This window comes from Leptolyngbya boryana PCC 6306, from assembly GCF_000353285.1.
In the GTDB taxonomy this organism is placed as follows: domain Bacteria; phylum Cyanobacteriota; class Cyanobacteriia; order Leptolyngbyales; family Leptolyngbyaceae; genus Leptolyngbya; species Leptolyngbya boryana.
On record NZ_KB731324.1, the window covers coordinates 4,594,386 to 4,652,056 of the forward strand.

General features: G+C 46.8%; 51 protein-coding genes (1 of these 51 only partly in view). 34 read left to right on the forward strand and 17 right to left on the reverse strand.

Translation table 11 applies throughout. The features are described 5' to 3' along the window. Both LEPBO_RS0122885 and LEPBO_RS0122890 read right to left on the reverse strand, forming a co-directional pair. Positions 1-160: the beginning of a Fur family transcriptional regulator gene (locus tag LEPBO_RS0122885; protein ID WP_036046442.1), read on the reverse strand. The gene continues 236 nt to the left of window position 1, outside the view; only the first 160 of its 396 coding nucleotides appear in the window; it begins with the start codon at positions 158-160; its stop codon lies beyond the left edge, outside the window. Between the two features lie 48 nt (positions 161-208). Further along, complete coding sequence (locus LEPBO_RS0122890; protein ID WP_017289920.1) at positions 209-1,414, reverse strand: FAD/NAD(P)-binding protein; 1,206 nt, start codon at positions 1,412-1,414, stop codon at positions 209-211. Between the two features lie 84 nt (positions 1,415-1,498). On the opposite strand from LEPBO_RS0122890, the gene hemB reads away from it, so the two are divergent. The 4 genes from hemB (at position 1,499) to LEPBO_RS0122910 (ending at position 5,053) form a co-directional block, all read left to right on the forward strand. Beyond that, positions 1,499-2,491 carry a porphobilinogen synthase gene (hemB, locus tag LEPBO_RS0122895; RefSeq protein ID WP_017289921.1) on the forward strand — a complete coding sequence of 331 codons (993 nt, stop codon included), beginning with the start codon at positions 1,499-1,501 and terminating at the stop codon, positions 2,489-2,491. Between the two features lie 3 nt (positions 2,492-2,494). After that, the gene (locus LEPBO_RS0122900) at positions 2,495-2,827 is read left to right on the forward strand and encodes a hypothetical protein (RefSeq protein ID WP_017289922.1); all 333 of its coding nucleotides are present in this window, start codon (positions 2,495-2,497) and stop codon (positions 2,825-2,827) included. A 193-nt stretch (positions 2,828-3,020) separates the two neighbouring features. Next, the gene (locus LEPBO_RS0122905) at positions 3,021-3,989 is read left to right on the forward strand and encodes a CobW family GTP-binding protein (RefSeq protein ID WP_017289923.1); all 969 of its coding nucleotides are present in this window, start codon (positions 3,021-3,023) and stop codon (positions 3,987-3,989) included. Continuing rightward, positions 3,977-5,053, forward strand: coding sequence for a WD40 repeat domain-containing protein (locus LEPBO_RS0122910; RefSeq protein ID WP_017289924.1), 1,077 nt, complete (start codon positions 3,977-3,979; stop codon positions 5,051-5,053). The genes LEPBO_RS0122905 and LEPBO_RS0122910 overlap by 13 nt, the downstream gene beginning before the upstream one ends. A gap of 35 nt (positions 5,054-5,088) precedes the next feature. Here LEPBO_RS0122910 and LEPBO_RS0122915 read toward each other — a convergent pair whose 3' ends face one another. Both LEPBO_RS0122915 and LEPBO_RS0122920 read right to left on the reverse strand, forming a co-directional pair. After that, complete coding sequence (locus tag LEPBO_RS0122915; protein WP_017289925.1) at positions 5,089-5,904, reverse strand: metal ABC transporter permease; 816 nt, start codon at positions 5,902-5,904, stop codon at positions 5,089-5,091. A gap of 47 nt (positions 5,905-5,951) precedes the next feature. Further along, positions 5,952-6,698, reverse strand: a complete 747-nt coding sequence (locus tag LEPBO_RS0122920) for a metal ABC transporter ATP-binding protein (RefSeq protein ID WP_017289926.1) — start codon at positions 6,696-6,698, stop codon at positions 5,952-5,954. A gap of 104 nt (positions 6,699-6,802) precedes the next feature. Here LEPBO_RS0122920 and LEPBO_RS0122925 point away from each other — a divergent pair, with 104 nt between their 5' ends. Next, positions 6,803-7,756 (forward strand): metal ABC transporter solute-binding protein, Zn/Mn family, encoded by a 954-nt coding sequence (locus tag LEPBO_RS0122925; RefSeq protein WP_017289927.1) that lies wholly within the window; start codon positions 6,803-6,805, stop codon positions 7,754-7,756. Positions 7,757-7,818: 62 nt separating this feature from the next. Here LEPBO_RS0122925 and LEPBO_RS41860 read toward each other — a convergent pair whose 3' ends face one another. The 3 genes from LEPBO_RS41860 to LEPBO_RS0122940 are packed head-to-tail and all read right to left on the reverse strand — an operon-like array spanning position 7,819 to position 8,993. Beyond that, complete coding sequence (locus LEPBO_RS41860) at positions 7,819-7,989, reverse strand: hypothetical protein (RefSeq protein WP_017289928.1); 171 nt, start codon at positions 7,987-7,989, stop codon at positions 7,819-7,821. Between the two features lie 9 nt (positions 7,990-7,998). Beyond that, positions 7,999-8,148 carry a hypothetical protein gene (locus tag LEPBO_RS43000; RefSeq protein ID WP_017289929.1) on the reverse strand — a complete coding sequence of 50 codons (150 nt, stop codon included), beginning with the start codon at positions 8,146-8,148 and terminating at the stop codon, positions 7,999-8,001. Between the two features lie 56 nt (positions 8,149-8,204). Next, entirely contained in the window at positions 8,205-8,993 is a 789-nt protein-coding gene (locus tag LEPBO_RS0122940; protein ID WP_017289930.1) for a carbohydrate ABC transporter permease, read from the reverse strand. A 198-nt stretch (positions 8,994-9,191) separates the two neighbouring features. Here LEPBO_RS0122940 and LEPBO_RS0122945 point away from each other — a divergent pair, with 198 nt between their 5' ends. The 9 genes from LEPBO_RS0122945 to folE all read left to right on the forward strand — a co-directional run bounded on the left by LEPBO_RS0122945 (position 9,192) and on the right by folE (position 19,436). After that, positions 9,192-9,887 carry an aldehyde oxygenase (deformylating) gene (locus LEPBO_RS0122945; protein WP_017289931.1) on the forward strand — a complete coding sequence of 232 codons (696 nt, stop codon included), beginning with the start codon at positions 9,192-9,194 and terminating at the stop codon, positions 9,885-9,887. Between the two features lie 232 nt (positions 9,888-10,119). Continuing rightward, entirely contained in the window at positions 10,120-11,151 is a 1,032-nt protein-coding gene (locus LEPBO_RS0122950; protein WP_017289932.1) for a long-chain acyl-[acyl-carrier-protein] reductase, read from the forward strand. A gap of 114 nt (positions 11,152-11,265) precedes the next feature. Then, the gene (locus LEPBO_RS0122955; protein WP_017289933.1) at positions 11,266-12,069 is read left to right on the forward strand and encodes a glycosyltransferase family 2 protein; all 804 of its coding nucleotides are present in this window, start codon (positions 11,266-11,268) and stop codon (positions 12,067-12,069) included. Between the two features lie 6 nt (positions 12,070-12,075). Then, positions 12,076-13,926 carry a glycosyltransferase family 39 protein gene (locus tag LEPBO_RS0122960; protein ID WP_017289934.1) on the forward strand — a complete coding sequence of 617 codons (1,851 nt, stop codon included), beginning with the start codon at positions 12,076-12,078 and terminating at the stop codon, positions 13,924-13,926. Positions 13,927-13,931: 5 nt separating this feature from the next. After that, positions 13,932-16,016, forward strand: a complete 2,085-nt coding sequence (locus LEPBO_RS0122965; protein ID WP_017289935.1) for a hypothetical protein — start codon at positions 13,932-13,934, stop codon at positions 16,014-16,016. Between the two features lie 4 nt (positions 16,017-16,020). Beyond that, positions 16,021-16,590: a class I SAM-dependent methyltransferase gene (locus LEPBO_RS0122970; RefSeq protein WP_017289936.1), complete on the forward strand. Its 570-nt coding sequence runs from the start codon at positions 16,021-16,023 to the stop codon at positions 16,588-16,590. A 104-nt stretch (positions 16,591-16,694) separates the two neighbouring features. Next, entirely contained in the window at positions 16,695-17,690 is a 996-nt protein-coding gene (locus LEPBO_RS0122975) for an acetyl-CoA carboxylase carboxyltransferase subunit alpha (RefSeq protein WP_017289937.1), read from the forward strand. A gap of 301 nt (positions 17,691-17,991) precedes the next feature. Further along, the gene (locus LEPBO_RS0122980) at positions 17,992-18,717 is read left to right on the forward strand and encodes an SDR family oxidoreductase (RefSeq protein ID WP_017289938.1); all 726 of its coding nucleotides are present in this window, start codon (positions 17,992-17,994) and stop codon (positions 18,715-18,717) included. A 41-nt stretch (positions 18,718-18,758) separates the two neighbouring features. After that, on the forward strand, positions 18,759-19,436 hold the full coding sequence (gene folE, locus LEPBO_RS0122985; protein WP_017289939.1) for a GTP cyclohydrolase I FolE: 678 nt from the start codon (positions 18,759-18,761) through the stop codon (positions 19,434-19,436). Here folE and LEPBO_RS0122990 read toward each other — a convergent pair. The 3 genes from LEPBO_RS0122990 to LEPBO_RS0123000 all read right to left on the reverse strand — a co-directional run bounded on the left by LEPBO_RS0122990 (position 19,415) and on the right by LEPBO_RS0123000 (position 22,497). Continuing rightward, the gene (locus LEPBO_RS0122990; RefSeq protein WP_017289940.1) at positions 19,415-20,053 is read right to left on the reverse strand and encodes a phosphoribosylanthranilate isomerase; all 639 of its coding nucleotides are present in this window, start codon (positions 20,051-20,053) and stop codon (positions 19,415-19,417) included. The two genes, folE and LEPBO_RS0122990, sit on opposite strands and share 22 nt — an antisense overlap. A 150-nt stretch (positions 20,054-20,203) precedes the next feature. Next, a complete protein-coding gene (locus tag LEPBO_RS0122995; protein ID WP_287454043.1) occupies positions 20,204-20,869 on the reverse strand; it encodes a response regulator transcription factor in 666 nt (221 codons plus the stop codon). Positions 20,870-20,874: 5 nt separating this feature from the next. Beyond that, on the reverse strand, positions 20,875-22,497 hold the full coding sequence (locus tag LEPBO_RS0123000; RefSeq protein WP_017289942.1) for a sensor histidine kinase: 1,623 nt from the start codon (positions 22,495-22,497) through the stop codon (positions 20,875-20,877). A 210-nt stretch (positions 22,498-22,707) separates the two neighbouring features. On the opposite strand from LEPBO_RS0123000, the gene LEPBO_RS0123005 reads away from it, so the two are divergent. The 10 genes from LEPBO_RS0123005 to LEPBO_RS38010 all read left to right on the forward strand — a co-directional run bounded on the left by LEPBO_RS0123005 (position 22,708) and on the right by LEPBO_RS38010 (position 36,800). After that, the gene (locus tag LEPBO_RS0123005) at positions 22,708-23,949 is read left to right on the forward strand and encodes a glycosyltransferase family protein (protein ID WP_017289943.1); all 1,242 of its coding nucleotides are present in this window, start codon (positions 22,708-22,710) and stop codon (positions 23,947-23,949) included. Positions 23,950-23,955: 6 nt separating this feature from the next. Then, positions 23,956-25,194, forward strand: a complete 1,239-nt coding sequence (locus LEPBO_RS0123010) for a glycosyltransferase family 4 protein (protein ID WP_017289944.1) — start codon at positions 23,956-23,958, stop codon at positions 25,192-25,194. A gap of 11 nt (positions 25,195-25,205) precedes the next feature. Beyond that, on the forward strand, positions 25,206-26,402 hold the full coding sequence (locus LEPBO_RS0123015; protein WP_017289945.1) for a glycosyltransferase family 4 protein: 1,197 nt from the start codon (positions 25,206-25,208) through the stop codon (positions 26,400-26,402). Next, positions 26,402-28,252, forward strand: a complete 1,851-nt coding sequence (locus LEPBO_RS0123020; RefSeq protein WP_017289946.1) for an ABC transporter ATP-binding protein — start codon at positions 26,402-26,404, stop codon at positions 28,250-28,252. The genes LEPBO_RS0123015 and LEPBO_RS0123020 overlap by 1 nt, the downstream gene beginning before the upstream one ends. Before the next feature lie 24 nt (positions 28,253-28,276). Beyond that, positions 28,277-29,311, forward strand: a complete 1,035-nt coding sequence (locus tag LEPBO_RS0123025; protein ID WP_017289947.1) for a phosphotransferase — start codon at positions 28,277-28,279, stop codon at positions 29,309-29,311. Positions 29,312-29,753: 442 nt separating this feature from the next. Then, positions 29,754-30,368 carry a Uma2 family endonuclease gene (locus tag LEPBO_RS37995; RefSeq protein WP_017289949.1) on the forward strand — a complete coding sequence of 205 codons (615 nt, stop codon included), beginning with the start codon at positions 29,754-29,756 and terminating at the stop codon, positions 30,366-30,368. Positions 30,369-30,856: 488 nt separating this feature from the next. Next, on the forward strand, positions 30,857-31,627 hold the full coding sequence (locus tag LEPBO_RS0123040) for a class I SAM-dependent methyltransferase (protein WP_017289950.1): 771 nt from the start codon (positions 30,857-30,859) through the stop codon (positions 31,625-31,627). Between the two features lie 5 nt (positions 31,628-31,632). After that, positions 31,633-32,562 carry a TauD/TfdA family dioxygenase gene (locus tag LEPBO_RS38000; protein WP_017289951.1) on the forward strand — a complete coding sequence of 310 codons (930 nt, stop codon included), beginning with the start codon at positions 31,633-31,635 and terminating at the stop codon, positions 32,560-32,562. A gap of 83 nt (positions 32,563-32,645) precedes the next feature. Beyond that, entirely contained in the window at positions 32,646-33,440 is a 795-nt protein-coding gene (locus LEPBO_RS38005) for a TenA family transcriptional regulator (RefSeq protein ID WP_017289952.1), read from the forward strand. 195 nt (positions 33,441-33,635) lie between these two features. Continuing rightward, entirely contained in the window at positions 33,636-36,800 is a 3,165-nt protein-coding gene (locus LEPBO_RS38010) for a response regulator (RefSeq protein ID WP_017289953.1), read from the forward strand. Here the strand turns inward: LEPBO_RS38010 and LEPBO_RS0123060 are convergent. Both LEPBO_RS0123060 and LEPBO_RS0123065 read right to left on the reverse strand, forming a co-directional pair. Continuing rightward, positions 36,797-38,584 carry an ABC transporter ATP-binding protein gene (locus tag LEPBO_RS0123060; protein WP_017289954.1) on the reverse strand — a complete coding sequence of 596 codons (1,788 nt, stop codon included), beginning with the start codon at positions 38,582-38,584 and terminating at the stop codon, positions 36,797-36,799. The genes LEPBO_RS38010 and LEPBO_RS0123060 overlap by 4 nt on opposite strands. Continuing rightward, positions 38,581-40,359, reverse strand: a complete 1,779-nt coding sequence (locus tag LEPBO_RS0123065; RefSeq protein ID WP_225885680.1) for an ABC transporter ATP-binding protein — start codon at positions 40,357-40,359, stop codon at positions 38,581-38,583. The genes LEPBO_RS0123060 and LEPBO_RS0123065 overlap by 4 nt, the downstream gene beginning before the upstream one ends. 236 nt (positions 40,360-40,595) lie before the next feature. On the opposite strand from LEPBO_RS0123065, the gene LEPBO_RS0123070 reads away from it, so the two are divergent. Then, positions 40,596-43,310: a cation-translocating P-type ATPase gene (locus LEPBO_RS0123070; protein WP_017289956.1), complete on the forward strand. Its 2,715-nt coding sequence runs from the start codon at positions 40,596-40,598 to the stop codon at positions 43,308-43,310. Between the two features lie 18 nt (positions 43,311-43,328). Here LEPBO_RS0123070 and LEPBO_RS44510 read toward each other — a convergent pair whose 3' ends face one another. The 3 genes from LEPBO_RS44510 to ppk1 all read right to left on the reverse strand — a co-directional run bounded on the left by LEPBO_RS44510 (position 43,329) and on the right by ppk1 (position 47,655). Beyond that, the gene (locus LEPBO_RS44510) at positions 43,329-44,468 is read right to left on the reverse strand and encodes a potassium channel family protein (protein ID WP_017289957.1); all 1,140 of its coding nucleotides are present in this window, start codon (positions 44,466-44,468) and stop codon (positions 43,329-43,331) included. Positions 44,469-44,732: 264 nt separating this feature from the next. Beyond that, positions 44,733-45,362, reverse strand: a complete 630-nt coding sequence (locus tag LEPBO_RS44515; RefSeq protein ID WP_017289958.1) for an NAD-binding protein — start codon at positions 45,360-45,362, stop codon at positions 44,733-44,735. Positions 45,363-45,504: 142 nt separating this feature from the next. Continuing rightward, positions 45,505-47,655 carry a polyphosphate kinase 1 gene (gene ppk1 / locus LEPBO_RS0123080; RefSeq protein ID WP_017289959.1) on the reverse strand — a complete coding sequence of 717 codons (2,151 nt, stop codon included), beginning with the start codon at positions 47,653-47,655 and terminating at the stop codon, positions 45,505-45,507. A 266-nt stretch (positions 47,656-47,921) separates the two neighbouring features. Between ppk1 and LEPBO_RS0123085 the strand changes: the two genes are divergently transcribed. The 9 genes from LEPBO_RS0123085 (at position 47,922) to LEPBO_RS0123125 (ending at position 55,799) form a co-directional block, all read left to right on the forward strand. After that, positions 47,922-48,182: a hypothetical protein gene (locus LEPBO_RS0123085; RefSeq protein WP_026148861.1), complete on the forward strand. Its 261-nt coding sequence runs from the start codon at positions 47,922-47,924 to the stop codon at positions 48,180-48,182. A gap of 100 nt (positions 48,183-48,282) precedes the next feature. After that, positions 48,283-48,825: an OsmC family protein gene (locus LEPBO_RS0123090; RefSeq protein ID WP_086371059.1), complete on the forward strand. Its 543-nt coding sequence runs from the start codon at positions 48,283-48,285 to the stop codon at positions 48,823-48,825. A gap of 134 nt (positions 48,826-48,959) precedes the next feature. Next, a complete protein-coding gene (locus LEPBO_RS0123095; protein ID WP_225885679.1) occupies positions 48,960-50,114 on the forward strand; it encodes an acyl-CoA dehydrogenase family protein in 1,155 nt (384 codons plus the stop codon). Between the two features lie 339 nt (positions 50,115-50,453). Beyond that, entirely contained in the window at positions 50,454-52,052 is a 1,599-nt protein-coding gene (locus LEPBO_RS0123100) for an ABC transporter substrate-binding protein (RefSeq protein WP_026148863.1), read from the forward strand. A gap of 8 nt (positions 52,053-52,060) precedes the next feature. Next, a complete protein-coding gene (gene ntrB / locus LEPBO_RS0123105; protein ID WP_017289964.1) occupies positions 52,061-52,915 on the forward strand; it encodes a nitrate ABC transporter permease in 855 nt (284 codons plus the stop codon). 68 nt (positions 52,916-52,983) lie between these two features. Then, positions 52,984-53,868 (forward strand): ABC transporter ATP-binding protein, encoded by an 885-nt coding sequence (locus LEPBO_RS0123110; RefSeq protein WP_017289965.1) that lies wholly within the window; start codon positions 52,984-52,986, stop codon positions 53,866-53,868. Between the two features lie 67 nt (positions 53,869-53,935). Then, positions 53,936-54,385, forward strand: coding sequence for a cyanase (gene cynS, locus LEPBO_RS0123115; protein ID WP_017289966.1), 450 nt, complete (start codon positions 53,936-53,938; stop codon positions 54,383-54,385). A 115-nt stretch (positions 54,386-54,500) separates the two neighbouring features. Then, on the forward strand, positions 54,501-55,091 hold the full coding sequence (locus tag LEPBO_RS0123120) for a TetR/AcrR family transcriptional regulator (protein WP_017289967.1): 591 nt from the start codon (positions 54,501-54,503) through the stop codon (positions 55,089-55,091). 30 nt (positions 55,092-55,121) lie between these two features. Then, a complete protein-coding gene (locus LEPBO_RS0123125; protein ID WP_017289968.1) occupies positions 55,122-55,799 on the forward strand; it encodes a DsbA family oxidoreductase in 678 nt (225 codons plus the stop codon). On the opposite strand, the gene LEPBO_RS0123130 is transcribed toward LEPBO_RS0123125, so the two are convergent. Together LEPBO_RS0123130 and LEPBO_RS0123135 are read right to left on the reverse strand one after the other, a co-directional pair. Then, complete coding sequence (locus tag LEPBO_RS0123130) at positions 55,796-56,425, reverse strand: class I SAM-dependent methyltransferase (RefSeq protein ID WP_026148864.1); 630 nt, start codon at positions 56,423-56,425, stop codon at positions 55,796-55,798. The genes LEPBO_RS0123125 and LEPBO_RS0123130 overlap by 4 nt on opposite strands. A 146-nt stretch (positions 56,426-56,571) precedes the next feature. Next, a complete protein-coding gene (locus tag LEPBO_RS0123135) occupies positions 56,572-57,501 on the reverse strand; it encodes a LysR family transcriptional regulator (RefSeq protein ID WP_017289970.1) in 930 nt (309 codons plus the stop codon). Positions 57,502-57,671 lie beyond the last annotated feature (170 nt).

The window sequence follows — 57,671 nt, forward strand, 5'->3', positions numbered from 1 at the left end:
TGAGCGCTTCTAATGCTCGATAAATGGTTGCTAATCCTAAGGGTTGATCTCGCTGTCTCAGTTCTGCGAAGAGCGTTTGAGCAGAAATCGGTTGCTGACTCTGTCTCAATACTTCCAAGACTTTGACCTGTCCGCGTGTTTGTCGTGTTTGGGTTGCCATTGCTTTAGAGCGCATTGCTTGATAACCATTATCATTTTAGTTGATCAATCAAGCGATTTTTCGACCGAGTGCGGTTCTCGGTTTGATCAAAGTTGGAACCATCCGATCGCTGGCTAACATTGCCCCAGAAATATTTCGGGCTGTTGGTCCGACTTGCAGTGCTGCTAATCCGCCCATCACATAGAGTTCAGAACTTGCCCATCGCAAGCATGGATCTAACACAGGTAGTCCGTTCACAATTTGAATTGGATAAGCTTCTAGCATCTCTGCCAACAACGGATCTTGAGTCACATCGAATCGGGTTCCTGTAGCCAACCAGATACGATCGTATTCCTGCACTATGCCATCCTCACAGACGACCTTCCAGTGCTGACCGTTCCAACTTGCTTGAGCGATTTGACAGTTAGGATAAAACGTGAGTTTTCCACCATGACGGGCACGACGCAGTTGAGTCATCATTGCCGGGGTCATTGATCCGCCATTGCGAGCTTGTTGGATCATCTGCCAGCGAACGAACCAATCAGGTTCCCGATAAAAGCCTTTTAAGTGCTTCGGTCTTGTCCAGCCTGGATCAGCGTCAAATAGCTTTTCGTAGAGCGATCGACGTGACATTAAACTTACTTGTGCGCCTCGATTCACTGCTCCGATCGCTAAGTGTCCGCTCGTTAATCCACCTCCTACAATCAAAATGCGATCTCCAGTTAATTTCAGTAGGCGTAAATCGATTGCCTTTGAATGGACTAAGCGATCGTCTGGATAAACTGTTGAAATCTGGTTCACCCAACTTGGAACTTGCGTCACAGCACTTCCGGTTGCCATAATGACTCTTCGTGCTAGAACTGTTCGCCCATCTCGAAGCCATAATCGAAACCGTTGCGCTAAAGGCTCAATTCGCACGATCGAAGCTGAAATTACACACTCTTGTAGCTGCCAACGCCGAATCACATCCTGGCAAAACGATTCATACAAAGCAGTTCCCGGCAAATCATAGGGCGGAAATAGTTGATTCGGTCGGGACTCTGCAAATCGTCGCAGTGCAAACGAATCGGGGTCAGGATGATGAGCAGCAGGCGATCGCAAATGCGGAATCTCATACGCTGCAAATTGATGATTCCACTGCTGTATCCAGTTGCCGCTTGGATCAAACACCCTAAACCGATTTCGCATCTTTTCGCGCTTCTGGAGCAGATGAGCAACGAGCGTAAGAGCTTGCATTCCAGCACCAACGATCGCGATATCAATTTCCTGGGGCATGAGAAATACGACGATTTAGAGAATGATTATCATTGTTTCACAAAATATCTCATAATGATAATCGTTGTCGTTCTTTAGAATGTTATGACTGCTGAATCGAGTCTACATTTGACCAATCGCCCGCGTCGTCTGCGTTGTACATCTACCTTACGCAGCATGGTGCAAGAAACTCAGCTTCGAGTCGCAGATTTGATCTATCCTCTGTTTGTGATGGAAGGCGAAGGACAAAAGGTTGAAGTCGAGTCGATGCCTGGATGCTACCGATACTCGCTAGATTTTCTGCTGAAAGAAGTGGCGGAGGGGTTTGAGCTAGGAATTGGTGCGATCGCTCTATTTCCTCTAATTCCCGATGCTCAGAAAGATAATGCTGGCACCGAAAGCTACAATCCAGACGGTTTGATTCCTCGCACTGTTCGAGCGATTAAACAGCAGACTCCTGAGATTGTGGTGATTACTGATGTCGCGCTTGATCCTTATAGCAATCAAGGACACGATGGCATCGTCGAAAATGGCAAGATTTTGAATGATCAGACGGTTGCAGTGTTGGTAAAGCAAGCGATCGCACATGCTGAAGCAGGGGCAGATATGGTCGCTCCATCTGACATGATGGATGGACGAGTTGGAGCCATTCGCAAAGCTCTAGATCAGCGTGGATTCATTGATGTGAGCATTCTGGCTTATTCTGCGAAGTATGCGTCTGCTTACTATGGTCCGTTTCGGGATGCGCTCGATTCGGCTCCCAAGTTCGGCGATAAAAAGACTTATCAAATGGATGCCGCCAATGCTCAAGAAGCCTTAAAAGAGGTGGCACTGGATATTGCAGAAGGTGCAGATATTGTCATGGTCAAACCTGCACTGGCGTATCTGGATATCATTCACCGCGTTCGAAAACATACACATCTTCCAGTTGCAGCGTACAACGTGAGCGGCGAATATGCGATGATCAAAGCGGCTGGACAACAGGGCTGGATTGATGAGAAAAAGGTAATTCTAGAGACATTGCTGAGCATCAAACGGGCAGGAGCAGATTTAATTTTGACCTACTTTGCGAAAGAAGTTGCATTAATGTTGCGATAGCGTATGGCAGATTCGGAACTGATGACGCGATTATTAAAAGCAATTGATGTTCTCGAACACTTAGAGAGCGCGATGGAAATTGCGCCGACTCAAGAGATTGAGCAGATTCTACAAGAGGCTTGGCTGAAAGTGAGTCATACTTTTCCTGAAGATTTCAAAGATGCAACTCATTTAGATGCTAGTTCTGAAGGATTGCGGCGTTATCTGAAAGTACAAGCTTTTTTTCTTGATCCGACTCGGCAGACGATCAGCCCAGAAGAACTAGAACTTTACTATCAAAATCAATCTCTTCCAGCTGAGGACGCAACAGACTTTTTCTTTCCTGATGAATCGTGAGCAAGCAAAGTATTTGGTGCGATCTCAAACCGTGTGTCGTATGTTTACAGAATAACCCCCCCGCCGTGTGAAGACAGAAGCATTGAGCGCAGAGTTTCGATCGTGCTTTGTTGAAATTCAATAAGCCTGCTTGCCTACTCGAACGATCTCTTTAATAATAAGCTTGATAACGATTATCATTATAAAGGTTGCGATGGTTACTGAACTAGAAACGGCCGTACCTGTCACCGTCTTGACGGGCTACTTAGGAGCAGGAAAAACAACTTTGTTAAACCGCATTCTCACCCACGAACACGGCAAGAAAGTTGCGGTGATTGTGAATGAGTTTGGCGAAGTCGGAATCGATAATCAGCTTGTGATCGATACCGATGAAGAAATTTTTGAGATGAATAATGGCTGTATCTGCTGTACAGTGCGGGGTGATCTAATCCGGATGATTGGCAATCTGATGAAACGGCGTGATCGCTTTGATCACATTGTCATCGAAACAACTGGTCTAGCTGATCCGGCTCCAGTCATTCAAACCTTTTTCATGGATGAAGATGTGCAATCTTTAACCAGTTTGGATGCAGTTGTAACGGTTGTAGATGCAAAGCATATTGCACATCATTGGGAGGCAGATGAGGCACAAGAACAAATTGCATTTGCGGATGTGATTTTGCTGAATAAGATCGATTTAATTTCAGTAGCAGAACTCGATGAGCTTGAAAAGAAGATTCGATCGATGAATGTAATGGCAAAAATTTATCGAACTAGAGATGCTCAAATCGAGATGGATGCGTTGCTAGGTGTGAAAGCATTTGATCTCGATCGCGCTTTAGAAATCGATCCGAATTTCCTCGGTGAAGATGCTCACGAACATGATGAAACAGTGACTTCAGTCGCGATCGTTGAATCTGGTGCACTGGATGGAGAAAAGCTAAATGCCTGGTTGGGTAGATTGTTGCGCTATCAAGGACAAGATATCTTTCGGATGAAAGGAATTCTAAACATTGCAAGCGAAGACAATCGTTTTGTATTTCAAGGGGTGCATATGTTGTTTGATGGTAAGCTCGATCGACCTTGGAAACCGAATGAGACGCGCAAAAATGAATTAGTCTTTATTGGTCGCAACTTAGATGAAACAGCGTTGAAAGAGGATTTTCGAGCATGTTTAGTGTAAGTGCGAAACAGCGATCGCTCTTTGAGTTACGTCATCAGAGTGCGCTATCTGACTATGTGACTGGAATTGCCTGGTCGCCCAATGGCGAAGGGTTAGCAGTGTGTTCTGCTGCGGGAGAAATCCTCCTCTATTCGATGAAGACTCTTGAATCAGTTGTTCTGCAAGCTGCAACAGGGTACTCGATCGATGGTTTAGCCTTTTCTCATGATGGGCAATTTCTCGCCGCAGGAGGACAGTCAGGAGAAGTCAATATTTGGCAGTTCAAGCCAAAGCCCGAATTGATTCAGACCTTCAAAAACAAATCAGCTTGGATTGATCAACTTCAATGGAGTCCTACTCAGAATGATCTCGCATTCAGTCTAGGCAAAACAGTACAGATTTGGAATGCTGAATCTAGAGAGCGAGTAACGACACTCTTATTTGGTGATTCTTCAGTCTCTCAAATCGTTTGGCATCCTAGCGGAGAGAGTATCAGTCTCGGTGGTTATCAAGGGATCAAAATTTGGATGACAAGCAACTGGGATGATGATCCCTATCATTTGATGGTTCCTTCTGCGAGTGTTGCAGTCGCTTGGTCGCCGAGTGGTCGATATGTGGCATCGGGAAACTTCGATCGGACAATCACTGTTTTAGAATGGGGAAATCCTGAACCGTGGATGATGAGAGGTTTTCCAGGAAAGATTCGCGACCTGGCTTGGTCAGATCAATTCGCTAGCAATGCGCCCTTACTAGCCTCTGCGAGTGTAGAGGGCATTGTGGTCTGGGAAAAGCATGAAGAGGAAGCGATCGGATGGGAAAGCCGCGTTTTGGGCACTCATGAGGGTGTCGTTCAAGGACTTTGTTTTCAACCGGCTACAATGCTATTAGCTTCAGCTTCTGAAGACGGTTCGGTCATTTTATGGTGGCAAGCAACTTCAATCGCTCAAGTCTTAGAAGGCGTCTCAGATGGGTTTTCCTGCCTCGCGTGGCATCCTCAAGGGAGCTACCTTGTAGCAGGCGGAGAACAAGGTGAGCTTCTGATTTGGGGGAAATCTTCGCGAGGGCAAGGATTTAAGCGGCGCTAGCGACGATTGAAGCTGAACAGCAGCGTGTTTTCATTCTAACGAAATCGTTGTGATAAAGGATTTTTAGTCCGGGTGAGAATGCCCTGGGTGGGGCTGAATAGTAGCGATAGAATGAATAGGGTCGATGAAACGAGCACGATCGCAGGTCCCGATGGCAGATTGTAATAGTAGCTGAGATAGATTCCTGTGATACTAGAGAAAACTCCGATCACTGAGCCTAATATCATCATATGATGGAGTTCTTTGACTAGTAAGTAAGCACTCAAAGCGGGACCGACTAGCATCGAAATGACTAAAATTACGCCGACCGCCTTCATACTGACAATGATTGTAAGTGTAACGGCTGACATAAATGCAAAGTAAATGAGATTGATTGGGAGTCCAATTGCTTGAGCGCCCGTCTTATCAAACGTATAGAACAGCATTTCCTTATAAGCCAATCGAACGACAAGCAGAATGATCAAAGTAACCATTAAAGTCCGTTGGATATCTGCACCCGTTACACCGAGAATATCACCAAACAAAAAGCTATCTAGATCGAGCTTATTTTTTAGAACTGTAATCAGCGTCACACCAAGCGCGAAGAAAGACGAGAAAGTTAACGCCATGGCTGCATCAGCTTTTACACGACTTTGAGATCGAATCCAAGCAATCAAAGACGCACCTAAGATTCCAGCACCGAATGCCCCAATCAAAATATCAATCCCCAAAAAGAACGAAATCGATAGTCCTGGTAGCACGCAATGCGCGACCACATCCCCAAACAGTGCCATTCGTTGCACAATGAGGTAGCTTCCGACCACTGGGCAGAGTATACCGACTAAAAGCCCGATTGCTAGAGCATTTCGCATAAACTCAAATCCAAGTGGCTCTGTCAGTATCTGTAGCATCATTTACCTTAGCAAGCGAGTGTAGAATCAAAATCTTGATGGAACGGGTTCTGTAGATATGTTCCATAAGCCTGTTGCAAATTTTCAGCCGTCATCACTTCTTGCGGCGTTCCGGATGCAATGAGCCGCTGATTGAGCAACAGCAGTCGATCGAGTTGCGAGAGCGATTTTCCCCATTCATGAGTACTCAGCAGCAGGATTTTCCCCTGAGATCGCAGTTCATCAAACACATCGAGCATAATTCCCTCTGTCTTCTTGTCTACACCCGTAAATGGCTCATCAAAGAAGAAGAGATCTGCTTGTTGGGCTAATGCTCGTGCGAGAAATACCCGTTGTTGTTGTCCACCCGATAGCTCTCCGATTCTACGATGTCTCAAATCGAGCATCTCAACTCGTGCTAAAGCAGACTTGACAAGCTCGTTTGCAGGGCGACCGGGACTGCGAAACCAGCCTAAGTTACGAGTTCGCGCCATGAGCACCACATTCCAAACCGTGATTGGATAGTCCCAATCAATCTGCGATCGCTGGGGAATATAGGCGACTTTTTCCAACTGACGATGCAACGGACAAGTACAATATTCAACTTTTCCATGCTCAATCGGAATCAAGCCCAACATTGCTTTGAGCATCGTACTTTTCCCGGCTCCGTTCGGTCCAACCACCCCAACGAGTTCACCCGCTCGAATTGAGAAGCTCACTGCATCCAGCCCCCTCATTCCTCGATAACTAACTGCTAATTGCTGAACCTTCAACATTCATTTAGATTTGAGTTAAGTGAGAACGATTATCATTGTAGAGTCAAGATGTTCACTTTAAATCTTAAAAAAGTATGGATAAGCCCTTTCGGCTGCGTTGGACTATGGCAACGATCTCAATCGCTCTCAGTGGATTCGCCTGTACGCCTCAGTCATCCTCTACTCATCAAGCCGCCTCAACTCCGCAAGCCTCACCCAGGTTAGAAGGTGTACCCAAAGTTGTTGCAACTAATACAATCCTCTGTGATTTAACCAAGCAAATTGCAGCAGCGACAGTGAATTTAACTTGTTTAGTCAAACCTGGTGCAGATCCGCATATCTATCAAGCGACTCCCGAAGATCGTAAAGCGATCGAGCAAGCCAATTTAGTTCTATATGGAGGTTACAATTTTGAACCGACTCTGATCAAACTGATTCAAGCCTCATCGAATTCGGCTCCAAAAGTTGCAGTCAACGAACTTGCAGTTCCCAAGCCTCAGCAGTTTGAAGAAGATGGACAAACCGAGACTGATCCTCATGTCTGGCACAATGCCCAAAACGGAGTGCGAATTGCAGAAGTTATTCGCGATAACCTTGCAAACATTGCTCCAAACAATGCCACACTCTATGCAGACAATGCTAAAAAAGTAACCGGAGAAATTAGTCAAATTGATAGCTGGATCAAAACCCAGATCAATAGCATTCCTCAAGCTTCTAGAACATTAGTAACAACCCACGATGCACTAGGATACTATTCACAAGCTTATAACATTCCTGTTGCAGCCCTCGAAGGTATCAGTACTGAAGAAAAACCAACGGCTGCGAAGGTAAAAGAGCTAGTCGGGGAAATCCAAAAGAAAAAAGTCCCGACTATCTACGCTGAACTCTCGATCAATCCGCAGGTCATTCAAACAGTTGCGAACGAGGCAAACGTCAAGGTTGCTGAAGAAGAGATCTATGCCGATGGATTGGGTGAAGCAGGGAGTCGTGGAGAAACTTATCAGAAGATGCTAATTGCAAACACAAAAGCGATCGTCGAAGGATTGAGAGGTCAATTTACTCCGTTTCAAGCGAAATAGTTAGCGTGACTCAGAAATCAATGAAAATCAGGCTTCTCAATCAACGATTCAACGAGCGCATTTCAAGCCGTTGCCGATGGGAGTCCGCCACTTAAGATTTCAACCAAGCAGTTGAGAGGAGCAATGCGAGTTTGATCCAATACCGAAACTACTGGGAAGATATCACCGACGATCGTACATCCAGCGTTGAGCGCATTACGAGCGGCAGCGATCGTATCTCGACTCCGACGCACAAACTCGAATCAGGTTTTATCTGCGATCGCTTCTCCCTCGTCAGCAAGCGATAGAATTGCTGCTTTCAAACCTTCAGGGTTCTCTTGCGTAAATCCAGCTGGTGCTAAAAACTTTGATTTGTCATGTCTGAGCTTCTGCACCACGAGATAGCCAGGCATTTTTTATCTGGAAGAATTGCATCTGTGGGAATCTTCACGGTCGTTTTTTGCAAAACCTAATTCTTAATTCCTGTCGTCGCAATGCCCCGAATCAATTGCCGTTGACCCAATGCGAAAATCACCACGATCGGTAAAGTCGCAATCACCACTGCCGCCATCATCAGCGACCAACTATTCGTAAACTGCTCCTGAAAACTCGCCAACGCCAACTGCACCGTTCTTAACTCCGGTCGCGTCGTAAACACCAACGGCTTAAACAAATCATTCCACTCGCCAATAAACGTAAACAGCGATAACGTCACCAACGCCGGACGCGACAACGGCAACATCACCCGCCAAATCACCTGCCACCGATTCGCCCCATCCAACATCGCCGCTTCCTCAAGCTCGATCGGAATCCCCTGAAAAAATTGCCGCATCAGAAAAATCCCGAACCCATTCACCGCAGTTGGTAAAATTAATGCTCCGTAAGTATTAATCAAATGCCCCGCTTTCAAAACAAGAAAAATTGGGATTACCAAAATCTGAAACGGAATCACCAACGTCGCCAGAATGATTAATAAAATCGCCTGTTTTCCCTGAAACTTCAGCCGCGCCAGCGCATACCCCGCCAGCGCCGACGTAAACAGTTGAAACAGCGTTACCGCGATCGCCACAAAAATCGAATTCGCAAATGCCAGCAAAAACTGTCCCTTTTCCCAAGCTGAGCGATAATTTTCCAGCGTCCAACCTGGGGAACCTTCCGCCGACTGCAACGACGTTAGAAAAACGACTCCTAATGGCAACAGCACCACTCCTGCCCCCGCCACCAGCAGTCCCAAACTGAGACGCTTCTGAACTTCCATACCGCTCACAAAACTGAAGAATCGGTTATTTTAGCGCTTCAATGCTCGATCGCCTATAGATTTTATCGATTCTTAGCGTCATCCTCAACCTTAGACGGTAAAGTGAGAGGGGGGAAGAATGAGAAATTCTACTCAGACCACCCCAACCCTAACCCGCAGCACGCGGAAATGTAGTCATGACCAGGAGAAATCTGATCTATGCCGCAACTTGAGGCGACCCCAGAGATTGACTTCCAGAGTGAACTCTATAAAGATGCCTATAGCCGAATTAACGCGATCGTCATCGAAGGCGAACAGGAAGCGAACGACAATTATCAAAAATTGGCAGACCTGCTGCCCAATGATAAAGACCAATTGATCGGACTCGCTCGCATGGAAAACCGCCACAAAAAAGGCTTTGAAGCCTGTGGTCGGAATCTCAGCGTCACCCCAGACATGGACTTCGCACGCGAATTTTTCTCCGAATTGCACAAAAACTTCCAAGTTGCGGCAGCCGAAGGAAAAATCGTCACCTGTCTGTTGATTCAATCGCTGATTATTGAATGCTTTGCGATCTCGGCATACAACATCTACATTCCTGTTGCAGACGACTTTGCTCGCAAAATCACTGAAGGTGTCATCAAAGACGAATACATGCACCTCAACTACGGCGAAGAATGGCTAAAAGCCAATTTTGAAGCCTCGAAAGCCGAATTGGAAGAAGCCAATAAAGCCAATTTGCCTTTAGTCTGGAAAATGCTGAATCAAGTTGCAGACGACGCACAAGTTCTCGGCATGGAACGCGAAGCCCTCGTCGAAGACTTCATGATTCAATACGGCGAAGCCCTCACCAACATTGGATTTACGACCCGTGATGTGATGCGGATGTCCGCGCATGGATTAGCTGCGGCATAGGTTCCTGAATTTGAAGTCTGCGGCAGTGAACTCTGGAGTTAGGAGAATCGGGGAATCGGGAAATGAAGGAATCGGGAAATGGCAAAATACAAGGCTTCCCACTCCCCCACTCCCCACTCCCCACTCCCTCCTACAAATTCATTGCCAATTTTTTGATATTTTCTCTTAAATTAGAATACGGTTCCGTTCATATCCATCTCGCCGCCTGATACCGGGCTTCTTCATACGATCGATGTTTGGTTTAATTGGTCATCTCACAAGTTTGGAACACGCTCAGTCTGTTGCACGAGAACTAGGGTATCCCGAATACGCGGATCAAGGTTTGGACTTCTGGTGTAGTGCACCGCCGCAGATTGTCGATACAATCCGAGTCAAAAGCGCCACGGGGCAAGAAATTGAAGGACGCTACGTGGAATCTTGCTTTTTGCCAGAAATGTTGGCAACTCGACGGATTAAAGCAGCGACACGCAAAGTGATTAACGCCATGGCACATGCTCAAAAAAATGGCATTAATATTACAGCACTCGGCGGATTCTCTTCGATTATTTTTGAGAATTTCAATCTGGCACAGATTAAACAAGTGCGGAATGTCATGCTGGAGTTTGAACGGTTTACGACCGGAAATACTCACACGGCGTACATTTTGTGTCGCCAGGTCGAACAAGCTTCCAGACAGTTGGGCATCAACTTGTCAGATGCAACGGTGGCGGTTTGTGGTGCAACGGGCGATATTGGCAGTGCCGTCTGTCGCTGGTTGAACACACGCGCTGATGTGGCAGAATTGCTGCTGATTGCTCGTAATCAAGAACGCTTGCAAGCTTTGCAAGATGAACTTGGGCGCGGCAAAATTCAGGGCTTAGAAGAAGCCCTGCCGCAAGCAGACATCATTGTCTGGGTCGCCAGTATGCCGAAAGGTGTGGAGATTGATCCGACTCAGTTAAAACAACCTTGTTTGCTGATTGATGGCGGCTACCCGAAAAACTTGGGAACCAAAATCCAGCATCCGGGCGTGACCGTACTCAACGGTGGCATTGTGGAACATTCACTGGACATTGATTGGAAAATCATGAGCATTGTCAATATGGATGTCCCGGCACGGCAACTGTTTGCTTGTTTTGCAGAATCGATGCTGCTGGAATTCGAGAAACTGCATACGAACTTCTCTTGGGGTCGCAATCGCATCACCGTCGAGAAGATGGAGCAGATTGGAGAGGCATCGGTTCGACATGGATTCCGTCCATTATTGCTGCCGAATCCAAACTAGCGATCGCACTAGCTTTCAGTACTGTCTCGGCTGAAAGCCTTGATCCCTTGAGTAAAGTGCTAAGGGATACGATATACTGTCGCTGTGTGAAAGCCCCTAACTCTGAATCAGCCTATGCACGGTACTGAGGGATCTACTATCGGTTTCGATCGCTTGTCTCGCTTAAAACTCTCGGTTGTGATTCCTTGCTATAACGAGCGAGGCACGATCGAGACCGTAATTCAAGCGGTAAAAGCCTCTCCTATTCGCAATCTCGAAATCATTATTGTCGATGATTGCTCTACAGATGGCACAACAGAACTGTTGAAATCGAAAATTGAACCGATCGTTGATCAAGTGCTCTACCACAGTACAAATCGGGGCAAAGGGGCAGCATTACGAACCGGATTCGCAGCGGTGACAGGAGATGTTGCGATCGTTCAAGACGCAGATTTAGAATATGATCCGCAGGAATTTCCGCTATTGTTAAGGCCGATCGCAGAGGGTCGAGCAGACGTTGTATTTGGTTCACGATTTGCGGGAAATCAGCCGCATCGCGTCGTTTACTATTGGCATATGGTCGGCAACAAATTTCTGACCACACTCTCGAATATGCTGACCAATATTAATCTGACCGATATGGAAACCTGCTACAAGGCATTTCGGCGTGAGGTGATTCAATCGATTCGGATTGAAGAAAATCGATTTGGATTTGAACCTGAAGTCACTGCTAAAGTCGCTCGCATGGGATGTCGTATCTACGAAGTTGGCATCTCTTACTATGGGCGAACCTACAAAGAAGGTAAGAAAATCGGCTGGAAAGATGGATTTCGCGCCATCTACTGCATTATGAAATACAACTTATTCGCCTCGAAGCGTGCTTATCCTGTTTCAGACGCTAGCCAAACGCTCAGACAGCAGCCCTCACCTCACCGATAATCTGCTATGTCGATAAAATGGCAGTCTTTACTTGATGCACAGCGCTTTAAGCTCAAAGATTCGTGGCTGATTTTTTTTGCTTGCCTGCTTGTCTACTCATGGAGTGCAAAGGGCATCGTCAATTATCAGGCGCTCGCATCACCGGATAGTATTCCGAATTCCTTACTTGCCTTCAATTGGTTATTCAACGGCAGATTGGATTTTGATAACTTCAGGCAGGGAATTTACTACAACGGCGGTCTGCCTCCTTACTTCTTTTGGGAGTCGAAGAGTGCTCATCTTGTCTCGGTCTATCCGATTGGACCTGCGATCGTCAGTTTTCCGATTTATGTCTGCTTTGCGCTCTTGTTATGGATCAGTCATGGCTTTCAGTCGATCGAGATTACCAGTGCTGCATTTTCTGACACGCGATTACTGTTAGAAAGATTTGCTGCTGCGATCATCGCAAGCTTTGCTGTCGCTTTGTTTTATCAATTAAGTCGCCTGAAGTTTGAGCGATCAGTTGCACTGATTTCTGCTTTTATTTATGCGTTTGCAACGCATCATTGGGTGATTAATTCACAAGCTTTATGGCAGCATGGCTCGACAAATTTGGTCTTGATTGCCGTCATGCTCTGCTTTTTCAAAGCAAATCGTGACCCAACGACAAAATCTCTCTTGCTCTTAAATGCCGGAATTTTGGGCGGATTGATGTTAGGGATTCGCCCAACGAATTTGGTGTTTTTATTATCGATCGTGGTTTATGCGATCGCGCTGTATCGCCGCCAAGCATTTTTTACAGTTCTAGGGTTATCTTCTGCCCTAATTAGTATTGCTTGGAATCTCTATTACTTTAAAAGTTTCACAGGCGGATATGGCACGTTTTCTAATCTTTTTACACTGACATTTGAACAGTTTATTGCAGGATTTACGGGACTTTTATTTAGCCCAAGTCGAGGTTTATTTGTTTATAGTCCAATCTTAGTTTTGGCAATTCCAGGATTCATACAAATCTTTCGACGCTGGAAGCAAAAAGATGAAAAATTATTGATTCTGCTGTTTTTAAGCTGTATTCCGCTCTTGTTGCAATATTGCTTGTTTAGAATGTGGTGGGCAGGTGCGTCTTATGGATATCGTTTTTTAACGGATCTGCTGCCGATTCTATGCTTTTCGGTGAACTATGCGATCGCAGATGCTCTTTCCCGGCGTAAACTGCTGAATTTGAAAATTTTGATCGTTTCCGGGTTATTGACCTTCTCAGTCTTTGTCCAAGTTGTTGGCGTGTTTGGTGCATGTTTTTGGGATGGAATTCCGACGGTGATCGAATATGATCCGTTCTCATCGAAATTAACTGATGCAGAAGGAAAACTGTGGCAGTATCCAGACAGCCAAATCGAGCGACATGCCCATAGTCTGATGTTTCGGATCACGCACCCCACTCGTCAGCCCAACTATACATCTGGATTAGCTGGTCAAATTCTCCAGCTTCGAGATGCAGAAAAAAATCCTCTACCGGACACGCTCTCGATTCCAGTGGGCGGAAAAATTCGCGTGCGTGCGATCGTACAAAATACAGGCACATCTCGCTGGTTTGGCTATCAAACCGGGGCAAGCCATCTAGGAGAAGCCCGAGTTCGGGTCTTATTTACTGATATTCTCAAGCAGAATGTGGCGGAATATCGCCTATTTATCTCTGGACAGCCCCGACGTGGAAAAACCGCAGAAGCGATCGGAGATATCACGTTCCCGTCCAAACCTGGAACATACACCCTGAGATTTTCTTTGATTGCTGAAGGAGTCAGCGAGATGCCGACCCATCTGCCACAGTCAACTCAAGCAATTGAAGCAACGGTTACGTCTATTGATCAGCGTTACTAGCAGTTATGACTTTATCAAAAGCTCCCGATCGCAAATTCATGACGAGCCTTTTCTATATCGTCATCAGCTTGATTGGCACCCTGATGATGTATTCACCTACCATCCTCAGTGGCTTCACCAAAATTCAAGCAGAGCGCGGAGATACTCGCATCCTGCACTATTTTTTGGAGCATTCCTTTCAGCTTCTAGTGAATCGTAACTATACAGGAACGCTCTGGTCACCTTCTTTTTTCTATCCTTTCAAGAATGCTTTAGCATTTTCAGAAAACTTATTTGGTTGTGCGCCGATTTATTGGTTATTTCGATCGGTATTGAATCCAGATCACGCCTTTCAACTCTGGATGATCACCATCATTTGGCTCTGCTTTGCTGCCTTTGTGATTGTCTTTCGACGCTTGCGAGTCAGTCCTGTTCTCTCTGGATTCGGAGGTTTTTTATTTGCATTTGGATTGCCGAGAGCCGCAAAACTCGGACATCATCAACTCTTTCCTCAGTTTTTTACCCCGATCGCATTTCTCTGTGTTTGGCGGTTCATTCAGAAGCCGACCTCCAATCGATTGCGCTGGGCGTTGACTTTGATCTATCTGCAACTCTTGGCAGCAGTCTATCTAGGTTGGTTTCTCGTTTTCAGTTTACTTGTGTTCTTGCCTGTAATGTTTTGGCTTGATCGTGACTTTAAGGCGCGCATCACGGAATTTCTCAAACGAACCTGGAAAGAAACTGCGATCGCGCTCTTAGTTTGGATGGGGGCAGTGATAGCACTCTTTCTGCCTTACCTGGAAATTAGTAAGGTCATCGGCAAAAAGCCTTATTCAGAAATTGCATCGATGCTGCCGCGACTGCAATCTTGGCTCTTGCCCGCAGATGGAAGTTTGTGGCGACCGTGGCTGTTTCCACTTTCAGCCCATACGCCGATGGTTCATGAGCATCAGATCTTTCTCGGCTTTGTCATCTTAGGCATAACCGGATTTGCGCTTTATGTTTTGAAAGCACAGGCTCACGTCCTTGATCCAGAGCGAAAACTACTTGCTCAAGCTTGTCTGCTCACCTTTGGCATCATTTTCCTGCTTTCGCTTTCAGTCTTTGATTACTCTCTATGGAAATTCATTGCCCAACTGATTCCAGGCGCAAACTCCGTTCGAGCCGTATCTCGGATTGCGCTGCTGATGTATTTCTATCTACTGCTCGGCGTTCTGCTCTGCGTGGATGCTTATTTAAAACATCGCTTTGCTAATCCAAAGATTAGAACTGCGATCGCCCTAAGCTTGATTCTGCTCACCCTACCTGAACAAATCGTCTGGACTCCGCAAAGCTTCGATCGCATGGCAGTCTTGCAACCTGAAGCAGAACTGCAATCTTTAATGCAGAAAGACTGTAGCTTTGCCTATGTCGCGTTGAGTGGCAAAGACGCCTTTTACAATGAACAAACCCAAGCAATGTGGGCAGGAATGCGAGCCAATGTGCCTATGATTAATGGCTATAGCGGTGCTGATCCTCCTGGCTTACCAATGCGACAAAATATTCCTCTGTCGGGCTTACTGGAGTGGCTGCATACCGCTTCAGGTGGAAAAGCTAAAGGTCGATTGTGCCTGATTCAGGCGACTACAGGAAACAATCAACCGGGTCGAGATCTGCCTGCTTCGTCGATCGCGGGAATTCAAACCTTTCAATCCGGAGGGTTTACTTCCTTTGTGATTCCAGTACCGCCGAATAGCCCCTTGCCCGATTATGCCCAGGCGATCCGCATCATCACGACCGCACCAACCCAGATGAAAGCCAAAGCTGAGATCACCTTGCCCGTTCTCGTGCGTAACACAGGTGATTTTACCTGGTTTAGAAGCGGCAATACTCCTGTCAATTTCTCTTATCGCTGGATCAATGAAAAATCTCAGAGTGAGCCGATCGAGTACGATCGCACGCCCCTTCCCTTTGACCTGCCGCCCAATCAAGCGGTAGCATTGAACGCTAAAATTACAGCACCCAATCGCGCAGGTCAGTACACCTTGCGGCTCACAATGGTTCAAGAATCTGTCACTTGGTTCGATGCCAAAACCAAAGCCCTAGACATTCCCGTTCAAGTAGGAGAGTAGAAAGTTGAAAAAGCAGCGTGAGCCTCTTTTAGAACCTTTGTTGCGTTGGTTGCGGCTCCGACGAGTCATCGCGGAAATTCCCGAAAACGCGATCGTCTTAGATGTCGGTTGCGGTCGCAATGCCGCTTTCTTAAGAGCGATCGAGCCGCGAATTCAAAAAGGCTATGGCGTCGATTTCAAAGTCGCAGAATTTCAAACGGATAAGCTCAAAGCCGTGCAAGTTCATCTGGGGGAAGAACTTCCCTTTGCTGATGCGAGTTTTGATACCGTCACCATGCTGGCTGTTTTAGAGCATATCGAGCATGAGCAAGCAATTTTAAAAGAAATTCATCGGGTACTCAAACCGGGTGGGAGACTGGTTTTAACGGTTCCTTCTGTTTGGGCGCAACCTGTTTTAGAGTTTCTTTCCTATCGCATCGGAATTATCGATGAAGCCGAAATTCGCGATCATAAACGCTATTACGATCGCCAAAAACTCAAGCAAGTTTTAGTCAATGTTGCAGGATTTGAACGATTTCGACATCAATATTTTCAGATGTGGATGAATAATTTCTGTACAGTAATGAAGGTGTAGCAAATTTGACTGCACAACGCTCTGAGTTGTGAATCTGTCCGAATACCGCTACGCTAGACCAAAGAAAATCCCTCACATCTCCACAGTCTTGGAGTGGTGTAGTTATGCCCAATTCTGCCGATCGTCGTCCAATTTTGCTTGATTTTGAAAAGCCGCTTGCTGAACTCGAAGCCCGAATTACTCAGGTTCGGGAATTGGCAGAAGAAAATGAGGTGGATTTGTCTGATCAAATTGCCTTGTTAGAAGCCCGTGCCGTTGAGCTTCGCAAAGAAATTTTTAGCAGCCTCACGCCTGGGCAGCGCTTGCAAGTCGCCCGTCACCCCCGTCGCCCCAGTACGCTCGATTATATTCAGGCAATTAGTGACGAATGGATGGAGCTACATGGCGATCGCGGTGGGCATGATGATCCTGCCGTCGTCGGAGGAGTTGGTCGGATCAACGGTCGCCCCGTTGTGATGCTCGGTCAACAAAAAGGGCGCAACACCAAAGACAACATTCGACGAAATTTTGGGCAGGCTTCGCCCAGTGGCTACCGCAAGGCGATTCGATTAATGGAACATGCCGATCGCTTTAGTATGCCGATTTTGACCTTCATTGATACCCCGGCAGCTTGGGCAGGACTCGAAGCAGAACAATTCGGACAAGGAGAAGCGATCGCGTATAACTTGCGTGAGATGTTTGGATTTGAAGTGCCGATTATTTGTAGTGTGATTGGCGAAGGCGGATCGGGAGGAGCACTCGCGATCGGGGTTGGAGAACGGCTACTTATGTTTGAACACGCCGTCTATAGTGTGGCTCCACCCGAAACCTGTGCAACGATTCTCTGGCGAGACTCAACAAAATCAGCACAAGCAGCCGAAGCCCTAAAAATCACTGCACCCGACTTGAAAGAACTAGGCATTGCCGACGAGGTGTTACCAGAACCGATCGGCGGCGCGCACAATCATCCTCTAGAAGCTGCCGAAACCCTAAAAACCGCAATTCTGAGAAATTTAGCCGAATTAGATCAACTGACTCCCCAACAACGGCGCGAACTGCGCTATCAAAAATTCCGCAGTATCGGCGTGTTTACAGAAGCGGGGATGCCGACTCACGTTTAGAGTTTTTGAGTGGGGAGTGGCTCTACTCCCCACTCCCCACTCCCCACCCTCATCCACCTAAATCCAATTCCCCCTCACAAACCGCGTCACACCACGATATAATTGAGAACGTAACGATTTGTTAAAAAACTGGCTCATTCTCATTCATTTGCCAACGCCGTTCATTTAAGCTGTTTTTCCATGTTCGCCACAGATTCATTCAAGCTGCGTGCGCGTCTATTTCATCGCAATGACACCGAGATCTAGAACGTTTGCAAATTGAGAAAAGTTTTCCATCTATTGAGGTTTTAACTGGGGATTCATGACTTCCTCCATCAATCGACGTGCCCTGATTACCGGGGCGAGTAGCGGAATCGGTCAGGCAACTGCTCTAGCGTTCGCGCGTAGCGGAATTGATCTGGTCTTGGTCAGCCGCTCTCAATCCAAATTGGATGCAGTGGCACAAGAAGCGCGATCGCTTGGGGTCGATGCCCAAGCCTATGCTATTGATTTAGCTGATGTAACGACTGTGCGATCGCGCTTAGAAGAGTTGATTTCTAAAGCTGGCACGATCGACATTCTGGTCAACAATGCAGGAATGGCATACACCGGAACTTTGGGTGAAATGCCATTATCCGATTGGCAACGGGTGATCGATCTCAATGTCACCAGTGTTTTCCAATGTGTGCAAGCCGTTTTACCCGGCATGCGATCGCGCAAACGCGGCACGATTATCAACGTCGCCTCGATCGCAGCACATCAGACTTTTCCAAACTGGGGCGCGTATTGCGTCAGTAAGTTTGGAGTTTTAGCACTCTCGAAAACCCTTGCTGCCGAGGAACGAGCACATGGGATTCGAGTTGTAACCATTTCGCCTGGATCAGTCAATACTGCCATCTGGGATACCGAGACGGTTCATGCCGACTTCGATCGTGCTGCAATGTTAACGCCTGACATTGTAGCGGATGCGATTTTGCAGGCGGCAACAATGAACGATCGGGCTGTGGTAGAAGAGATGATTCTCATGCCCAATGCCGGGACGTTTTAGCTGGTTCTCTTTTTGCACACTTACTTTTTGCAACATTCATTATGACTCTTGCCACACCGAACGGATTTAGCTCCAAGAATTTAGAATCCAGACCCGATCGCAATACACAGAACGGTCAGGAAGCTAAAATTACGCCGCCTAGTGATGAAACCCGCGAACAGATGATGGATGCGGTACGCACAATGTTAGTCGGGGTGGGGGAAGATCCCGAGCGCGAAGGTTTACTGAAAACACCCAAACGGGTTGCGGATGCGATGCGCTTTTTGACGAGCGGTTATAACCAATCGCTTGAAGAGTTAGTCAATGGTGCAATCTTTGATGAAGGTCACAATGAAATGGTGTTGGTGCGCGACATCAATTTCTTTAGCTTGTGCGAACATCACATGCTGCCATTTATGGGTCGGGCGCATGTTGCTTACATTCCTAACGAGAAGGTTGTGGGATTGAGTAAGCTAGCGCGGATTGTAGAGATGTATTCTCGCCGCCTGCAAGTTCAAGAGCGTTTGACGCGGCAAGTTGCTGAGGCTCTGCAAGAAGTGCTACAACCGCGAGGTGTTGCAGTGGTGATGGAAGCATCGCACATGTGCATGGTCATGCGTGGGGTGCAAAAGCCTGGTTCTTGGACAGTGACGAGTGCAATGGTCGGTGTGTTTCAAGATGATCAGAAGACTCGCGAGGAGTATCTGAACTTGATTCGTCACCAGCCTTCATTCTGGTAACTCTTCAAGCAAGTGAATAGTTGATGGACACGCTCTAGGTTTTTATCACCTGGGGCGTTTTCTAATCCGCTGGAAAGATCAATGCCATGCGGGGTAACTAAGGCAAGGGCTTCTAAAATATTTTCCGGGTTCAATCCGCCTGCTAACCACCATTCACAGGTGGGATTGAATTCTTTGAGCATTGTCCAGTCGATCGTTAATCCAGTGCCGCCTGCTTGCTGTGGATGGTAAGCATCAAGGAGTAGCACATCCACATGAGCGTGATAGTTCTGAGCTTGTGCGAGATCTTCTTGCGATCGTATCCGCAATGCCTTGATTAATTTGACGTTGAGCGATCGCAGGGCTTGACAAAACTCTGGGGATTCTTTGCCATGCAGTTGAACGACGTTGAGATTTGAAATCTCAACGGTTTCGCGAATAGTATCGATATCCGCATTGAGAAACACACCCACTCGTTCGACATTTAACTGCTGAGTAATCAATCGAATTTGTTCCGGAGCGATGTAGCGAGGTGTGCCCGGAACACAGATAAACCCGATCGCAGTTGCACCTGCGTTTTCAATAGCGATCGCTTGATCGGTTTGGGTAATTCCACAAATTTTGACTTGTAATTTCATGGTTGGACAGGTTGCTCTTTCTTGAATTCATAGCTTATCAAGAAGTCGCAGTTGTTAAAGCAGAAACATCTGAGCTAGGCAGAAAAAGTGTTCTCCTTGAAGCATCGACATCTTCCATCAAAACTCAATGAATGTTAGATGAAAACACGCTTAGGCACGCAAGCGATAGCCCACACCTCGAACGGTTTCAAACAACTCGCCCCCAAGCTTTTTTCGCAAATAACCCACATACACATCTAAGATATTGGAACCAGGATCGTAGTCATAGCCCCAAACACGATCGAGTAATTGCTGGCGGCTTAACACCTGACCGGGATGCCGAAAGAACATCTCAGCTAACGTGAACTCACGCGCGGGTAATTCAATCATTTTGCTACCCACCTGCACTTTGCGCGTTCGCAAATTTAGAACAGCATTTCCGGCACTCAGAATGGTCTCCTCTGGCGCTGCGGTGTTCGTGTGTCCCCGCAGTCTCAGCTTTACCCGGACTAGCAGTTCTTCAAACCGGAAGGGCTTCGTCATATAGTCATCTGCCCCACCTTCTAAGCCTGCAATTTTGTCCTGAATATCGTCTCGTGCCGTGAGGATCACAATCGGGATCTGACAGCCTTGTCCGCGCAGTTCTTCTAACACTTCTAGCCCGTCTTTTTCGGGCAATCCTAAATCCAGAATCAACAGATCAAAGTCGCTCTTGACTGCCAAGTTCAGCACATCGCTTGCTGTGGATGCGATCGTCGTGGTAAATCCATTCGCACGTAAGCCTTTTTCAATGAATGCTGCAATTCTCGGTTCATCTTCTGCAATTAAAATCTGCATGAGCATTACTTCTCCTCGATTTGAAGGGGAATGACGATCGCAAAGGTTGCCCCTTGCCCCGGTTGGCTCCGAACCGTGACTTCGCCACCGTGCGCTTCGGCGATCGATTTGACAATAGATAATCCTAGTCCAGATCCTTCCGAGCGCCGCCGACTGTTCGCAGCACGGGCGAAACGATTGAAAATCCGGGTTTGATCGCTCAAAGCAATGCCTTCGCCAGTATCGCGTACCCAGAAGTGCACATCCCCTTGCGCGATCGCTAAACCGAGAGTAATCGTGTCACGCGCTTGTGTAAACTGCGTTGCGTTTTGTGCCAGATTCATGATTGCCTGCGTCATGCGCTGGCGATCGAACATCGCTATCCCTGTCGCATTGCCTTCTAGCGCCCAGTTGCGTTCCGCCAATGCCTGTGCTTTTGAGAAGAGTTCTTCAGTAAACCCATCTAGATCAACTGGCTCAACCTGCAAGAAATCCGGACGCTCTGATTTGGCTAACAGAATTAAATCATTCACCAGTCGCGTCATTCGATCCAATTCGTCTCTCACCACTGCCAGCGTTTCCTGCTGTTCGATTGGATCGTCGCTGATGAGTTCCAAATGCCCTTGGATGATCGTGATCGGAGTACGGAGTTCGTGCCCCGCATCATTAATCAGGTTGCGCTGACTGATAAAGGATGCCTCTAGCCGATCCATCATGGCATTAAACGAATGTGCTAAGTCTGCAATTTGTCCTGTACCTTGCACTTCTAAGCGCTGATTTAGATCGGATTCGCTAATTCTGCGAGTGGCATAACTCAACGACTGTAGGGGCGATAAGACTTGCTCTGATGCTAACCACGCGAGCAGCAATGCTAGTAGAAGCAATGCCGCAACGACCCTAACCACGACACCCACCGCCTCAATGGTCTCTGCCTCCTCTCCACGAGTTGTATGAGCAATAACCAGTACTCCCAGAGTTTGACCTCGCACCTTTACAGGTTCAAGCATATAAACAACGTCTCCGCTCTTGGGATCATTGATCGAGAATCTTCCTTGCGTCGCTGTCGTCTGTTGTTTCCACTGTTTCATGAGCGCGGAATCACTTTTGAAAATAGTGGGTCTAGCCCTAGGGCTTGATTGGTAAAATCTCCCCTCCACAAACGTGAGCAGGAAGATATCATCTTCTACAATTTGCCGTGCTAAGTACGCATCAAAAAAATCAATTAACTCTTCTTTGGAATAAGGAGTTTGAAACCGCTTGTCGTTCTTAATTAGCTCTGGGTCGTCTACTTCGACGTTATGCTCATCCAACAGTTCCCCCTCTAGCAAATTTTTGAAGACCTCAATTTTTTCACTCACGTCCTGGCTGACCCGTTGATCAATTGCGATCGCCAGAAGATAGCGAAAGGCGGGAATCGAAACTAAAAAAATAAATAGCAGGATCGCGGTGTACCAAAACAAGATGCGAGTCCGGGCAGCCCAAAACAGTTTTTGCCCCAAAAATTGCCTGATGGTCGAGTGAGGATTCTTCGATATCACTGTCGGGACTCGTCGCTTCGTTGAGTCAGACGTAGAGGAGCCTTTAAATTCCATAGCTTTATCGATTTTGAGGAGCTTGGCAGCTTGGTTCTCAAGATTCAATCGTTTCACGAAAACAGCTTCATGAGAATCTTCTCATCCATTTCTCACAGAAGGCTCATGACACAAGGGTGAACGCCACGTTAATTTACGGTTAATGAAGGTTTTACCTTTGGTTATTTTTTGTCATCTCTGCTCGATTCATGCTGAGAGAGTATCCCCCTTACCCATCGATAAAACGAATCTTACAAGCATCAGTGCAACCCATCGTTATTCAATTTTATGACATCACATGCTTGGTCACAGTTTTCTCAGCGATCCGTTCCACTCCGCATTGCGCTTTACTCCCATGACACGATGGGACTCGGGCACAAGCGCCGCAATTTGCTGATTGCTCAGACACTGGCTCAATCACTCCCGCAAGCCTCGATTCTCCTGATCAGTGGAATGGAAGAAGGGCACAGTACCAGTCTCCCACCGAATATCGATTATTTGTCATTGCCTGCTTTGCACAAGGATGGCGAAGGACAGTACCAACCCCGCCGTTTAGAGATGCCGCTGCAAGCCTTAATTGCAATGCGATCGCAGGTGATTCAAGCCGCGCTCAAAGCCTTTGCGCCGGATTTGTTGATTGTGGATAACGTGCCACGCGGAGCGGTGCGAGAACTCAATCCGACCCTAGAGTACTTGCGATCTCAGGGTCAAACCCGCATGGTGTTAGGACTACGGGATGTGTTGGATGAGCCGAGGATCGTCCAACGAGAATGGCAGCGTGCCTCAAACGAAGAAGCGATCGCGCGATATTATGATGCTGTTTGGGTTTACGGTGATCCAGCCGTATTTGATCTCACCCAGGAATATCGTTTTTCGCGAACGGTTGCCAATAAAATTTGCTACGTGGGTTATTTCGATCAGCGGCAGCGCTTGCAGTATCTTGCATCACCCGAAACGGTTATCAATGATCTGGGTTTGCCAGGGGGAAAATTAGCGCTCTGTTTGGTGGGGGGCGGACAGGATGGTGCAGCATTGGCGCAGCACTTCGCTCAAGCAACTTTTCCGCCGGATACAAATGGCGTGATTTTAACAGGTCCGTTTATGTCAGCTAGCGATCGACAACTTCTCCAAACGTACGCGGCAACTCATCCTCGTTTACGGATCGTAGAGTATCTCGAAGAACCCACTCAACTATTGCAGCAGGCGGATTCTGTCGTTTCGATGGGCGGCTATAATACGACCTGCGAATTGCTGTCGTTTGGCAAGCGATCTCTGATTGTGCCGCGCGTCAAGCCCCGATTGGAACAATGGATTCGAGCAAAACGGTTACAAGACCTAGGTTGGATTGATGTGTTGCATCCAGATCATCTCAGTCCAACAGCCCTGACCGATTGGTTAGCGCATCAGCCGACAACACCCGCAACATCGCGATCGCCGATTGATCTCAATGGCTTAAATCGGTTGCCCGAATTCGTGATGGCTGTCTTAACCCAATCAGCATTGCCCGCATCTGCTTATTGTGCCTCATAGTAGAAAATGAATACTTGCCGTTCTGTTCCCGATTCTGCAAAAGTCGCATATGTCTTGAAGCGCTACCCGCGCTATTCTGAAACCTTTGTTGTTTCGGAGATTCTCGCCCATGAAGCGGCTGGATTAGACTTACAAATTTTTGCACTCTATCCACCCTTGGATGGGCATTTTCAAGACATTATTGCTCAAGTGCGATCGCGGGTCACTTACCTGTTTGCATACGATCTAACAGGCATTGCTTTGTGGACTCAGTTCAACGATGCGAGTAGAATCCTACCGAATTTTTGGCAAAAACTAGAAGTTGCTCAGGCAGAAGAGGTCAATCATGTTTACAGAGCGGTGCAGCTTGCCTGCATCGTTCGGCAACAAGGCTTTACGCATCTACACGCACATTTTGCGACCTCTGCCACGATCGTGGCGCGATTAGCAAGTTACTTTGCCGAAATTCCTTACTCTTTCACGACTCATGCGAAAGATATCTTTCACAACAGTGTGATTCCCACCAAGTATCAGCAACTCTTGAACGATGCTGATGCTGTCGTGACAGTGAGTGATTACAACCTCAACTATCTTCAGCAAACCTACGGTTCTGCTGCAAGCCGAGTGCAGCGAATTTACAATGGACTCGATTTACAGCGCTTTCTGTTTGCGGCTCCCTACCCGCGCAACCCTAAGATTCTGGCAGTCGGACGCTTGATCGAGAAAAAGGGATTTGCAGTACTGATTGAGGCGTGCAAAATTCTCGTCGATCGCCGGATCTCCTTTACCTGCGACATTATCGGCACAGGCGAAGAAGAAGCGAATTTACAGCGTCAAATTCTCCAGTCCGGGGTGCAAGACCAAGTTAAACTCTTAGGCCCACGTCCGCAAGGTGAACTAGTGCAGCACGTGCAATCCGCAGCGATGTTAGTGGCTCCCTGTGTCGTTGGCAGGGATAGTAATCAAGATGGTTTACCGACTGTGTTACTCGAAGCAATGGCACTGGGTACGCCTTGCATTTCCACGGATGTGGCAGGAATTCCAGAAGTAGTGCGTCACGAAAAGACCGGATTAAGCGTTCCCCAGCATGACGCGATCTCGCTTGCGGATGCGATCGCGCATTTGCTACAAAACTCGAAATTCGGGGTGCAACTTGCGACACAAGCGAGACAACTGATTGAGCAAGAATTTGATATTCATCGCAATGCGGCTCAGTTACGAACCTTGTTTCGAGCCGCGATCTCAGTAAATCCGATTGTGACGTAGGAGGAATGACAATGCGAATTGCCTATGTTTGTGCTGATCCAGGCATTCCCGTATTTGGGTGTAAAGGGTGTTCGATTCATGTACAAGAAGTGATTCGAGCACTACTGCAGCAAGGACATCAAGTAGAACTATTTGCAATGCGCTGGGACGGAGAACCTCCAGCAGATTTTGCTGCTGTTCCTTGCCACACCTTGCCTACATTACCGAGAGCGGTGAGTCAAGTTGCCGTAGAACCGCGCCAAACCGGACAACGCGAACTGACCTTACTCTCTCTCAATCTAGAGCTACGACTGGCATTAGAGCAAGCAGAACCGTTTGATGCCGTCTATGAGCGCTACTCGTTGTGGAGCTTTACTGGCATGGAATATGCTCGCAGTCATAGCATTCCGGCAGTATTGGAGGTCAATGCCCCTTTAATTCAAGAACAAGCGACTCATCGAGGCTTAGTCCATCGCGAAAGTGCAGAAGCAGTTGCACAACGAGTATTTCGCGCCGCTCATGTCATTGTTGCAGTTTCCCAAGGAGTTGCGAACTATCTCAAGCACTATCGGGAAACTCAGGGAAAGGTGCAGGTTATTCCGAATGGTGTGAATCCTGACCGGTTCACGAAGCCGCAAGTTCCGACTCAACCGAGCGGCGATTTTACGATCGGCTTTGTCGGCACCATGAAACCTTGGCATGGGTTGCCCACCTTAGTCGAAGCTTTTGTTCAGTTTTACGACGAGTTTCCTCGAACGCGACTTTTGATCGTGGGAGACGGCCCTGAACGTGCTGCTTTAGAAGCAGATCTCCTCGATCGCAATATCCACACAGCCGTGCAGTTCACAGGCAAGGTTGCTCCAACCGAAATTCCAGGACTGCTAGCATCAATGCAAGTTGCCGTCGCTCCTTATCCTGACTATCCTGATTTTTATTTCTCGCCGCTCAAGGTGTATGAGTATATGGCTGCCGGATTACCTGTCGTTGCCAGCCGGATTGGAGAACTCCAGACCTTGATTCAATCTGATGTCAATGGGCTGCTCTATGAGCCAGGGAATCAGGTGCAGTTAGCCCAACAGTTCGCTGAACTCTATCAATCTCCATCATTACGTCTGCAACTAGGACAACGAGCACGAGCAACTGTTCTGCGAGAGCATACTTGGGAACGAGTAGCACAGCAGATCGTCGGCTTCATGCAGCAAACGGTTTCAACGCTGGAGGTTGCTTGATGAATCCTGCTCAACAGCTTCAAGTGGTGATTCCGGGCATCGGGCGAATCCTGAAACGGTTTTCGCCTTACATTCGCAAGCAGCAATCTTTGATCACACTCTCGATGCTGGCATTGTTTGGCGAAATTGCGCTGCGATTGCTAGAACCATTGCCGCTCAAGTTCATTTTTGATGAGCTTTTTGTTCAACAAGCAGGTGGAGCCGTTTTGCATCCTGTGCCGTTGATTGGGGCTTTAGATACGCGATCGCTGTTGTTGCTTTGCGCGATCGCAATCGTGGCACTCGCTGGAATAAGAGGTATCGCTGCCTATTGGAGCACGGTGGGATTTGCATTAGCAGGAAATCGGGTGCTCACTGAAATTCGCAGTGTGCTTTATACCCATTTGCAAACGCTCTCTTTATCGTTCTACAGTCGTACGCGCAGTGGAGACTTAACCCTTCGGGTGATCAGTGATGTAGCGGTGCTTCAAGAGGTCGTTGTTACGGCATTGCTGCCCCTACTCGCGAACTGCCTGATTCTTTTAGGCATGGTGGGTGTAATGTTTTGGCTGAATGCACAACTCGCGATACTAGGGCTAACCTTATTGCCAATCTTCTGGTTTTCTACCTTTCGGCTTACCCAACGCATTCGTGCTGTCTCCAAACAGCAGCGGCAACGAGAAGGATCGATGGCAGCGACCGCCGCCGAGTCCATCGGAGCCATCAAATTAGTTCAAGCATTATCGTTACAAGATAAATTTACGACAGTCTTCACGCATCAAAATCAGAAAAGCTTGAAAGAAGGTGTGAAGGCAAAGCGCTTATCGGCTCAGCTAGAACGTACGGTAGAAGTGCTTCTGGCGACAGCAACCGCGCTTGTGCTATGGCGTGGAGCAGAATTAGTATTGAGGAACGCGCTGACTCCGGGAGATCTGCTTGTATTTCTCACTTATCTGAAAAATGCCTTTAAGCCCGTGCGCGACTTTGCCAAGTATATTGGACGATTGGCAAAAGCTTCTGCCGCTGGCGATCGCATTCTCGATCTGCTGGATCAAGCCCCAGACATCTACGACTTGCCCGAAGCAAAACCAGCCCCTCGATTGGCTGGAGCCGTTCAGTTTGACAACGTGAGCTTTGCGTATGAGCCAGGCTATTCGGTTCTACAAGACATTAGTTTTACAGTGAAACCGGGGCAGCGCGTTGCAATTGTAGGCTATTCTGGCAGTGGCAAATCGACGTTAACAACATTATTACTACGCCTCTACGAACCGGATCAAGGCACAATTTTGATTGATAATCAAGACATTCGCCGTTATACCCTGGAGTCTTTGCGCACTCAGATGAGTGTTGTCTTGCAAGATAGTTTACTCTTTGCTGCGAGTGTTTGGGATAACATTGCTTATGGGGCATCGACAGCCACCGAAGCCGATGTGATCGCGGCTGCTAAACTTGCAAATGCCCATGAGTTTATTCTGAACTTGCCCCAAGGCTATGACACGATTTTGGGCGAACGGGGTGTAACACTATCGGGTGGACAACGCCAGCGGCTCTCGATCGCACGAGCCGCCATTCGTCAGGCTCCGATTTTGATTTTAGATGAACCGACGACGGGCTTAGATAAAGCAAACGAGCAAGAAGTAATCGATGCCTTAGAACGTTTGTCAGTTGGACGCACGACCTTTTTGATTGTGCATGATTTAGAACTTGCTGCCCGTGCTGATTTTATTTTTTACATGGAGCGAGGGCGATTGGTCGAACGAGGAACCCATGAAGCCTTAATGCAACTCAACGATCGCTACGCTGCTCTTTATCGACTGCAAGCAACTGAACGACAGTATGCTGCTGCATCTAACCTTGAGTGTTCGATTTAGTGTTCAATTTAGGTTTTGTCTGTTATGTCGATCGCGATTCAAGACCCATTCCACATTCTTGCTGATCCAAAGTTGAGTTTTTTAGCGACTGCATTTGATCCAGTACAAGTCCAACAGCAATTCCAAACTCAGCTTTTCTACCGCTCAGAGCGGCTTAAAGCAATAGAGATACAAGCGATTCGCGTGATTCGCTACAAACCTCAACGACGCTGTTTGATTGAGTACGATGTCTTAATCGAGCACGCAGGTGAGGTACGATCTATGACCTGGATCGCGAAAGTACGATCGAAAAAACTCGATCGATCCTGCTACCGATTGCAGCAACTCCTCTGGGATCACGGATTTGGACAGGATAGTACCGATGGGATTTCTGTGCCAGAGCCGATCGGGGTGGTTCCTCAATGGCGGATGTGGCTTCAGTGCAAAGTCCCTGGCATTCTAGCAACTGAGGTCATCTCAACAGCGGCAGGAACAGAACTTGCAAAAGGGATTGCAGATGCAGCACACAAACTCCATCGTGCTTGGATTCTGCCGAAACGTTGTCATGGCATTGAGGAAGAAATGGCGATTTTGCACGATCGCTTATCTCGAGTCATCGTGCAATACCCTCACTGGCAAACCCGGCTAGAACAAGTTTTAGCTCAATGCGATCGCTTAGCCAGTTCAATTTCATCGAATTTGATCTGCGGCATTCATCGCGATTTTTACCCGGATCAAGTGCTGGTCGATGGATCGCGGCTCTATTTGCTAGATTTTGATTTATTTGCAGGCGGTGACAGAGAGCTTGATATTGGCAATTTCAATGGACATCTCATTGAACAAAGCTTGCGTTTATTGGGTGATCCGAATGCTCTAGCAACTCAGCAAGCTGCACTTAGCGATCGCTTTATTCAGATTAGCGGTGAAGCAACTCATCATGCGATCGAAGTGTATACTACTCTGACGTTAGTCCGGCATATCTACCTCAGTACGCAATTTCCGGAACGTCAGCCTTTTACAGAAGCGATTTTGGAACACTGCGAGCATCGATTGAAGCAACCGTCTTTGGTGCTGAGATAATCGCCCTCAGGTTGAAGGTCGCATCGATTGAATCTTGGACTGTCTATGACTCATACCAAATTGAAAAATGTTTGCGACCAATGCCTTGTGAATGGAATTCGCTAGGACATCAAGTGTCGCGATCAAAAATTGATTAGGTATCAGTTTCTTCGCTTTGGCATAATGGTGGCAGAAATAGTTTTAGGAATGTTTCCAACGATCGAACTCGCTCAATCTGAATCTTTCGCTCCTTAATCTCGATAACAATGCCAGCAACGATCCAATTGATGTGGGTACACTCCGCACAACCGTTAGCTTCTGAATCGGGCATTTGAATCAACGACACAGTAAGAATATTAGGAATATTGGCGGTGCTGAATTGTTTCTTTTTCTTGAATCCATAGCTTATCAAGAAGTAGAAGCCGTTAAAGTAGAAACATCTGATCTCGGCGGAGAGATTCTTATGGTTGCGAGTCCCCAATTCTCTTTGAGTCCTGAAGAATATCTCGAATGGGAAGAACGGCAGGAAATTCGCTATGAGTATCTAGAGGGTGAAGTATACCCGATGACAGGCGGAACACTTCCGTACAGTGAAATTGCTGTTAACTTTGTTACTGTGTTAAAAAGCCATTTGCGGGGGCATGGCTGTCGCGTTTTTAGTTCTGACGCAAAAGTTAGAATCAGCGAGAAAGGTCCTTTCTTTTATCCTGATGCAACTGTGACTTGCGATGAGCGCGATCGTACTGCATTAAAATTTGCTGAACATCCTTGCATGATTGCTGAAGTCCTCTCACCCACTACTGAATCTTACGATCGCGGTAAAAAGTTCGCAAAATACCGCCAACTGAAAAGCCTAAAAGAATATGTCTTAATTAGCTCTGATACTATCAATGTTGAGATTTTCCGATTGAATGAGAAAGAGAAATGGGAACTGACTGCTTATGCTGAAGGAGATGAAATTGAGCTGACTAGTATTAATTACAAATTCCCGATCGAGCTTCTCTACGAAGACATTATGCTAGTTCCTGCTGAGGAGGAAGAATCGCGATCGCTCATACTAGAAGTGCAGGATCTCTAGAACATCATGCTGAAGGAAAAAATAAAGCAAGAGTTAGAGGATGTTTGAAAAGACCATCAAGGGGGTAAAAAAGCTCTCCGGTTATCAGCTGTAAATACATCAAAAATACAGCGCCGATGATAAAGTTTACGATTCTGCTTTATAGGAATAGTTAGTAGCACAGTCAAAGTCATTGCTTCTGAATCCGCAGACAGGTTGTCTACTAGGAAAGTACTGCGATTGTTCAAGTGCCGTAGTGCTATTGAGCCTGTGATTGGACAGAGCAAAGGCGGCTACTGTTGCTGTACTGAATTCTTGAATCGATAATTCAGTAAATTTGCCGTTTCATGCGTTTAGCAAAACTGCATCCAAGTCGATTGAACTATAGATAATACTTATCATATTGTGAAGATTATATTTGAAGAGTGCCTAGACACCGTAAATCTATTGAGTTATGGTCTTAAGTATGTTTTTAGATTACGTAAAAATAATTAGAAATTTCAAGCGTTATGCGAGAGCCACCTTCAACCGTTCAGGCGATATACGATAAAAGTGCGCCTAGTTGGGTCAGACATGAGCCGACAATTCTATCAGACTTTACCGCTCGTCCACCAACCTTGGATTTTTGCGGGAACGTTACTGGAAAGCGAGTTCTGGATTTAGGGTGTGGAGAAGGATACTGTGCGCGACAACTCAAAGAACGAGGAGCAGCATCCGTTTTCGGCATTGATATTTCTCCAGAGATGATTGAGCGCGCCCAAATTCAAGAGCGCCAATCTCCTCTAGGTATTCAGTATCAGGCTGGTAGCGCAACCGACCTAAAAGCATTAAAGACAGAGAGCTTTGACCTAGCGGTTGCAGTCTTTTTGTTTAACTATCTTTCGATCGATGAAATGCTCTGTGTGATGCAAGAAGTTCATCGGTTACTGATTGTCGGGGGAGATTTTATCTTTGTCGTTCCCCATCCGATGCTAGCATTCACTCACCGTCAGTCTGCGCCATTCTACTTCGACTCCGAATCTCAAGGATACTTCTCAGGACGCGACCATGCTTTCACTGGAAAGATTTGGCGGCGCGATGGAATTGCATTAGATGTGCGTAGTTTTCATAAAGTCTTCTCAGACTACTTTACAGCCCTAAAAACGGCTGGATTCACAGCCATGCCTGAACTGCAAGAACTCACTGTTACGCCTGAGTTACTTGAGCTAGATTCGTCTTTCTTTGAGCCTGTTGTTGATATTCCGCTCCACTTACTGATGCGAGTGACCCGTTCATCATAACTTCCATGATTCAATCCTTAACTAAGGCTCAGAACCAGGTCGATCTCATCCGTGATCAGGACTGGACAAGAGCCGATATGCTGCGATCGTCTCAATGGCAACTGACAATTCCGGCAGTCGTTTTCCAGGAATTTCATCGGGCATCTGCAGATCCGTCTGCTGGTTTGCAACACCTCGATCAGCTTGCCCGCACCATTCAGCAAGAACTGTTTGATGGGAGTGGCATCGTCTTGCTGCGGGGCGTTCCCCTCAATTTTAGTGAATTGGTCTGCCGCAACTTTTACTTGGCATTGGGTCAACGAATTGGTAAACCCATCGATCGCTATGGTCTGGTTTATGACGTAACAGATTTGGGGCGATCGTATCAAACTAGCCGAATTCCTATTTCTCAGACGAATGCCGAAACGTCTTTTCACACTGACAGCAGCGCGATCGATTGTTTGCCAGATGTTGTGGGTTTGATGTGTCTTCGTCCTGCGCTATCGGGTGGAGAGTCGCAAGTGGTGAGTGTCCCTGCTGTTTATCAGCGCCTAGCAGCAAGTGATCCGAAGGTGATATCGCTTCTTCATCAGGACTACATTCGCGATATTGTTACCCCAGGATCTGTGTTTTCGTTAGAAAACTTACGAAAAAACCAGTTTCCTATCTTTTCTCACCAAGGACGGCGCGGTTTAACGTTTCGCTATATGCGCTACTGGATTGAGCGCGGTCATCAAAAAGCAGGAGCTTTACTGGATGCAGCGCAGACGGCAGCATTCGATGCGCTCGATCGCACTTTATGCGCTGAAGATCTGGTTCTGCAATTTAAGCTCGAAGCGCGAGACATCCTGTGGGTCAACAACTTCAAAGTGGCTCACAACCGAACGAACTATCAAGATTATGCTGAGCCTGATCAGAAACGTTTATTGCTACGGATGTGGCTCGAACAAGTTTGAATCCGATTCTGTTTCCGTTTGATTGATCAGTTTTGTAAGTATGCTTTGTCCTTGTTCCATTCATCCAGATCTCCCTAACCCCTATGCACAATGCTCTTCCCCCGTTCAAGCGAACGATCCTGAAATTCAATCGTGAAGTTGGGCAATCGGTTGTTTCGATTCGACAAGATTTAGCATCCGTAGAGTCTGGGGCATGTGAGCCACCAAGCACTCCTGCTGAGGCTAGAATGGCGCTCAATCAATTCATGCAGTCGCATCCGTTCTGGCAGAACTCGCTCTTTCAAGCTTGTCGCTCCGGTAGCCTCTCTCAATCAGATTTTCAACTGATCTTTGCCCAATACTCGCTCTACTCTCAAAATTTCACGCGCTACCTTGCCGGGCTAATGGCAAATATGGAGTTCGATGCGTTGCGGGTCAAACTGATTGATAATCTTTGGGAAGAGAGCGGTGGAACTAATCCAGACGAGCGGCACACAGAGATTTTTCACCAGTTTCTTCGAGAAGGGTTGAATGTTGATACTTCTCAAATTCAATATTTAGATTCCACGGTTTTGTTCGTCAAAGAGTATCTAGATTTTTGTTTGCGATCGTCTGCCTCCTTAAGCAGCGCATTTCTTTCACTAGGAACAGAAGCGATTGTGCCTCGAATGTACGGCATCTTTGTAGAAGGTCTGCTCAAAGCGGGTATTCCAGAAACACATCTTTATTTCTTTAAGCTTCATATGGAGGTGGACGATGCCCATGCAGAGACACTTGAGGAAATTATGATGGCTTATTCGGACAAACCCTACTGGTTTATTCAGTGTCAGCAGTCGATCGACTTTGCTTTGTCGTTGCGAATGCGATTTTTCGAGCAACTTTACCTGTATATTTCTTGAACTTTGCGGTGCAGTACGTTCAGACCTAGGGCAGGTACTATTACCTTCACAAAGTAGTGCTAGGTCGAGGTGTTTTACTATCTTGAGAGCAATGTTCGCGATCGTGCGTGGACGCGAGGTTTTGATCTCGATCAGTGGAACGAGTGAATTGCGATATCCTTGAAGGAATCACCTCAGTTCTCACCCATCGGATAGATGTTACAGAGTCGCCAGGAGAATAATTCTCTTTACATTACCCTCGCGATCGCGTTTGCGATTGCCGCTACGCTGTTATATCCTGGACTCGCCCAGAACTTGCTGACCGCTGCTGGATTTATTCCTCACGGTCACTGTTATTTGTGGAAACCAGAATTAGTTTGGCTCCATGTTGCGACCGATACGATTATTGGGATCTGCTACGTCGCGATTTCGGCGACGCTTGCGTATCTCGTGTATCGAACCCGCCGAGAAATTCCCTTTCATTGGATCTTTCTCGTTTTTGGTGCATTTATCGTCGCCTGTGGTGCAACCCATTTCATGGAGGTCGTCACACTCTGGAATCCGATGTATTGGCTATCAGGTGATATCAAACTGCTGACAGCACTCGCTTCAATTTCTGCTGCACTGACGTTACCCCCACTCGTTCCCAGAGTCGAAAACCTGCTGAAAATGCTGAAACTGGCTGAGGAGCGACGGCAACAGTTAGAAGTCGCACAGCAAAATAATGCTGCTCAAACTTGGCTCAAGTCGAATGTGGCAGAACTGAGCCAGAGACTGCAAGGGCAACGAGATCTAACCAGTACTGCGGCAAGCGTGCTTTCTCATTTCTGTTCTCTGGTAGAAGCGCAACAAGGCGTATTCTACTGGCTCGAGCAAGACTCAGGCGTGCCTGTGCTGAAATTAGTTGGCAGCTATGCAAGTCAAGCCTCAGCACAACTCAAACCCCAGCTCCAACTGGGAGAAGGGCTAATTGGGCAATGTGCGATCGATAAGAAATCTTTACTGCTGAGTGATATTCCTAGTGATTATCTTCAAATTAGTTCCGGCTTAGGCAATGCCTCTCCTCGGCAACTGATTGTTCTGCCTGTGTTGTTTGAGTCTGAAGTAGTCGCAGTGATTGAGCTTGCTTCATTTCAGCCGTTTAGTGAAATTTCGCTGACTTTTCTGGATGAGGCAAGTAAGATTTTGGGCGTCGTGCTGACAACGATCGCGGCAACGGCTCGGACAACAGAATTACTCGCACAGTCTCAAGCGCTGACGCAAGAGCTACAACGCCAGCAAACTGAGCTTCAAGATACGAATTGCCGATTAGAAGAACAAGCAGAAGAACTGAAAGTCTCTGAAGCTCAGTTACGCGAGCAGCAAGAAGAATTACAGCAGACCAATGAACAGTTGCAAGAGTTGAATGTAGAGCTAGAAGAGAAAGCGGCACAACTTGCACTCAGTTCACGCTATAAATCTGAATTTCTCGCCAACATGTCGCATGAGCTACGAACTCCGCTCAATAGTTTATTGATTCTGGCAAATTTGCTCAGCGAGAACCGCGATGGTAATTTGACAGCAAAACAAGTTGAATATAGCCAAACCATTTATGCGGCGGGCAATGATTTGCTCGATCTGATCAACGATATTTTAGACCTTGCCAAAATTGAATCGGGTAAATTGTCGATCGAGCTACAACCCATCTCATTTCCCAATTTGAAGATAGCCCTCGAACAAATCTTTCAGCAGGTCGCTTTGAGTAAAGGATTAGACTTTACGATTGCGCTCGATCCGCACCTGCCAACCAACTTTACGACCGATCCAAAACGACTTCAACAAATTCTCAGAAATCTGTTATCGAATGCTTTTAAGTTTACTCAACGAGGAAGCATTGAGATCAGCATAGCGGCTGAATCCTCTGAGATTGCATTCTCCGTAAAAGATACCGGAATTGGGATTCCGGCTCATAAGCAGACTGCGATTTTCGAGGCATTTCAGCAAGCCGATGGAACGACCAGTCGTAAGTATGGTGGGACAGGATTAGGACTGTCGATTAGTCGAGAACTCGCCATGCTTTTGGGGGGAAGATTGACGGTTACGAGTCAAGAAAATCAGGGCAGTACGTTTACGCTCTATTTGCCGATTGTTGAAACGGTGCAGCCTGCGATCGTGCCTGAGACCAGTGAGCGTTCTATGACTAGGGCCGTTGCAGACGATCTCGCATCACTGCAACCGGAGGATGCTGTTTTGCTGATTGTTGAAGATGACTTAAACTTCGCCTACAGCTTGCTAGAAATCGCTCATCAACAAGGCTTTAAGGGGCTAATTGCGACACAAAGTGACAGAGCGCTTGAACTTTTACGACAGTTTCAACCTGTGGCAATGATGCTGGATGTCTACCTGCCGGATGGCAACGGATTGAGTATCTTAAACTACTTGAGATCAAATCCTCAACATGATCTGCCTGTCTATGTGCTGTCAGGAGATGACTATTTAGAGCGCAGTTTACAGCTTGGTGCGATCGCATATTTGCAAAAACCCGCTACGCTAACTGCACTGAATGAGGCTTTTTCGATCCTCAAACAGTTTTTAGCTGATCGAGTCAAGCAGCTTTTAATCATTGAGGACGATCCAACGCAGGCTGAAAGTCTATGTGAATTGCTCAAACAGGATCAGGTACAAATTGCGATCGCCCGATCCGGAGTACAAGCTTTAGAAATGCTGCAATCGACAGAATTTGATTGTGCTGTTTTAGACTTAATGCTGCCGGATCGAGACGGATTTGAGTTACTTGAAGACATCAAAACTCATTATCCAACCTTGGCAATTGTGGTCTATACCGCAAAAGAATTGACGCTTGAAGAAGAAGCTCGACTGAAGCGACTCGCCGAAACCATCATTATCAAAGATGCGCGATCGCCCGAGCGCTTGTCTGATGAAATGATGCTCTTTCTCCATCAAGTTCAACTCAAATCAGTTCAATCTCAATCGTTCACTCAGTCATTGCAGCCCTCTGATGCAATTCTGGTTGGAAAAAAAGTCTTAATTGTCGATGATGATGTCCGCAATATTTTTGCGATTACGAGTCTGCTAGAAGAATATGACATGGAAGTCCTCTATGCAGAGAATGGTCGGACTGGGCTGCAAGTCTTGAATCAGAATCCAGACATCCATCTTGTATTGATGGATATTATGATGCCAGAAATGGATGGGTACGATGCGACTCGTGCAATTCGAGCACAACCCCGCTTCAAATCGCTGCCCATCATTGCCCTGACAGCAAAGGCAATGAAAGACGATCGAGAACAATGTTTAGCAGCAGGCGCGTCAGATTACATTACAAAGCCGCTCAATTTAGATCAACTGATCTCGCTCTTGCGGGTTTGGCTATCGACTTAAGGTGCTGTATTCACGGGTGTCGTTGACCCAAGCTGTAACGCATAGAGATTGGCATAGATCCCTTGCTGGTCTAGTAATTCTTGATGGGTTCCATGTTCTACAATCTGTCCACCTTGTACGACTAGCACTTGATCTGCTTGAGTCACTGTACTAAGTCGATGAGCAATTACAAAACTCGTTCGATTTTGCAATAACCGAGCGATCGCATCTTGTACCAGTGCCTCAGTCCGCGTATCAATGCTACTGGTTGCTTCGTCTAAAATCAAAATCCGAGGCTGAATCAACACAGCACGCGCAATACTAATCAACTGGCGTTGACCTTGACTGAGCATTGCTCCTCGCTCACCGAGATAGGTCGAATACCCTTTCGGCAAGGTAGTAATCAGTTCATGCACATTGGCAATCTGGGCGGCAGATTCAATCTCAGCGTGAGTGGCATCTGGACGACCAAACGCAATATTTTCGGCAACCGTTCCACTAAACAAGACCGTATCTTGTAAAACAATACCAATCTGACGACGTAAACTCGCTTGAGTCACTGATCGAACATCAATTCCATCAATCAGCACTGCTCCCTCGGTCACATCATAGAAGCGCAGAATTAAATTAATGATGGTACTTTTTCCCGCTCCAGTTGCGCCGACAAGCGCGATCGTTTGTCCAGGTTTTGCTAGCAAGTTCACTTGATTCAAAACGCGCTGGTTAGGCGTGTAGCCAAAAGCAACATTCTGGAATTTGACCTCGCCTTGAATCGGGGGCATCTCGATCGCATTCGGTGCATCGTTTAACTGCGAGGGTTCATCCAGTAAACTAAAAATTCGTTCCAGTCCTGCTAAAGCCGATTGTGCCTGAGTATAAAACTGGCTCAAAATCTGAATCGGTCTGAAGAACTGCTGCACATAAATCAAGAATGCCGTGACGACTCCGACGGTTGCTTGCCCGCTGACGGCTAGATACCCACCATAGGCAAGGACACCCGCAGTTGCTAGAGTATTGAGAAAATCGATCGAAGGTAAAAATGCAGCCGTAATCGCAACAGCTTCAATATTGGCATCGCGATTTGCCGCATTCAATTGATCAAATTCGTCAATATTCAACTGCACCCGGTTAAATGCTTGGGCTTCCCGCACGCTGCCAATATCTTCTTCGAGCTTGGTTGAGAGTTCTCCGATCGTTTTACGTGTAACTCGAAATCGCGATCGCGCCCATCGTGAAAAGAGCGCAGTCGTGAGAATCATCAACGGCACAACAAAATTGCTAACTAATCCAAGCTGAAGATTGATTGACAACATCGCAATGATAATGCCGATCAAACTAAACAAATTCCCCAACATTTGCGCGATCGTTTGACCAAAGGCTTGGTTGACGGTACTTACATCATTGAGCAACCGACTCATCAAATCGCCTGCTTCACTACGATCGAAATAGCTCAAGGGTAAGCTTTGTACCTTAGTAAAAATATCTTGCCTCAATTGCGCGAGAACATGCTGCACAATCCAACCGACCCGGACAATCTGCTCCCGAATGGCTTGGATACCGAGCACGTAAATCGTAGTCAAGGCGAGTAAAGCGAGAAGTAACCCTTGCAGATTGCCCTGTGCGATCAAATTATCGATCGACCATCCAATAAAGAATGGTCCAACAGCTTGAGATGCAGCACCAATCAACACGCACAATAATGCGATCGGAACTTGTTTTCGATAGGGTCGAACATATCGTAAAAATCGCCGCAGTGTAGACACTTGGCGGGTAGATTTTTCAGTTGCTCCAAAAGCACTGCTCATGTTGGTTTCACCTGAGATTCTAAAATCGCGCTGTACAATGGGCTGTTTCGCATAAGTTCTTCATGGGTTCCCTGTGCGACGAGCAACCCTTGATCCATCAGTAAAATACGATCGGCATTGCGAACGGTTGTAATCCGCTGCGCGATGACAAAGGCAGTACAAGTTTTTTGCTCCATCAAATCATCGAGTGCTGTTTGAATCTGTGTAGCAGTTTTCGCATCGACGGCGGAAGTACTATCATCGAGAATCAGAATGTGGTAGTTGGTTAGCAACGTGCGTGCGATCGCAATTCGCTGGCGCTGTCCTCCGGATAATCCAACTCCCCGCTCGCCCACTACCGTGTCATAGCCTTCTGGAAGCTCTGAAATAAAGTCATGAATTTGGGCTGTTTTCGCTGCTTCAATGATTTCTGCAAGGGTCGCATCCGGCTTTGCATACGCAATATTTTCTCGCAATGTCCCTGAGAACAAAGTTGTTTCTTGAAACACAATGCCAATGTGCGATCGCAGACTCATCAGGTTAAATTCTCGAACATCATGCCCATCAATGCGGACTGCACCTTCGGTTGGATCATAGAATCGAGGGAGCAAATTGACGATCGTGCTTTTTCCTGATCCAGTCATGCCGAGAATTGCAATCAATTCGTTCGGCTTCGTTTCAAAAGAAACATTTTTCAAGGCTTCGACTGTCGCGCCTGGATAGCGAAATGACACATTCTCAAATGTAATCCTGCCCCCACAAGTCCGAAACGGAATCGCATTCGGTCGATCGCGAATTTCGACTTCTGCATCCAGCACTTCATAGACGCGTTGGGCAGAAGCTGCGGCTTGAGCGATCGCAGGTGCAGCAAATCCAATGAGTAAAATCGGCTGAAGAATGAAGAGTAGGTATGAGTTAAATGCAACGAGTTCACCGATGGAAAATTGTTGGCGAATCACCTGTGCGCCGCCATAGCCAATGACCACAACTGTAATCAAATTGCTGAGCAGAAAAATGATTGGAAACGTGTTCCGAATCGCATACAGCGTTTTCATGCTGACTGCAATCAGTTCATTGTTCAATGCAGTGTAGCGAGTTGCCTCTTGGGACTCCCGCACAAAAGCTTTGACAGCCCGCACACCGATTAGATTTTCTTGCAAAACAGCATTGAGGTCGCCGAGTTGCTCTTGGACTCGCTGAAACACACTGCCATTCCGAGTGAAAAACCGCGTCAATATCCAAGCCGCGATCGGCAAAACTGCGAGCGTCATCAGCGCTAATTGCCAATTCATAATCAGCAAAATCGTTGAAATCGTGACAAGCGTGATGACGGCTCCAATGACTTGAATCAAGCTTGTGCCAATAAACGACCGAATCTGCTCGATGTCGCTCGTCGCTCGGGTGAGCAGTTGTGAGGTTTGCGCGCGATCATGATAGCTAAAACTCAGCGTTTCCAGCTTAATAAAAAGCTGATTGCGTAGATCATACGCCACGCCTTGTGAAGTCGATTCTGACCAGAATGTTTGCCCAAAGTTAAACAATCCGCGCGCGAGCGCAGCAACGACCATCAGGGCTGCACTTTCCCATACGACAGTAGAATTCTTCGCAGCAATCCCTTGATCAATTCCCCATCGAAAAATCTGCGGAGTGACCGCTGTTGCGATCGTCAGCAAGATCAGACTTAACACTGCTCCAAGCGCTACGTACCGATGCGATCTTAGACCTTGCAGCACTCGTTGAAGTGCCGCGATCGATGAATTGTCCTGCGATTGAGTCAAGGTAATCCTACTCTTCACTGATAAATTCAGCGATATTATCATACAGAAGAATTTTGAGTATCTGCTGTAAGGCAGGTGTAACTCCAGAAAGACTAATTTTCGCAAGTGATTTGCCCTTCTAGAATTACATCTGTCTTTGGCTGAGCAATGCCTAAGTCTTAAGGCTGAGGTTGCAATTTTAGCCCCAAGATAGTCTTGAGGCTAAACTCTCTCCACAAAAGAAGAGTTGTTGTACTTTGCCTTAACGAGCAACTATGATCACGCGTGAGTCTTCGTCCGATATTGAACAATCTGCTTCAGACTGGCATCATCTTCCTCCTCCTGAAGTGGTGACTCGGTTGGAAACTCATCCGGATCAGGGATTGCATCCTCTAGCAGTAGAACAGCGTCAGCAAAAATATGGTGCGAATCAATTGACGCAGAAAGCCGGAAAAAACCCGCTCATTTTGCTGCTCGAACAGTTTAATCAGCCGCTGATCTATATCTTGTTAGTTTCTGCTGGAATTACTGCCCTATTGCAAGATTGGGTTGAAACGTGGGTGATTTTAGCAGTAGTTGTGATCAATGCTTTGATTGGGTTTGCTCAGGAGTATAAAGCGATCAAAGCGATGCAAGCGCTCGCGCAAACGGCGCAAAGTGATGCCACTGTCATTCGCGGGGGACAAAAGCAACAAATTCCAGCGACTGAATTAGTTCCAGGTGATCTCGTAACACTTCAATCTGGGAATAAAGTACCAGCAGATTTGCGACTCTTGCAATCGCGCAATCTTCAGATTGATGAATCTGCGCTGACGGGTGAATCTGTTCCGGTTGAAAAGAATACGATCGCACAACTCGATCTCGAAACTGCTTTAGCCGATCGCTTAAATCTTGCCTATGCTTCCACCTTGGTTACGTATGGAACAGCAACGGGAGTCGTGATCGCCACTGGAGATCGAACCGAGATCGGACATATTAACGAACTCATTTCTTCAGCCGATGTCCTCACAACTCCCCTGACTCGTAAAATTAACCACTTTAGTCAGACTTTGATGTATGTCGTCTTGGGAGCATCTGCGATCGCATTTGTAGCAGGCGCACTTCGGGGCTACTCTTTGGACGATAATTTTTTAGGCGTCGTTGCGTTAGCAGTCGCCGCAATTCCTGAAGGATTGCCTGCTGCGGTCACGATCACGTTAGCGATCGGGGTCAATCGCATGGCAAAACGCAATGCCATCATTCGCAAACTCCCAACAGTCGAAACCTTGGGTAGCACAACGGTAATCTGTTCTGACAAGACTGGAACCTTGACGCAGAATGCAATGACCGTGCAAGAAATTTATGCAGGAGATCAAGTCATCCGGGTGTCAGGCGTTGGCTATGCGCCCGAAGGAGAGCTTTCGACTTCAGGTGAAAATCAAGCTTTAATCGAATGTTTGAAAGCAGGACTCTTGTGTAATGATTCTCGCATTGTGGAAGAAGATCAAGGCTGGACGATTGTTGGTGATCCGACTGAAGCCGCGCTGATTACCGTTGCTCACAAAGCAGGGTTAGATCGTCATACGCTTGCACAAGAGTTGCCCAGACACGATAGTATTCCGTTCGAGTCACAGTATCAATATATGGCAACCTTACATCCGGTTGCAGATCAGGCATTGATCTATATTAAAGGCTCTGTAGAAAGCCTGCTTCCTCGTTGTACCGGAGAATTGTCTGCATCGGGAGACACGATCGCGTTAGAAGTCGATCGACTTCATCAATGTGTCGAGCAAATGACCACCCAAGGATTAAGAGTCTTAGCATTTGCAAAATTAGACCTGCCAACTGTTCCGCCCTCTCTGACGCATGAAAGTTTAGATCACGGCTTAACCTTTTTAGGATTGCAAGGCATGATTGATCCGCCTCGCGAAGAAGCTGTTCAAGCTGTTCAAGCCTGTCGAAATGCTGGCATTAAAGTGAAAATGATCACCGGAGATCATATTGGCACAGCCGCCGCGATCGGGGAACAAATTGGACTGGCCAAATCGCCGCCCCAAGATCGCACCGGAGCCGCGATGACGGGAACTGAGATTTCCAAGCGATCCGATCAAGAACTTCCAGCGATCGCAGAACATACAGCTGTGTTTGCACGAGTGACTCCAGAACAGAAATTACGCCTAGTCAGAGCTTTGCAATCCCGAGGGCATGTGGTTGCGATGACGGGAGACGGTGTGAATGATGCGCCTGCCTTGCGTCAAGCTGATATTGGCATTGCAATGGGAATTACAGGGACGGAAGTTGCAAAAGAAGCTGCTTCGATGATTTTGACAGATGACAACTTTGCCACAATCGAAGCGGCTGTAGAAGAAGGAAGAGGCGTTTACGATAACATTATCAAGTTTATTGTCTGGGCGTTACCGACCAATCTGAGTGAAGGATTAGTCATTTTTGTCGCGACTTTGTTGGGGATTACTTTACCGATTTTACCGCTGCAAATTTTGTGGATTAACACGACGACCGCCGTTTTACTCGGTACAGGACTAGCAGTTGAACCGAAAGAACCAGAGATTATGACGCGATCGCCGCGTCCACCTCGATCTCCATTACTACGACCATCAATGGTGCGATTTATCGCATTGGCAGGCATCCTCCTTTGTATTTTCGCGTTTGTGGTCTATGAAGTTGCGATTCGCAATCAGGCAAGTATCGAATCGGCTCGTACGGCCGCAGTGAATGCGATCGTATTTGGTCAGATTTTCTTATTGTTTAATTGTCGATCGCTCTCGTACTCGATGTTTCAGTTAGGGATATTCTCGAATCCGATTTTACTGCTAGGAGTTGGGGTGATGATTGCACTCCAAATGCTCTTTACCTATGCTCCGTGGATGAACCAAGTGTTCGGAACGGCTCCAGTACAGCCAAGTGAATGGGGCGTGATTTTGGCAACTTCGCTAGGAGTTTACTTGCTGATTGAGTTGCTGAAGTGGAACCGCCGCCGTTCTAGAGCATAAAGCAGAACATCAGACCTTCTAATCATGACTGGAGGAATTGGGGAATGCTTCAGCAACGACTTGCACTCGTCTAAGTTGCAGCACTAAACGTTGGGCTTGATGGGGGTAAAGGTCAATCGGGAGTGTTGTCGGTAAGGTCTTCAGAGCGTGGGTTGCTGCGTCAATCTCACAGCCCGAAATCCGTGCGATCGCCATTGTTGCTTCAAACTGTGCATCCTGAGTCAGGACTTTTGTGACCCGCACCTGCCAGGTTTTCGCTGTCATTTTTCCCTGTTCTACATTTCGCAATCCTTCCATTGTGGCTAACACGACTAAGCGATCGCCGCTCCCCACTCGAATATCCCCCGAAGGCATCCATTGTTCAGGCTCATGTTGGGCAGATTGATACAAAATAGGAACGATGCCATAGCCGTAGCTCACATCTGAAAGAAGATGTCTGTGTAGCGTGTCGGTTTCGGTGATTTGGTACTCGGTTACTAGAACTGTTTGTTGATTGAGCCGAAATAGACTCAGAATATTTTCCCCAAATGCGGCGGCTGAAAATGCTGCCGCAGACAAGCGATAAGCGCCCAATACTTTTGCATAAGGTAAGAGTTGGGCGATACTCTTGCTAAAGCGAGGATCAAAGACCCGAATCACCAAATTCAGCCCTGGATTTTGTTGGCAAGCTGTTAATGCGATTTCTAAATTTGCGACTTCATCATCGGTACACACAATTACGCTTTTTGCGGTTTGCAAATTTGCTTTTGCTAATGTGCTGGTCAGTTTACCCGTTAATAAAGGCATCGTCGGCAAAATAGTCGGATCGAGATTGGTGCTGTTGAGACCAACCAAGGATTGTCTCATTTCCTGGAGCAGGGTTGCCGTTCGCTGTCCGACTCGTCCAAGACCAACGATGACAATGTGTTCTTCTTTCGGAACTGGAGGACGGCGCTTGAGAAGTTGAAATTTTGCAGTGAGCAAGCGTTCCGTTAAGAGGGCATACAATACACCGACAAAGGCAGTGCCTGCGATCGCAAGCAGCAAACTAAACAGTCTTAGGCTCAACGGAATCGGTAGCTCTAGTTTGACCTGCCCAAATAAGTCACCATAACCGCCGAGTAATAAGACTGCTGTTGTAAAGAATGCGTCTTGTAGCGTAATGTCAGGGTAGTTCAACCAAAACAGTAGCGTGCCTAATAACGCTAATCCACCAATTGTTGCACCTGAAACGATCGTGACTTTCTGAGTTTGATTACTATCTTGCCAGAATTGATATAGGAGTTGCTTTAAATTCTGTTTCTGTAGTGAACTGATCAGTGCCTTTAAAGCAATTGATAGTTTGATTCTCCTCCACGACCTATCAGGTAATCGATGGTGTGGAATTTCATTTATTTCAACGTAAGCGATCGTATCTCCTGAAAAAATTGTCTGTTCTTGCTCCTACTGATAGAAACGAGGTGAGACTTGATTGTGAGCGAGAACCGTTCGAGTTGAGTTGTTTAGCTCATAAATCTTGCGTCGATCGCACCAAGGATGCTCTGGTTCAATTTGCTGTTGAACAACTCGCACCAGTTGATTGCCTAATCGAAATAATCCGATCGTTTCCTGGTGTAATGCTGCCAAAGCAAACGCAGGTGCTGGAAGCTGAGTGGCTTCAAATGCAACAAAGTTACCGAGTTGCTGTCCCAAAAGTTGATTGAGATTTTGCTGGTCAGAACGAATCACCAATCGAATCGCTGGATTGAGCGATCGCGCTGCCAAAGCTGCTTGGATATTGACAGTTTCACTACTCGTCACTAGTAAAATCGCGCGGCATTGAGCAATTTTCGCTCGCTCTAGCACTTCGAGTTGCCGACAATCTCCAATCACGAATTCATCTAGCAGGGTTGGCAGTTCTGGAAGTTCCCAAGTTCTGCTGCTCGCTTCTTCGATCGCAATCACACGCGCATCAAATTCTTTGAGATAGCGTACACATTGCTGACCCAAACTCCCCAAGCCACACACTAAGATGAAGTCAGATGATGGCTGAACGGAATGATCATCGGAACCGAACGACTGTGACAACGACATTGGTTCAATAGAAAATAGGCTAGATGGCGCACCGGAAAACAAAAGCTTGCCAGAGATTCCGAAAGATTTCAAAAATCCTGCTCTGGTAAGCTTGTTTTCAGATTATGGCATCTAGACTCGCGTTGTGAGCTAATCCCATTGATTAATGATGCTGAGTCAGTTCCATCAGCCGTTGTTGGGCACTACACTCTGCCTCATTTTCTTGCGGGCGTAATTGGGTATAGCGACCATCGGCATGAAGCAGCCAAGCTTGGCGAGTATCCGACAGCAGCAGATGCAGAGTGTCTGTTAAGGTTTGCTTAATGGCTGGGTCTTCTATGGGCGTGACAGCTTCCACTCGTCGATCGAGATTGCGTCGCATCCAATCCGCGCTTCCTAGATAGAGTTCAGTCTCCTCATTGTTATGGAAGTAGAAGATTCGAGAGTGTTCGAGAAATCGTCCGACAATACTCACCACTCGAATATTTTCGCTAATTCCTGAAATACCAGGACGTAAACAGCACATCCCGCGCACAATCAAGTCAATCTGCACACCAGCTTGTGATGCTTCGTACAAAGTGCGGATCATCTCAACATCCGTGAGGGAATTCATCTTAGCAATGATGCGACCCGGTTGCCCCTGTTGACAATGTTGGATCTCACGCCGAATCATTGCCGTTATGCGATCGCGCATGGTCATGGGTGAAATCAGCAATTTCCGATACGATCGTTGTTTGGAAAACCCAGTGAGATAGTTAAAGAGATCAGTTAAGTCGGCACCGAGATCCTCACGACAACTCAGCAATCCTAAATCCGTGTAGAGTTTTGCGGTTTTTGGGCTGTAGTTTCCAGTGCCGATATGAACATAGCGACGAATTTGATCCGCTTCTTGGCGAACCACGAGCACGACTTTCGTATGGGTCTTAAATCCAACTAAGCCATAAACAACATGCACCCCTGCGTCTTCTAATCGACGCGCCCAGTTAATGTTGTTTTCTTCATCAAATCGTGCTTTCAGTTCGACTAAGACGACCACTTGTTTACCATTCTCTGCTGCCTGCATGAGCGCTTTGGGTAAGGTATCCCCAGAGGTACGATAAAGAGTCATTTTGATCGCTAGAACATCTGGATCAGTTGCCGCATGGGTAATAAACGTTTCAACCGAAGCGGTAAACGATTCATAGGGATGATGTACCAGTAAGTCCTGCTGTTGAATGACAGAGAAGATATCTAGCCCATCGCCACGATCGTCCGCATCGATTCGAGTGTCTAATTGGGGGGCTAGCCCTTTCAACCGCGCGGGAATCACTGGTGTCCAAGGCGAATCTTTCAGCGATGGGCAAGGAATTGCTGTCAATGCCATTAAGTCTTTTAGCCCAAGCAGTCCCTCGGTTTCGTACACTTCTAGTTCGGTTAGACTCATGCCTTGCATCAATTTTTGGCGGACAAACTCAGAGGTAGAGGTTGGAATTTGCAGTCGTAAGACCGAGCCGCCTCGCAGTCGTTTCCGTAATTCTTGTTCGATCGCGAGCAGCAAATCATCCGCTTCATATTCCTGCACATCCAAGTCAGCATCCCGCGTGACTCGAAAGGGATAGTATTCCTGAATCTCCATTCCTGGAAATAATAGCGATAAGTTATGAGCAATTACTTGTTCTAGGGGAACCCCGAGCCACAAACATGACTCTCCTTTGTATTGCTGTAACTCTTTGGGAAAAGTCACAAATCGAGACAGATTGCTTGGAACTTTGACTCTAGCAAAGTCCTGTTCTCCGGTATCTGGGTCTTTGATAACAACCGCTAGATTGAGGCTGAGGTTCGACATCTGCGGAAAAGGATGGGCAGGATCAACCGCAAGCGGGGTCAGAACTGGAAAAATTCGTTTCTCAAAGTACTGGTGTAAATAAGTCTGCTGGTCTTGACTGAGATCGATGTAATTCAGAATATGAATGCTGTTTTTGGCTAACTGTGGGCGTAAGTCTTGTTCAAATAGCTGATGCTGCTGAACCAGCATAGGACGAAGCTGTTGGCTAATTTCAGCAAGCTGTTGCTCGGGAGTACGACCATCGGGCGTTAACGTGCCAACTTGCGCTTCGACCTGTTCTCTTAAAATGGCGACCCGTACCATGAAAAACTCATCGAGATTGGCACTGAAGATCGCCGTAAATTTAATTCTCTCTAGTAGAGGAGTGCGTATATCGATCGCTTCATGCAGAACGCGGCGATTAAACTCTAGCCAACTCAATTCTCGGTTGAGATAGTACTGGGGGTCGTCGAGGTGGAACTTCGAAGCGGTTTGTTTTGCCCTAGGCATATTTTTTGATTAGAAGTCAGTAACACTTATCCTCCCAAGAACTGTTATAAGTTGGAAGTCGTCCCCAACACATACGACGATCGAAGTGATGACCTACGGAGTTCTTTGACGAATTGGGCAAAGTCCTGAACTGTCAAATGAAGAGAAGTTTGCCTTCTGATGGGTGAACTCGAACCGACAAAACTCATTCTGTTTCAGAGCAAGTTTTAACCTCTTCAGATGCCAAATCATTTAGCCTTTTAACAGTGTTGTTCCGCTTTAATCCGATGCAACCTTATCAGCCTATTCGTTGCGATTTGTATGACGAGCTTGTATTACTGGCAATGCGTCATCAGTCTTGTACGATCGTTTACCAGGATGCTGCCCATCAGAAAATTGTTCTCGAAGCTCAAATCGTCGATGTGTATTCCCAAAACAAGCAAGAATTTTTGCGACTGCAAAGCGGAACCATCCTTCGACTCGATACCTTGGTTCAAGTGAACCAACTGAAGTTTAAGGACGGCTCTGGGGATTTTGGCAATTTTTGAGAATTCAGCGTCATGAATGCAATTTTGTAACGAAACGAACCGATTCACCAAGCCATCTCTGATTCAATTAGATAGAACATTCTATTTAGATGAAATCGCTATGGCTGATACGACTGTCACCGCTCAGGTCAAAACTCCCCTCCGCCCGATTAGCAAAGTCGGACTCGACAAATTAGCCGAAACCGCTAAAGCTGACCCGACGGTTGTGAAAGCGCTCAAAGTGAAGACTGTCTGCGAAGGTCAATTTCGCAATTTGACCTATGTTCGGGATTTGCCCGCGCACGTGATTGACGAACCGCCTGGACTCTTAGGAGAAGACACTGCACCGAACCCTTCTGAAGCAGTGTTAGCATGTCTTGGCTCTTGTCTATCGGTGGGCATCCATGCCAATGCAACCATGCGAGGAATCACTCTGACAAAGCTAGAGCTTGAACTTGAAGGAGACATCAATATTACGGGCGTTTGGGGCATCGGTGACTTATCGGACAAGCGCTTGGGCTTTACCGATATTCGCGTCAAAGTCGATTTAGAAGGCGATGCTAGCCGCGAGGAATTAGACGATTTGGTTGCTCACTCTAATGTTTGGTCGCCTGTTGCGAACACGTTGCGGCTCCCGGTCAATATGGATGTTTCCTTGAAGTAGTGCTTTTGACCGACTCGGTTCCTGATCAGGTTCGATACTAAAAATCCAATCTGATCAGGTCAGAATCCATTATTGAAGTCATCAAGAATATGCAAGCAATTTCCAGGACAATGATCGATTCGACGATCGATCCCATGACTGATTCAATGATCCATTCGAGAGTCGATCCCAGTTGTGAGACATCTGCATCGGTTGATTTGATGCTCGCCCAGTTGCAGAGCGCGATCGCATCAGATCTCGCACCGCAAGTTGAGGCGATCGATCAACAAGGCGTATATCCGCGTGCATTTATGCACCGGGTTGGAGAAGTCGGAGGCTTTGGGCAAGCAGTGTCCCAAAAATATGGCGGAGTTGGGACTGGATTGCGCGGGGCAATTCAAGCGATCGAAGCAATTTCGCAGGAATGTCTCTGCACAGGATTTATGAGTTGGTGCCAAGTTGCTTGCACTTGGTACATGGAAAATAGCGACAACGACTATTTGAAAACGCAAATTCTGCCGTTAGTTGCAACTGGACAAGCCTTGGGAGGCACAGGACTATCGAACCCGATGAAGCACTTTGCCGGGATTGAGAAAATTGCGCTGATAGCAGAACGAGTTGCTGGCGGCTACAAGCTGAATGGCATGTTGCCTTGGGTGTCGAACATTGGGGCAGGACATTACTTTGGCATTGCGGCTCAGATGGCAGACAGCGATGACTATCTGATGGCGATCGTATCGGATGAGCTAGAAGGCTTAACGCTTCGGTGCAATGCTCATTTCATTGCACTAGAAGGAAGTAATACCTTTAGCTGTGTCTTTCGCGATGTGTTTGTGCCTGATGAATGGATTTTGGCAGCACCTTGTGAGAATTATGTTGCTCGGATTCGTCCTGGCTTTGTTTTGACTCAGGTCGGTATGGGATTAGGACTCGTCGAAAGCTGCATTGATTTGATTGAGCGATCGAATCAACGCTATGGACATGTCAATCAATTTTTACCCGATCAAGCTGAGGAATTAACCGCAGAATTAGAAACGGCTCGGCAAACAACCTATGCTTTAGCAGATGAGTTAGTGGGTCAAGAGAAAATTGAGCGATCGCTGTTTAAGGAAGTCATTAAAGCCAGAATTCTTGGCTCAGAATTATCTTTAAGAGCAGCTCAATCAGCGATGTTACATGCTGGCGCAAGAGCCTATCTTCACGGTTCAAAAGTTGAACGAAAACTGAGAGAAGCTTACTTCGTCGCAATTGTCACTCCTGCGCTTAAACAGCTTAAAAAAATGTTGCATGATCTCGACAAGATCAGCTAGAACAGAACTATTTTTTAAGCAAGATGGGTATTTGAAAAGATAAAATTATCTTTTCAAATACCCTATTTTCACAGGTTCTGCGATTTTTTCTGATGAAAATATCGCAAGAATTTTTCAAATTCAGCGCTTCCGAATTAGAAGGCTAGTTTCGGCGATCTGATTTGGAATTTAAGAGATTAAGCCTGCCTATAAAAAATTTATTTATGATAAGAAGACTCCCGTTTTACAGATACATCTAATTTGCTTTTATGAACTATTTCGTATTCATTACTACACTATTTCTTTGATCAAGTTTGTAAGATGTTTCTACTCTGATTCACTATATATTTTTCATACTGTATGCCCACTTCTCTGGATCTTTCTCAATCCGATCGGACTTATTCTCTCGATCCTTTGACAAGCTCAATGTTTTGTCCATGTGGCGGGACTCATGTTGCAGAAGACCATTGGAAATTCATCGAGGGAATGCCTCAAGATCCAGTGGACTTGGTCGATGACTTAGTGCAAATGGGGCATTACTCAGAAGATGCTTTGCAGTTTGGTCAAGCATTGACCCATGCTGAGTTTCGTAAAGCGATTTTATTAAAAGCGATCGATCAAGCTCCTCCAGAACAGCGCCAACTCTGTAATGAACTGATCAAACTCGCTGGTGGACTCGACGAAGCGCTAGCAGCAGCATTTGGTCCCAATGCAACCGAGTTTCTAGGGGATGCGATTCGCTTGAGTCGGTTCCGTCGTCGTGACTTTCTCATTAAAGTTGCTGCTGCTGCTGCGGTTGTGACTGTAACCAGTTGCGCGGGTGGTAATAATCAGCAGAACACGACTTCTTCCACGACAGCAACCACCGGAAATTTAGAGAAGAAAGACTTGACGATCGGCTTTATTCCCATTGCTTGCTCGATTCCCATTTTGGTTGCTGAATCTGCTGAAATCTACAAGAAATACGGCTTAAATGTCACACTAAAGAAAATGCCAAACTGGGCAGCAGTGCGAGAATCGGCGATCGCAGGTGAACTCGATGCCTATCATATGCTTTCTCCGATGCCGATCGCGATGTCATTAGGGCTAGGCTCCTCGGTATTTCCAATCAAACTTGCCAGCATTGAAAACATCAATGGACAATCGATCGCAGTCGCGATGAAGCACAAGGACAGAGTAAAAGGTGCAGCAGACTTTAAGGGAATGACGATCGGGGTGCCGTTCCCCTATTCAATGCACAATCTGCTGATGCGGTACTACCTTGCTTCTGGAGGCTTGAATCCGGATCAAGATGTCAAGCTGGAAATTGTTCCACCGCCTGACTCTGTTGCAAAAATGGCAGCCGGACAAATCGATGCCTTTTTAATGCCCGACAACTTTGGGCAGCGCGCTATTTTTGAGAAAGTCGGCTTCATTCACATGCTGACCAAAGACCTGTGGAATGGTCATCCTTGCTGTGCTTTTGCAGCGAGTCAGAAATGGATTGATGCGAATCCTAACACCTTCCGCACGATCAATAAATCGATCATTGAAGCTGCCGCGTATGCCGATGATGCGAAGAACCGAGAAAGTGTCTCTCAACAGATGGCAGCCCGGAAATATCTCAATCAGCCAGAGCCAGTGCTCAAAGCTGTGATGACCGGGAAATTTGACAATGGTTTGGGTGAATCCTTGGATGTTCCCGATCGCATTAAGTTTGATCCGTATCCTTGGAAGAGCTTCGCGAAGTGGATTTCCAGCCAGATGGTACGTTGGGACTTAATGCCGACCGACAAAGCTAAGTTCCAAGAAATCGCTGACCAAATTTACATGACTGACTTAGCCCGAGACTTGTCAAAAGAGCTAGGACAGACTCCTCCGACAGAACCCACTAGAGTAGAAACGCTCAAGTTTGACACCTTTGATCCTGCCAAGGTCGATAGCTATGTTCAAGATCAAGTGAAGCAATTTGGAGTCTAGTAAGTGCCATGGCAAACTCATCTCTCACAAACTCGCGATCACTCGGATCAAAACAGCAAAAGTCCAAACCTTGGTTTGAAAATCAGAATATTCAGGCATTGATTCTGTTTTTGCTATTGCTCTCTGGGATCTTAATCATCTGGGAACTGGGCGTACAGTATCAAATTTTTTCTCCGGTGATGCCTCCTGCAAGTCGCACGATCTCAGATTTTTTGGGTTGGATTTCCGATCCGTTTTACGATAACGGTCCCAATGACAAAGGCATTGGAACTCATCTATTCGCTAGCCTACAGCGGGTACTGTTGGGATTCCTACTCGGTTCCGCGATCGCGATTCCGCTAGGAATTTTGATTGGATTATCTGACGTTGCTTCTAAAGCCGTTGATCCATTCATCCAACTTCTACGTCCTGTCTCTCCACTTGCATGGCTTCCCCTGGGGTTAGGCATCCTCAAAAGCTCGGAGGGCACAGCGCTGTTTGTAATCGCGATTAGTAGCATTTGGGCGACGCTGATCAATACAAAATTTGGGGTGAGTAACGTCTCAACCGACTATCTCAATGTCGCTCGAACACTTGGGGCTTCCCGCTGGCGTACCATTTGCAAGGTCATTCTGCCTGCCGCTGCGCCCAGTATTGTTTCTGGCTTACGAATTAGTATTGGGATTTCTTGGCTCGTGATTGTAGCAGCCGAGATGATTGTCGGCGGAACAGGGCTAGGAAGCTTTGTTTGGGCAGAGTGGAACAATCTCAATGTCACCAGTATCATTACCGCGATCGTCGTGATTGGACTGGCAGGAGTTTGTCTCGATCGTCTACTCGGGCTACTGCATAACTGGGTGTCATTTGGACAACGAACCCAATAGGCATCTCTCAAGCGCTTCCATGACTTTCTCGAACTACGACTCAACACTGTATTAGGGCACTAGGGGCTATGATTTCTTCGCACACTGATTTATCCACTTCGACAACCGGAATTAGCGCTCAGCTTGTTCTCAAGGATGTATTCAAAGTCTTTCCAGGTCGGCAAACCTGGCAAGACAAGTTACTCAAGCGATCCTCTTCGGATTTCATTGCACTCTCGGAGATTAATCTCACGATTGAACCCAATACATTCGTTTCGATTATTGGTCCATCAGGCTGCGGGAAATCTACCCTGCTCAACATCATCGCTGGATTAACACAGCCCACTCATGGAGAAGTGTTACTCAATGGGGTTCCGGTCGATCGTCCAGGCCCCGATCGCGGAGTTGTGTTTCAGAACTATTCTCTGATGCCTTGGATGACAGTGGCTGAGAACATTCGGTTTGCCATTGAAACGGTGCAGCCGAATTTATCGATCGCGCAGCAAAAAGACATTGTTCGAGAGTACATCGACTTAGTGGGACTTCATGGTGCTGAGCACAAGCATCCGCATGAATTATCGGGTGGGATGAAGCAGCGCGTCGGCATTGCCCGAGCCTTGTCGATCAATCCCCAAATTCTGTTGATGGATGAACCCTTCGGCGCACTTGATGCACTAACGCGAGGCTTTTTACAAGACGAAATCGAACGGATTTGGGAGCAGCACCGCAAAACGGTCGTTCTGATCACGCATAGTATCGAAGAAGCTTTATTGCTGTCTGACAAAATTGTAATGATGAGCCGTGGACCCGCTGCCCAAATTGTTGAAGTTCTGGATGTTCCCTTTCCCCGTCCGCGCAGTCGTGAAGCCTTAGACCAATACCCGCGCTACCATGAACTGAAAGCAGAACTCGAACACCACTTATCTCGTGAAACGCGCGCGATCGAAGAATCCCGGCTCCAAAACCGTAGCTAATCTTGATCTGCTGAAGCGCTTTGAAGTGTAACTAGACGATTGATCTGTGATTTGGAGAAATTGAACTATGTCAAGTACCGAATTTCCGGCAATGACTCAGAAATTGCTTGCAGCTAAAAAAGCAAAAGGCATCAGTTTCACGGATTTAGAAACAATTCTCAACCGTGACGAAGTTTGGATTGCCGCCCTGTTTTATGGGCAAGCGACTGCCTCTGAAGACGAAGCAAGCAAGTTACTCCATGCGTTGGATTTGAGCCAAGATCTCGTACCAGAACTCACAGCTTCTACGTCAAAAGGATTAGGTCCGATCGTTCCCACCGACCCCTTGATTTATCGGTTCTACGAAATCATGCAAGTCTACGGAATGCCGATGAAAGAGATCATCCACGAAAAATTCGGAGATGGAATTATGAGCGCGATCGACTTCACGTTAGACATCGAAAAAATCGAAGATCCAAAAGGCGATCGCGTCAAAGTAATCATGAACGGAAAGTTCTTACCCTATAAGAAGTGGTAAATCAGGAAAGGTAACTCGCTCTTCTCGTTGAAGTCTTAAATAGCTCAAACGAAAGCAGCGAGGCTCGTGTCTGCCATAATATTGGAGAAGCTAACCGTCGTTCAATGACAAGCGCATGGTCAATCTGAAACGTACCCGTGAAGATATTTTGTTTGCTGTTGAGGCTCTGATTCATCATCAAGGTTTTCAGTCAACCGGACTGAAGGAACTGTTCGCAGCGAGCGGCATGTCCTCGGGTAGTTTCTACAACTACTTTGGGTCAAAAGATGAATTGGCTCATGCGCTGATTGACTTTAAATGGAATCAGATCAAAACTGCTGTGCTTGACCCCGCGCAAGCATCCTCGAATGATCCGATCGCTCAAGTCTTTTGGATGATTGATCAACTTGAAGCCAAACATTTAGCTGAACCCGATTGCGCAGGTTGCTTTTTAGGAAATTTAATCGTAGAAGTCGTCAAGCAAGATGTGGCGTTTCAGCATCATCTCATGCAAGTGTTTGACGAATGGCAAGCAACCATTGCTCGATCGCTGAAAGCCGGACAAAATCAGCTCAAGCCGGACATCGACCCCGATAGTTTAGCAGAACAATTACTCGTCATGATCGAAGGTGCGCTATTGCTTGGGCGCTTATACAGTGAGCCTACCCGATTGCAGCGCCATTTTGATGCCGTACGTCAGTTGCTAAGATCGGCATTAACAGCATAGAGTCAATCATGACTGCTATTGGAGAAGCTCATGCAACCTATTCGCATCTCTTACTTCTCAGATGTTCTTTGCGTTTGGGCATATATTGCGCAAGTTCGTTTAGATGAACTGAAAACGAATTTTCAAGACAAGATTGCGATCGAGTATCATTTCGTTCCCATTTTTGGTAATGCTCGGGAAAAGTTAGAGCAACGCTGGCGGGATAAAGGTGGCTTCCAAGGATATAGTCAGCATGTTCAAGATGTGGCGGAAAAGTTCAATCACATTACCGTTCACCCTGAGATTTGGACAGCAGTAGTTCCTCCATCCTCCACCTCTTGTCACTTGTTTCTTCACGCGATTCAGTTACTCGAACTCAAGGGCATCATTCCAAAGTCAGAAAAGGTCTTTGAAAAAGTAATCTGGACGTTCCGAGAACAGTTCTTCACGCACTTGGCAAATGTTGGCGATCGCGCAGTGCAATTAGAAATTGCCGAGAAATTGGGACTGCCGATTGCAGAGATTCAGGCACAAATTGATAGTGGGGAAGCTTATGCCCAACTCTCGAAAGATCTTGACTTAGTAAAAGAGCATACGGTTGCAGTGAGTCCAACGCTGATCTTTAACGAAGGACGGCAAAGGCTCAACGGCAATGTAGGTTATCGGGTGATCGAAGCAAATATCCGAGAACTGCTACACAATCCACCCGACGAACAATCCTGGTGCTAGTTTAACTTTGGCGAAGCAGTCGCGACCATCATTCCCCAGACTAGACCAAACCGAACTTTCGTTGCACGAGTAATGTCAAAGCCTAAAGCCTTCAGGAAACCGTGCAATTCAGCTTGGGTATAGCACTGTTGATGCGCCGGATCAGTGACTTTTAGGATCAGATCACAGATCCGGCACAGTAAATAGTCTTTACACCAATCGAGAATCATGATTTTCCCATTTGGTTTCAGTACCCGTTTCATCTCTGCAAGCGCGATCGCGGGATTCTCGAAATAATGGAAAGCACTTGCAGAAACAATGACATCAAAGCTTTGATCCGCAAAGGGTAAGTGTTCCGCAGATGCTAGAGAAAGCGTGACGTTTGGATAAGCTTGCAGTTTTTGTTGTGCGATCGCTAGCATTTTTTCAGAGATATCTACTCCGACCATATTTTGTTCTGAGTGTTCGGTCAGAATCAACTGCTCAAACTCTCCAGTACCACAGGCGACATCCAGCACTTTTTCAGTTGGGGCAAGCTCTGCCCAAGCTTTCAAAAAATTGAGCGTATTGGAAATATATTGGCTCCAGCGTTGATCATAGATCGCCGACATTTGGTCATACTGCTGCCGGATGACTGGTTCAATCATGCTCATTTCAATTTAAAACAAAGCGATAGTAGCTAACATTCTATCCTAGTAGAGTCTGGAAACGACTGAGTGGACTGAAGTTAGAGAGGGTTGATAGTTCGGCTTGTGAAAGCTGTAGATTGTGCAAATCGGTAGCAGAATTTGTACTAGCTAGCCCGTCCTAGAGAAGATGAGTTGAAGCAACCTGTCGAGGATTTCAAGGATTCCATGAATGCAAAGGCATGAGGAGAAAGGGGACGATTTGCGACGATCGCCATCCGAATGGTTCTAAAAAAGGGGATCGGCAAGCTACGAACTTCAACATTGGGCGGGATGGGTTCAGCCGCTAGACGAGGCAGAATCGCAACGCCTAGACCTTGGGCAACCATATTGACAACAGTTGAGTCAGATTTTGCTTGATAGACAGGTTGAATCGATCTGCAAAATCTCGCACAGTGTTCGTAAGCATACTTGTCAGAGGTGAATCCATTCGTCGCGACGATCAGGGGATAGGATTTTAGGTGCTCCCACCCCAACTTGAAGGGTGGTTCTGTGTAAGACAAGGGAAGTAGCACCACAAACTCATCCTGCAAAAACTCCCAAGTTTCAAACTCATCCGTCATCAAGTCATCTGTAAACCCAATGTCAGCATGTCCTTTACACAAGTCATCCTCAATGCTCTGTTCATCAAACTGCTCGATCACACTCACCGTGATTCCTGGAAACTGTCGTTGAAACTGGGCAATAATTGTTGGAAGCAGGTGAGTTGCAACGCTGCGAATCGAGGTCAGGCGCACCTTGCCTCCTTGAAGACCCCGCAGCAAATTTGCCTCTTTCAAGATTTGTCCTTGCAGATGTACGATCTGTTGAGCATGGGTAAGCACCCTCTCTCCAGCAGGAGTCAGTTCTGCACCATAACGCCCACGAGAAAATAAAACAATCCCGAGATCTGATTCGAGTGCTGCGATCGCATTACTTACGGCTGACTGCGCCACCTCCAACTCAAGAGCCGCCTCACTGAAGCTATTGTGTTCTGCAACTGCAATAAAAGCATGAAGTTGCGCCAGCTTGATCTTGCTTTGACGCTTTCGTTCCATAAGTCCAGGAAAAGGGGTGTGAATGGTAGTAAACAGGATTTTTTCAGACAATGGACAAAGAGAAGGTATCGTATCTATCTATTTTGATGATAGATACGATATCAAAAATGCTTTGACTTCTATTTATTGCTTCAATTAAGCTTTTCGACATTGAGAAATAAAACTTGCAG

What these genes read in the sequence shown, in the direction of transcription:
- LEPBO_RS0122890 (WP_017289920.1), bottom strand. Translation starts at nt 1,414, where the DNA reads ATGCCCCAGGAAATTGATATCGCGATCGTTGGTGCTGGAATGCAAGCT.
- hemB (WP_017289921.1), top strand. Translation starts at nt 1,499, where the DNA reads ATGACTGCTGAATCGAGTCTACATTTGACCAATCGCCCGCGTCGTCTG.
- LEPBO_RS0122900 (WP_017289922.1), top strand. Translation starts at nt 2,495, where the DNA reads ATGGCAGATTCGGAACTGATGACGCGATTATTAAAAGCAATTGATGTT.
- LEPBO_RS0122905 (WP_017289923.1), top strand. Translation starts at nt 3,021, where the DNA reads ATGGTTACTGAACTAGAAACGGCCGTACCTGTCACCGTCTTGACGGGC.
- LEPBO_RS0122910 (WP_017289924.1), top strand. Translation starts at nt 3,977, where the DNA reads ATGTTTAGTGTAAGTGCGAAACAGCGATCGCTCTTTGAGTTACGTCAT.
- LEPBO_RS0122915 (WP_017289925.1), bottom strand. Translation starts at nt 5,904, where the DNA reads ATGCGAAATGCTCTAGCAATCGGGCTTTTAGTCGGTATACTCTGCCCA.
- LEPBO_RS0122920 (WP_017289926.1), bottom strand. Translation starts at nt 6,698, where the DNA reads ATGTTGAAGGTTCAGCAATTAGCAGTTAGTTATCGAGGAATGAGGGGG.
- LEPBO_RS0122925 (WP_017289927.1), top strand. Translation starts at nt 6,803, where the DNA reads ATGGCAACGATCTCAATCGCTCTCAGTGGATTCGCCTGTACGCCTCAG.
- LEPBO_RS43000 (WP_017289929.1), bottom strand. Translation starts at nt 8,148, where the DNA reads ATGCCTGGCTATCTCGTGGTGCAGAAGCTCAGACATGACAAATCAAAG.
- LEPBO_RS0122940 (WP_017289930.1), bottom strand. Translation starts at nt 8,993, where the DNA reads ATGGAAGTTCAGAAGCGTCTCAGTTTGGGACTGCTGGTGGCGGGGGCA.
- LEPBO_RS0122945 (WP_017289931.1), top strand. Translation starts at nt 9,192, where the DNA reads ATGCCGCAACTTGAGGCGACCCCAGAGATTGACTTCCAGAGTGAACTC.
- LEPBO_RS0122950 (WP_017289932.1), top strand. Translation starts at nt 10,120, where the DNA reads ATGTTTGGTTTAATTGGTCATCTCACAAGTTTGGAACACGCTCAGTCT.
- LEPBO_RS0122955 (WP_017289933.1), top strand. Translation starts at nt 11,266, where the DNA reads ATGCACGGTACTGAGGGATCTACTATCGGTTTCGATCGCTTGTCTCGC.
- LEPBO_RS0122960 (WP_017289934.1), top strand. Translation starts at nt 12,076, where the DNA reads ATGTCGATAAAATGGCAGTCTTTACTTGATGCACAGCGCTTTAAGCTC.
- LEPBO_RS0122965 (WP_017289935.1), top strand. Translation starts at nt 13,932, where the DNA reads ATGACTTTATCAAAAGCTCCCGATCGCAAATTCATGACGAGCCTTTTC.
- LEPBO_RS0122975 (WP_017289937.1), top strand. Translation starts at nt 16,695, where the DNA reads ATGCCCAATTCTGCCGATCGTCGTCCAATTTTGCTTGATTTTGAAAAG.
- LEPBO_RS0122980 (WP_017289938.1), top strand. Translation starts at nt 17,992, where the DNA reads ATGACTTCCTCCATCAATCGACGTGCCCTGATTACCGGGGCGAGTAGC.
- folE (WP_017289939.1), top strand. Translation starts at nt 18,759, where the DNA reads ATGACTCTTGCCACACCGAACGGATTTAGCTCCAAGAATTTAGAATCC.
- LEPBO_RS0122990 (WP_017289940.1), bottom strand. Translation starts at nt 20,053, where the DNA reads ATGAAATTACAAGTCAAAATTTGTGGAATTACCCAAACCGATCAAGCG.
- LEPBO_RS0122995 (WP_287454043.1), bottom strand. Translation starts at nt 20,869, where the DNA reads ATGCAGATTTTAATTGCAGAAGATGAACCGAGAATTGCAGCATTCATT.
- LEPBO_RS0123005 (WP_017289943.1), top strand. Translation starts at nt 22,708, where the DNA reads ATGACATCACATGCTTGGTCACAGTTTTCTCAGCGATCCGTTCCACTC.
- LEPBO_RS0123010 (WP_017289944.1), top strand. Translation starts at nt 23,956, where the DNA reads ATGAATACTTGCCGTTCTGTTCCCGATTCTGCAAAAGTCGCATATGTC.
- LEPBO_RS0123015 (WP_017289945.1), top strand. Translation starts at nt 25,206, where the DNA reads ATGCGAATTGCCTATGTTTGTGCTGATCCAGGCATTCCCGTATTTGGG.
- LEPBO_RS0123020 (WP_017289946.1), top strand. Translation starts at nt 26,402, where the DNA reads ATGAATCCTGCTCAACAGCTTCAAGTGGTGATTCCGGGCATCGGGCGA.
- LEPBO_RS0123025 (WP_017289947.1), top strand. Translation starts at nt 28,277, where the DNA reads ATGTCGATCGCGATTCAAGACCCATTCCACATTCTTGCTGATCCAAAG.
- LEPBO_RS37995 (WP_017289949.1), top strand. Translation starts at nt 29,754, where the DNA reads ATGGTTGCGAGTCCCCAATTCTCTTTGAGTCCTGAAGAATATCTCGAA.
- LEPBO_RS0123040 (WP_017289950.1), top strand. Translation starts at nt 30,857, where the DNA reads ATGCGAGAGCCACCTTCAACCGTTCAGGCGATATACGATAAAAGTGCG.
- LEPBO_RS38000 (WP_017289951.1), top strand. Translation starts at nt 31,633, where the DNA reads ATGATTCAATCCTTAACTAAGGCTCAGAACCAGGTCGATCTCATCCGT.
- LEPBO_RS38005 (WP_017289952.1), top strand. Translation starts at nt 32,646, where the DNA reads ATGCACAATGCTCTTCCCCCGTTCAAGCGAACGATCCTGAAATTCAAT.
- LEPBO_RS38010 (WP_017289953.1), top strand. Translation starts at nt 33,636, where the DNA reads ATGTTACAGAGTCGCCAGGAGAATAATTCTCTTTACATTACCCTCGCG.
- LEPBO_RS0123060 (WP_017289954.1), bottom strand. Translation starts at nt 38,584, where the DNA reads ATGAGCAGTGCTTTTGGAGCAACTGAAAAATCTACCCGCCAAGTGTCT.
- LEPBO_RS0123070 (WP_017289956.1), top strand. Translation starts at nt 40,596, where the DNA reads ATGATCACGCGTGAGTCTTCGTCCGATATTGAACAATCTGCTTCAGAC.
- LEPBO_RS44515 (WP_017289958.1), bottom strand. Translation starts at nt 45,362, where the DNA reads ATGTCGTTGTCACAGTCGTTCGGTTCCGATGATCATTCCGTTCAGCCA.
- ppk1 (WP_017289959.1), bottom strand. Translation starts at nt 47,655, where the DNA reads ATGCCTAGGGCAAAACAAACCGCTTCGAAGTTCCACCTCGACGACCCC.
- LEPBO_RS0123085 (WP_026148861.1), top strand. Translation starts at nt 47,922, where the DNA reads ATGCAACCTTATCAGCCTATTCGTTGCGATTTGTATGACGAGCTTGTA.
- LEPBO_RS0123090 (WP_086371059.1), top strand. Translation starts at nt 48,283, where the DNA reads ATGGCTGATACGACTGTCACCGCTCAGGTCAAAACTCCCCTCCGCCCG.
- LEPBO_RS0123095 (WP_225885679.1), top strand. Translation starts at nt 48,960, where the DNA reads ATGACTGATTCAATGATCCATTCGAGAGTCGATCCCAGTTGTGAGACA.
- LEPBO_RS0123100 (WP_026148863.1), top strand. Translation starts at nt 50,454, where the DNA reads ATGCCCACTTCTCTGGATCTTTCTCAATCCGATCGGACTTATTCTCTC.
- ntrB (WP_017289964.1), top strand. Translation starts at nt 52,061, where the DNA reads ATGGCAAACTCATCTCTCACAAACTCGCGATCACTCGGATCAAAACAG.
- LEPBO_RS0123110 (WP_017289965.1), top strand. Translation starts at nt 52,984, where the DNA reads ATGATTTCTTCGCACACTGATTTATCCACTTCGACAACCGGAATTAGC.
- cynS (WP_017289966.1), top strand. Translation starts at nt 53,936, where the DNA reads ATGTCAAGTACCGAATTTCCGGCAATGACTCAGAAATTGCTTGCAGCT.
- LEPBO_RS0123120 (WP_017289967.1), top strand. Translation starts at nt 54,501, where the DNA reads ATGGTCAATCTGAAACGTACCCGTGAAGATATTTTGTTTGCTGTTGAG.
- LEPBO_RS0123125 (WP_017289968.1), top strand. Translation starts at nt 55,122, where the DNA reads ATGCAACCTATTCGCATCTCTTACTTCTCAGATGTTCTTTGCGTTTGG.
- LEPBO_RS0123130 (WP_026148864.1), bottom strand. Translation starts at nt 56,425, where the DNA reads ATGATTGAACCAGTCATCCGGCAGCAGTATGACCAAATGTCGGCGATC.
- LEPBO_RS0123135 (WP_017289970.1), bottom strand. Translation starts at nt 57,501, where the DNA reads ATGGAACGAAAGCGTCAAAGCAAGATCAAGCTGGCGCAACTTCATGCT.